This window comes from uncultured Photobacterium sp. (assembly GCF_947502415.1).
Taxonomy (GTDB): domain Bacteria; phylum Pseudomonadota; class Gammaproteobacteria; order Enterobacterales; family Vibrionaceae; genus Photobacterium.
In genome coordinates, this window is the sequence record NZ_CANMZV010000016.1 from 1 (window position 1) to 57671 (window position 57671).

50 protein-coding genes and 2 pseudogenes are annotated in these 57671 nt (G+C 44.4%); 34 read left to right on the forward strand and 18 right to left on the reverse strand.

Features of this window, described 5'->3' with window-relative positions:
• The 3 genes and pseudogenes from Q0852_RS16145 to sstT form a co-directional block, all read left to right on the forward strand.
• A pseudogene (locus Q0852_RS16145) lies at nt 1-488 on the forward strand (hypothetical protein); the annotation flags it as partial.
• A 13-nt stretch (nt 489-501) separates the two neighbouring features.
• Entirely contained in the window at nt 502-2223 is a 1722-nt protein-coding gene (locus Q0852_RS16150; RefSeq protein WP_299019658.1) for a BatD family protein, read from the forward strand.
• Nucleotides 2224-2510: 287 nt separating this feature from the next.
• Nucleotides 2511-3758 (forward strand): serine/threonine transporter SstT, encoded by a 1248-nt coding sequence (gene sstT, locus Q0852_RS16155; protein WP_299019660.1) that lies wholly within the window; start codon nt 2511-2513, stop codon nt 3756-3758.
• Between the two features lie 111 nt (nt 3759-3869).
• On the opposite strand, the gene Q0852_RS16160 is transcribed toward sstT, so the two are convergent.
• Nucleotides 3870-4070, reverse strand: coding sequence for a YtxH domain-containing protein (locus Q0852_RS16160; protein WP_299019662.1), 201 nt, complete (start codon nt 4068-4070; stop codon nt 3870-3872).
• A 200-nt stretch (nt 4071-4270) separates the two neighbouring features.
• Nucleotides 4271-4732: a TetR family transcriptional regulator gene (locus Q0852_RS16165; protein WP_299019664.1), complete on the reverse strand. Its 462-nt coding sequence runs from the start codon at nt 4730-4732 to the stop codon at nt 4271-4273.
• A gap of 601 nt (nt 4733-5333) precedes the next feature.
• Here Q0852_RS16165 and Q0852_RS16170 point away from each other — a divergent pair.
• Together Q0852_RS16170 and Q0852_RS16175 are read left to right on the forward strand one after the other, a co-directional pair.
• On the forward strand, nt 5334-7001 hold the full coding sequence (locus Q0852_RS16170; protein WP_299019667.1) for an AMP-binding protein: 1668 nt from the start codon (nt 5334-5336) through the stop codon (nt 6999-7001).
• 166 nt (nt 7002-7167) lie between these two features.
• On the forward strand, nt 7168-8154 hold the full coding sequence (locus tag Q0852_RS16175; RefSeq protein WP_299019669.1) for a YdcF family protein: 987 nt from the start codon (nt 7168-7170) through the stop codon (nt 8152-8154).
• A gap of 93 nt (nt 8155-8247) precedes the next feature.
• Here the strand turns inward: Q0852_RS16175 and yqfB are convergent, their stop codons facing one another.
• Nucleotides 8248-8565: a N(4)-acetylcytidine aminohydrolase gene (gene yqfB, locus Q0852_RS16180; RefSeq protein ID WP_299019671.1), complete on the reverse strand. Its 318-nt coding sequence runs from the start codon at nt 8563-8565 to the stop codon at nt 8248-8250.
• Between the two features lie 416 nt (nt 8566-8981).
• Between yqfB and ylqF the strand changes: the two genes are divergently transcribed.
• Nucleotides 8982-9935 carry a ribosome biogenesis GTPase YlqF gene (gene ylqF, locus Q0852_RS16185; protein WP_299019673.1) on the forward strand — a complete coding sequence of 318 codons (954 nt, stop codon included), beginning with the start codon at nt 8982-8984 and terminating at the stop codon, nt 9933-9935.
• A gap of 982 nt (nt 9936-10917) precedes the next feature.
• Nucleotides 10918-12078 carry an MFS transporter gene (locus Q0852_RS16190; protein WP_299019675.1) on the forward strand — a complete coding sequence of 387 codons (1161 nt, stop codon included), beginning with the start codon at nt 10918-10920 and terminating at the stop codon, nt 12076-12078.
• 716 nt (nt 12079-12794) lie between these two features.
• Here the strand turns inward: Q0852_RS16190 and Q0852_RS16195 are convergent.
• On the reverse strand, nt 12795-15485 hold the full coding sequence (locus tag Q0852_RS16195) for an ATP-binding protein (protein ID WP_299019677.1): 2691 nt from the start codon (nt 15483-15485) through the stop codon (nt 12795-12797).
• Nucleotides 15486-15583: 98 nt separating this feature from the next.
• Here Q0852_RS16195 and Q0852_RS16200 point away from each other — a divergent pair, with 98 nt between their 5' ends.
• A complete protein-coding gene (locus Q0852_RS16200; protein WP_299019679.1) occupies nt 15584-16066 on the forward strand; it encodes a hypothetical protein in 483 nt (160 codons plus the stop codon).
• 1 nt (nt 16067) lies between these two features.
• Nucleotides 16068-17123 carry a porin gene (locus tag Q0852_RS16205; protein WP_299019681.1) on the forward strand — a complete coding sequence of 352 codons (1056 nt, stop codon included), beginning with the start codon at nt 16068-16070 and terminating at the stop codon, nt 17121-17123.
• 91 nt (nt 17124-17214) lie between these two features.
• Here the strand turns inward: Q0852_RS16205 and Q0852_RS16210 are convergent, their stop codons facing one another.
• The gene (locus Q0852_RS16210) at nt 17215-18120 is read right to left on the reverse strand and encodes an ROK family protein (RefSeq protein ID WP_299019683.1); all 906 of its coding nucleotides are present in this window, start codon (nt 18118-18120) and stop codon (nt 17215-17217) included.
• Between the two features lie 198 nt (nt 18121-18318).
• On the opposite strand from Q0852_RS16210, the gene Q0852_RS16215 reads away from it, so the two are divergent.
• Nucleotides 18319-18534 (forward strand): acetyltransferase, encoded by a 216-nt coding sequence (locus Q0852_RS16215; RefSeq protein ID WP_299019685.1) that lies wholly within the window; start codon nt 18319-18321, stop codon nt 18532-18534.
• Nucleotides 18535-18657: 123 nt separating this feature from the next.
• Here the strand turns inward: Q0852_RS16215 and Q0852_RS16220 are convergent, their stop codons facing one another.
• The 5 genes from Q0852_RS16220 to phhA all read right to left on the reverse strand — a co-directional run bounded on the left by Q0852_RS16220 (nt 18658) and on the right by phhA (nt 23738).
• Complete coding sequence (locus Q0852_RS16220) at nt 18658-19260, reverse strand: membrane integrity-associated transporter subunit PqiC (protein ID WP_299019687.1); 603 nt, start codon at nt 19258-19260, stop codon at nt 18658-18660.
• Entirely contained in the window at nt 19260-20906 is a 1647-nt protein-coding gene (gene pqiB / locus Q0852_RS16225; protein WP_299019689.1) for an intermembrane transport protein PqiB, read from the reverse strand. The genes Q0852_RS16220 and pqiB overlap by 1 nt, the downstream gene beginning before the upstream one ends.
• Nucleotides 20899-22224 (reverse strand): paraquat-inducible protein A, encoded by a 1326-nt coding sequence (locus Q0852_RS16230; protein ID WP_299019841.1) that lies wholly within the window; start codon nt 22222-22224, stop codon nt 20899-20901. The genes pqiB and Q0852_RS16230 overlap by 8 nt, the downstream gene beginning before the upstream one ends.
• Nucleotides 22225-22582: 358 nt before the next feature.
• Nucleotides 22583-22933, reverse strand: coding sequence for a 4a-hydroxytetrahydrobiopterin dehydratase (locus tag Q0852_RS16235; protein WP_299019691.1), 351 nt, complete (start codon nt 22931-22933; stop codon nt 22583-22585).
• Nucleotides 22926-23738, reverse strand: a complete 813-nt coding sequence (gene phhA / locus Q0852_RS16240) for a phenylalanine 4-monooxygenase (RefSeq protein ID WP_299019693.1) — start codon at nt 23736-23738, stop codon at nt 22926-22928. The genes Q0852_RS16235 and phhA overlap by 8 nt, the downstream gene beginning before the upstream one ends.
• A 415-nt stretch (nt 23739-24153) precedes the next feature.
• Between phhA and Q0852_RS16245 the strand changes: the two genes are divergently transcribed.
• The 7 genes from Q0852_RS16245 to Q0852_RS16275 all read left to right on the forward strand — a co-directional run bounded on the left by Q0852_RS16245 (nt 24154) and on the right by Q0852_RS16275 (nt 33026).
• A complete protein-coding gene (locus Q0852_RS16245; RefSeq protein WP_299019695.1) occupies nt 24154-25284 on the forward strand; it encodes a homogentisate 1,2-dioxygenase in 1131 nt (376 codons plus the stop codon).
• A 60-nt stretch (nt 25285-25344) separates the two neighbouring features.
• Entirely contained in the window at nt 25345-26367 is a 1023-nt protein-coding gene (locus Q0852_RS16250; protein ID WP_299019696.1) for a fumarylacetoacetate hydrolase family protein, read from the forward strand.
• A 16-nt stretch (nt 26368-26383) separates the two neighbouring features.
• The gene (gene maiA, locus Q0852_RS16255; protein ID WP_299019698.1) at nt 26384-27007 is read left to right on the forward strand and encodes a maleylacetoacetate isomerase; all 624 of its coding nucleotides are present in this window, start codon (nt 26384-26386) and stop codon (nt 27005-27007) included.
• 15 nt (nt 27008-27022) lie between these two features.
• Nucleotides 27023-29068 carry an acetoacetate--CoA ligase gene (locus Q0852_RS16260; RefSeq protein WP_299019700.1) on the forward strand — a complete coding sequence of 682 codons (2046 nt, stop codon included), beginning with the start codon at nt 27023-27025 and terminating at the stop codon, nt 29066-29068.
• A 129-nt stretch (nt 29069-29197) separates the two neighbouring features.
• Nucleotides 29198-30184 (forward strand): GTP-binding protein, encoded by a 987-nt coding sequence (locus Q0852_RS16265; protein WP_299019701.1) that lies wholly within the window; start codon nt 29198-29200, stop codon nt 30182-30184.
• A gap of 113 nt (nt 30185-30297) precedes the next feature.
• Nucleotides 30298-31683, forward strand: a complete 1386-nt coding sequence (locus Q0852_RS16270) for a TldD/PmbA family protein (RefSeq protein ID WP_299019703.1) — start codon at nt 30298-30300, stop codon at nt 31681-31683.
• Nucleotides 31683-33026, forward strand: coding sequence for a TldD/PmbA family protein (locus Q0852_RS16275; protein WP_299019705.1), 1344 nt, complete (start codon nt 31683-31685; stop codon nt 33024-33026). The genes Q0852_RS16270 and Q0852_RS16275 overlap by 1 nt, the downstream gene beginning before the upstream one ends.
• Before the next feature lie 111 nt (nt 33027-33137).
• On the opposite strand, the gene Q0852_RS16280 is transcribed toward Q0852_RS16275, so the two are convergent.
• Together Q0852_RS16280 and Q0852_RS16285 are read right to left on the reverse strand one after the other, a co-directional pair.
• Nucleotides 33138-33386, reverse strand: a complete 249-nt coding sequence (locus tag Q0852_RS16280; RefSeq protein WP_299019707.1) for a hypothetical protein — start codon at nt 33384-33386, stop codon at nt 33138-33140.
• A 130-nt stretch (nt 33387-33516) separates the two neighbouring features.
• The gene (locus tag Q0852_RS16285) at nt 33517-34170 is read right to left on the reverse strand and encodes a porin family protein (RefSeq protein WP_299019709.1); all 654 of its coding nucleotides are present in this window, start codon (nt 34168-34170) and stop codon (nt 33517-33519) included.
• A gap of 327 nt (nt 34171-34497) precedes the next feature.
• On the opposite strand from Q0852_RS16285, the gene Q0852_RS16290 reads away from it, so the two are divergent.
• Nucleotides 34498-35397, forward strand: a complete 900-nt coding sequence (locus tag Q0852_RS16290) for a LysR family transcriptional regulator (protein ID WP_299019711.1) — start codon at nt 34498-34500, stop codon at nt 35395-35397.
• A 245-nt stretch (nt 35398-35642) separates the two neighbouring features.
• On the opposite strand, the pseudogene Q0852_RS16295 reads toward Q0852_RS16290, so the two are convergent.
• A pseudogene (locus Q0852_RS16295) lies at nt 35643-35819 on the reverse strand (IS5/IS1182 family transposase); the annotation flags it as partial.
• Nucleotides 35820-36062: 243 nt separating this feature from the next.
• On the reverse strand, nt 36063-36515 hold the full coding sequence (locus Q0852_RS16300) for a thioesterase family protein (protein ID WP_299019713.1): 453 nt from the start codon (nt 36513-36515) through the stop codon (nt 36063-36065).
• 464 nt (nt 36516-36979) lie between these two features.
• Here Q0852_RS16300 and Q0852_RS16305 point away from each other — a divergent pair, with 464 nt between their 5' ends.
• A complete protein-coding gene (locus Q0852_RS16305) occupies nt 36980-37990 on the forward strand; it encodes a Preprotein translocase subunit SecY (RefSeq protein ID WP_299019842.1) in 1011 nt (336 codons plus the stop codon).
• A 211-nt stretch (nt 37991-38201) separates the two neighbouring features.
• Nucleotides 38202-39770 (forward strand): phospholipase D family protein, encoded by a 1569-nt coding sequence (locus tag Q0852_RS16310; RefSeq protein ID WP_299019714.1) that lies wholly within the window; start codon nt 38202-38204, stop codon nt 39768-39770.
• A gap of 60 nt (nt 39771-39830) precedes the next feature.
• Here Q0852_RS16310 and hppD read toward each other — a convergent pair whose 3' ends face one another.
• Nucleotides 39831-40907 (reverse strand): 4-hydroxyphenylpyruvate dioxygenase, encoded by a 1077-nt coding sequence (hppD, locus tag Q0852_RS16315; RefSeq protein ID WP_299019716.1) that lies wholly within the window; start codon nt 40905-40907, stop codon nt 39831-39833.
• Between the two features lie 305 nt (nt 40908-41212).
• On the opposite strand from hppD, the gene Q0852_RS16320 reads away from it, so the two are divergent.
• On the forward strand, nt 41213-42184 hold the full coding sequence (locus tag Q0852_RS16320; protein ID WP_299019718.1) for a CHAD domain-containing protein: 972 nt from the start codon (nt 41213-41215) through the stop codon (nt 42182-42184).
• Nucleotides 42185-42248: 64 nt separating this feature from the next.
• Here the strand turns inward: Q0852_RS16320 and Q0852_RS16325 are convergent, their stop codons facing one another.
• Entirely contained in the window at nt 42249-42731 is a 483-nt protein-coding gene (locus Q0852_RS16325) for a glutathione peroxidase (protein WP_299019720.1), read from the reverse strand.
• 386 nt (nt 42732-43117) lie between these two features.
• Between Q0852_RS16325 and yhfZ the strand changes: the two genes are divergently transcribed.
• From yhfZ to Q0852_RS16390, 13 genes are all read left to right on the forward strand, one after another.
• Nucleotides 43118-44014: a GntR family transcriptional regulator YhfZ gene (yhfZ, locus tag Q0852_RS16330; RefSeq protein ID WP_299019722.1), complete on the forward strand. Its 897-nt coding sequence runs from the start codon at nt 43118-43120 to the stop codon at nt 44012-44014.
• Between the two features lie 21 nt (nt 44015-44035).
• Entirely contained in the window at nt 44036-44413 is a 378-nt protein-coding gene (locus Q0852_RS16335) for a PRD domain-containing protein (RefSeq protein WP_299019724.1), read from the forward strand.
• A complete protein-coding gene (locus Q0852_RS16340; RefSeq protein ID WP_367278161.1) occupies nt 44410-45285 on the forward strand; it encodes a phosphotriesterase-related protein in 876 nt (291 codons plus the stop codon). The genes Q0852_RS16335 and Q0852_RS16340 overlap by 4 nt, the downstream gene beginning before the upstream one ends.
• A gap of 27 nt (nt 45286-45312) precedes the next feature.
• Entirely contained in the window at nt 45313-45672 is a 360-nt protein-coding gene (locus Q0852_RS16345) for a DUF2620 domain-containing protein (protein ID WP_299019727.1), read from the forward strand.
• Between the two features lie 9 nt (nt 45673-45681).
• The gene (locus Q0852_RS16350; RefSeq protein WP_299019729.1) at nt 45682-46983 is read left to right on the forward strand and encodes a YhfT family protein; all 1302 of its coding nucleotides are present in this window, start codon (nt 45682-45684) and stop codon (nt 46981-46983) included.
• 102 nt (nt 46984-47085) lie between these two features.
• Entirely contained in the window at nt 47086-48264 is a 1179-nt protein-coding gene (locus Q0852_RS16355; protein WP_299019731.1) for a YhfX family PLP-dependent enzyme, read from the forward strand.
• Nucleotides 48257-49516, forward strand: a complete 1260-nt coding sequence (locus tag Q0852_RS16360) for a phosphopentomutase (protein ID WP_299019733.1) — start codon at nt 48257-48259, stop codon at nt 49514-49516. Before Q0852_RS16355 ends, Q0852_RS16360 begins: the two co-directional genes overlap by 8 nt.
• Nucleotides 49517-49622: 106 nt before the next feature.
• Nucleotides 49623-51806, forward strand: coding sequence for a carbohydrate-binding protein (locus tag Q0852_RS16365; RefSeq protein ID WP_299019735.1), 2184 nt, complete (start codon nt 49623-49625; stop codon nt 51804-51806).
• A 325-nt stretch (nt 51807-52131) separates the two neighbouring features.
• Complete coding sequence (locus Q0852_RS16370) at nt 52132-52443, forward strand: PTS sugar transporter subunit IIB (protein WP_299019737.1); 312 nt, start codon at nt 52132-52134, stop codon at nt 52441-52443.
• 10 nt (nt 52444-52453) lie between these two features.
• Complete coding sequence (locus tag Q0852_RS16375) at nt 52454-53779, forward strand: PTS transporter subunit EIIC (RefSeq protein WP_299019739.1); 1326 nt, start codon at nt 52454-52456, stop codon at nt 53777-53779.
• Between the two features lie 2 nt (nt 53780-53781).
• Nucleotides 53782-54153: a PTS lactose/cellobiose transporter subunit IIA gene (locus Q0852_RS16380; RefSeq protein WP_299019741.1), complete on the forward strand. Its 372-nt coding sequence runs from the start codon at nt 53782-53784 to the stop codon at nt 54151-54153.
• A complete protein-coding gene (locus Q0852_RS16385) occupies nt 54134-55024 on the forward strand; it encodes a dihydrodipicolinate synthase (RefSeq protein WP_299019743.1) in 891 nt (296 codons plus the stop codon). The genes Q0852_RS16380 and Q0852_RS16385 overlap by 20 nt, the downstream gene beginning before the upstream one ends.
• A 214-nt stretch (nt 55025-55238) precedes the next feature.
• Entirely contained in the window at nt 55239-55817 is a 579-nt protein-coding gene (locus Q0852_RS16390; RefSeq protein ID WP_299019745.1) for a hypothetical protein, read from the forward strand.
• Between the two features lie 328 nt (nt 55818-56145).
• Here Q0852_RS16390 and Q0852_RS16395 read toward each other — a convergent pair whose 3' ends face one another.
• Together Q0852_RS16395 and mog are read right to left on the reverse strand one after the other, a co-directional pair.
• Entirely contained in the window at nt 56146-56916 is a 771-nt protein-coding gene (locus tag Q0852_RS16395) for a hypothetical protein (protein WP_299019747.1), read from the reverse strand.
• 65 nt (nt 56917-56981) lie between these two features.
• The gene (gene mog, locus Q0852_RS16400; protein WP_299019750.1) at nt 56982-57515 is read right to left on the reverse strand and encodes a molybdopterin adenylyltransferase; all 534 of its coding nucleotides are present in this window, start codon (nt 57513-57515) and stop codon (nt 56982-56984) included.
• Nucleotides 57516-57671 lie beyond the last annotated feature (156 nt).

A 57671-nucleotide genomic window follows, 5' to 3' on the forward strand; every position in this document is an offset into this window, starting at 1 on the left:
AGAATCAGCAGAATCAGCAGAATCAGCAGAATCAGCAGAATCAGCAGAATCAGCAGAATCAGCAGAATCAGCAGAATCAGCAGAATGCTGACAGCCAGAGTGAAGAATCTCAACAGGCAGGTAATAAAAACCAGCGTGATGAGCAACAGAGACAAAATGGCAACAGCGAACAAAGCGATAAGGACAAACAGCACTCTGCTGCTTCAAATGAAATGAATCAACAAGCAGATCCGTCAAACCCTAAGGATGACCCTCAACAGGCGTTAGCTCAGCAAACAGCTAATAACGATGAGAAGAGTGACAAACCAGACAAAAGCATGGCGGCTCTGAACAATGACGGACAACAGCAAAGCTCACTATCAGCCAGCGATCCGGTTTTAAAAAAGCTGGAACAAGTACCTGATGATACCAGCGCACTGATTCGTGCCCAGCTGATTTTACAGGCTCGTCAAAAAGACGCTCCCAAAGCGACTGAGAATTCATGGTAATACAGAAATGGATATGATGAAGAACAACTGCATCCCACTCATCGGCAGCTTTCGCCGGGCCAGTTCAGGTCTCAACAGAGGGATTATCTACGGCATACTGATTATGGTTTCAGCCATAATGACGCCCTCGTTAGCTCAGGCAGCACAAGCTGTGGCAACCGTGTCTAAAAACATCGTTGCCGTCAACGAAGTGTTTCAGCTGACTATTGCCATTGATAACAGCGTCAACAGCAACGCATTAGACCTTTCATCACTGGATCAAAATTTTATCTATGGCACACCAAGTGTCAGCAGTAACACATCCATGATCAATGGTGTTGTTACTCGCAACACACAATGGCGCGTTGCCATCACGGCGAAAGAGATTGGTGACTTCACCATTCCTAGTTTCCGTATTGGTGCAACAACAACCGATCCAATTGTCATCACCTCGATGAAAAGCAGCACAACCAGCTCCAAGCCGCTTAATCAGCCAGCAATCCGGCTTGATGCGGAGCTGGACAAAAGGCAGTTCTATGTCGGTGAGAGTTTTCGCTACAAAGTCCGTCTTCGCATCGGTGAACAAATGAGCCAGGCGTCACTTACCCCGCCTTCCGGTGACGGGCTTGAGATAAGGCAAATCGGTGATGATCGCCAGACAGAAACAGTGCTGAACGGTCGCCGCTATGTGATCATCCTGCGTGATTACCAAATCACTCCGACAAAACCGGGGGCAATTGTACTCAATGGTGCCGCATTTAACGGTAGCGTGATTAAAGGTGGTCGAGGGTTTGGTTCCAGATTGCAGGTTCCTGTTAGCCAGAAAACAGACGACATTACTCTTAGTATCAAAGGCAAACCTGCCGGATATCAAGGATTATGGATCCCAACAGAAGATCTTCATCTTGAGCAGGACTGGCAACCAGAAGGAGCTGAGCTAAAAGTCGGTGAGCCTCTGACCCGCACCATTAGTCTGCGGATCAAAAATGCAGAACAGAGCAACATGCCAAACCTGACTCTGCCGTACCCGAAAACAGTGAAAGTTTATGATGAAAAGCCAGTTTACGGCAATGAGGGGGAATATACGGTGATGACACTTAAACAAGTGATCATCCCGCGAGCTGAAGGCAAACTCTCACTACCTTCCTTGGCTGTGAATTGGTGGAATACTCAAGCTGATAAACAGGAAACCAGCAGGATCGAAGGGATGGAACTGAACATCCTGCCAGGAGATAACACCAATAATGTTGTCCTGCCACCTGTTAGCAATTCGGTTTCTACCCCACAAGATCAGCAAACAGCCCCAGTAGAGCCTCAGGTGATCACTAAGGTAGTAATAGATTCCGGCTTTTGGCCATGGCTGACAGCGTTGTTTGCCACATTGTGGCTAATCACTACTATTTTGTGGCTAAAGACACGATTCTCAAAACAGACTGTGGCTATGCCTGGCAGTGGGCAAAGAATGGTTCCCTCTACTCCCCTTGCCGGGATGAAGCAAGCAGCAGAAGCTAAGGAGCCGATTAAAGTCCATACCTATTACAAACAGTGGGCTGAGAGTAATCCTGAGCATCCTCAGCAGGAAGCACTTCATCAACAAGTCACAGCAATGATGAATGCGCACTTTGGCAAAGAGCCCGAACAGTGGGACAACAAAGAGCTGATGGCGCTGATTCGCTCACTCAAAAGTAACAAACCCACAAAGAAGAATGTAAGCACTAAAAATCAGGCATTAGCCCCGCTGGTTCCTGAAAGATAATTACAATTATTTGCCCTGCCAATCCTTAAAAATAAAAAGCTCGCGCCTAACGCGAGCTTTTTATTAACAATTTTCAGCTGCCGCCTGTTAGCTGTTGTTAACGTGCTACTAAATGAAAGCCCCGTATTTAAAGCGCTACCCTCTGACAGTGAAATATCACGTTAACAGCATGTAAAGTTAAAGTTCACCAAAAGAATGGTGGAAAAATTACAACGTTCCTGTTAAAAACAATTCTGTGAGTAAAATATAATGCTTCAACCATATAATAAATTTATACAGGAATTAGTATGAACCAAGCACAACAACCCTTTTTAGCCCGAGTTGCTAACGGAAGTCTGGTTATCCAGATTCTCGTTGGTATCATCGCCGGTATCCTCTTTGCGTCAGTCGCTCCGGAATCAGCCGTCAAAGTCGGTTTTCTTGGTGGTCTTTTCGTTAGCGCCCTGAAAGCCGTTGCCCCTATTCTGGTATTCATCCTGGTCGCTTCTTCTATCGCAAACCAGAAGAAAGGCGCTCATACCAATATGAAGCCAATCATCGTTTTGTACCTGTTCGGTACACTGATGGCTGCCCTGACTGCTGTTATCATGAGTTTCCTTTTTCCAACCACTCTGACTCTGGTAGCAAGTGCAACGAGTGCCACTCCACCGGAAGGCATTACTGAAGTTATCAATACTCTGCTATTCAAGATCGTTGATAACCCAGTTAACGCTCTAATGACGGGTAACTTCATCGGTATCCTGGCATGGGCTATCGCACTAGGTTTTGCCCTTCATCAGGCAAGCGATGCCACTAAGCAAGTTTTCCATGACGTTTCAAACGGCATCACAATGATCGTTCGCTTCGTTATCCGCCTGGCTCCTATCGGTATCTTTGGTCTTGTAGCTAACACTTTCGCAGCAACCGGTTTTTCTGCCATTGCTGGTTATGCTCACCTGCTGGCCGTTCTGCTGGGCTCTATGCTGATTATCGCGCTTGTTGTTAACCCGCTGATTGTTTTCTACAAAACTAAAGAAAACCCATACCCGCTGGTACTGCGCTGTCTGCGTGAAAGTGGTATCACTGCTTTCTTCACACGTAGTTCTGCAGCAAACATTCCGGTAAACATGCAGCTGTGTAAGAACCTTGACCTGCACGAAGATACGTACTCTGTATCAATCCCACTGGGTGCAACCATTAACATGGGTGGTGCGGCAATCACTATCACAGTGCTGACTCTTGCTGCTGTACACACGCTAGGTATTCAGGTTGATATGGCAACAGCAGTACTGCTGAGTGTTGTTGCTGCAGTATCGGCATGTGGTGCATCAGGTGTTGCCGGTGGTTCACTACTGCTGATCCCTCTGGCTTGTAGCCTGTTTGGTATCTCTAATGACGTTGCAATGCAGGTTGTCGCTGTTGGCTTCATCATCGGTGTTATTCAGGATTCTGCTGAAACCGCGCTGAACAGCTCAACAGACGTTATCTTCACTGCTGCTGCATGTAAGGCCTCAGAAGCAAAGATGGAAGCGCCTGAAGCGGCGCAGCAATCATAAAAAAATAAGCAAACACACACATCATAAATAACAAGAGGCAGCCAACTGGCTGCCTCTTTTATTCTTACCTTAATGCCACAGCGACAATCACGCATTAGCTTTACTTTAATGCTACTGAACCTTTGACTTTAGCTCTTCAAATTTATCAGTTAGCTCACCTGCCGTATCTTCAGCCTGATCTCTGGCATCTTCAAAAACGTCCTGAACCTCTTCCATTGAGCGAGAATCGGTCAAATCTTCAATCTGATCTTTATATGTCACACCGATATAGATACCAACACCCACCAGCGCCAACATAATATACTTAAGCATATATTTTCTCATTATTAGGTAAATACAACACTATGATTATACACAGCATAAGCAGGCTTATCTTGTCATCACAGTAAAAACCTACTACGTAGAGGTAGAGGAAAAAATACCAGGCCAAACTTCCCAGTATTTTTTCACAAGATATCCCATATAAAAAACAGCTCCACTTGGAAGCTGTTTTTTATACTAAAGACGTTAACTTATTTTACTAAGCTAATTAGTGACTTACCCAAAAGCCACTCAAGCTCTTTGTCGCTACCGTCACCAAATCGCTCCTGACACAACGCATACAGGCGCTCAATACCACGTTTGGCAAACTCATCCGTTTCTTCAGCAGAAGCAATGTGATGGAAAAGCAAGCGTAAAGTCGCACGGAATTTCTCATCGTCAAGCGCGGCTAACCAGCTTTTGACGAATCCATCCATACCATTTTCTAAATCAAGCTTATCGACAAACAAACGGAAAATCCGTCCGTCTAAAGCATTAGCAAAATCTTTCTTCTTAGGGAAGTGATGACTAATACCTGTTCGTGAAATACCTGTCTGCTTGCTTAATGTTGTGTATGACATCTTGTCATAACCCAGTGTCAGGATCTGATCTACAACAGCATCCATGATCTTCTGGATTGTAATCTCTGTATCTTCTTTACTACGCTTTGGCATAATGAGTTGACTCTTTATACTTTTTATTACATCAACAAAAAACCATCGAAAAACTATCCGATGGAATATCTCAAGTTATGGTTATCCGTTGCTGTTCGAGCAATATTACAAAATGCTATCCTGTTAACTAGTATTCTTGCTGATTTTTTCTATTTTTCAAACCATAACACGAAAAACCTGAATACCTATGCGAAAAATTATAAAAATGACTATAAATTCAGGCAAATAGAGCACATTTATCGGACTGTTAATAGCATTGATGCATAACAAATAACGATTTGTACTCAACTAATTTCACAACAATACAAAGCAGAAATCATCCGCTAGCCTTCGCCTTATCATAAGTACCAACCTGCACATAAAGCTTCCAAGACCACAAGAAAAACATACACTTGTTTAAACTTCCCGATCGAAACATTAACAAAAGGTTAAATTTATTTGACATCGGTCACTCTTTTTTCATACTTTGATACAGGACTTTCATGAAAAACAGGTACTTGACGGCCTAGCCAAGAGAGCTTTAAATTAACAAAGTGGTAACATCAACAAGGACGATATTATGACTTTACCTCTGCCCACGGAACGCATAAGAGACACAATCATGACGCAGCCCCTACCGAATGAGATGATTTTAAAATGGGCAGCAGAACGCCCGAACGAAATCTATCTTCGTCAGATTATTAACCGCCAGTTCGTCGACTTCACCTATGCTCAAGTTGCGGACAAGGCCCTTCGTCTCGTCAGTGCGTTACGCAGTATGGGCGTTCAGCCAGGTGATCGTGTTGCACTAATGTCAAAAAACTGCGCCGAATGGTTCATTACTGACCTCGCACTAATGCTGGGTGGTTACATCAGCGTCCCAATCTTCCCCACAGCCGGGCCTGAAACCATCGAACACTGTGTAACTCATAGTGAGTCAAAAGTACTCTTGATTGGTAAGCTGGATGACAGTAAAGCCGTTAATTTAATTCTAGAAAAATACCCTGCTTTACCGACAGTTTCTTTCCCATACCCTAGTGCGCCTCCTTGTAAATACGAATTAAATACCTTGCTCTCAGAAAATGAGCCAAGTAAAGACCGTCCTCAACACAAACCCAACGATTTGATGTCTATTGTATACACCTCTGGTACTTCGGGACTGCCAAAAGGTGCAATGCTGACCTACGGTGCTTTTGCCTGGACTGCCCAGCGGTTAATTGACCATATCGGTATGCAAGATGACGAACGCCTGTTCTCCTACCTGCCACTAGCTCATATTACCGAGCGTGTATACATCTTTGGTTCATCGGTTATGGCTGGGATGCAAGTAGCATTCCCTGAATCACTGGATACCTTTATCGATGATATGAAGATGCAACGCCCAACCCTGTTTATTTCAGTTCCACGCCTATGGACTTTATTCCAGCAGCGCATTCTGGAGAAACTGCCACAGGGCAAATTAAACATTTTACTGAAAATCCCGTTTATCTCCGGCGTAATCAAACGCAAGCTGGCCGACGGCCTTGGTTTGAACAAAGCCCGAGTCCTGGGCTGTGGCTCAGCGCCAGTCTCTGCGGCACTACTTCGCTGGTATGAAAGTATCGGCCTTCATATCACGGAAGCCTGGGGTATGACTGAATCTTTCGCCTACAGCACCATTAACCACCCATTCCGTAGCGAGAAGATCGGTACGGTAGGTAATGCCGGCCCAGGAATTGAGATTAAAATTGCGGATGATGAAGAGATTCTGGTTCGAGGTGCTGGCCTGTTCTCAGGTTACTATAAAAACGAAGAAGCCTCCAAAGAGTGCTTTGATGATGACGGCTGGCTACATACCGGTGATATTGGTTTCCTCGATGATGAAGGCTACCTCTCTATCCAAGGGCGTAAGAACGATACATTCAAGACAGCCAAAGGTAAATTTGTTGCCCCTGTTCCGATTGAAAAACGCCTGTTCGAGCTCAGCAATATAGAAATGATGTGTGTAGTCGGATCTGGTATGCCTGGTCCAATCTTACTTGCTATTCCACATGATTTCCCTAACTTTGACTATGAACGTTATGAACGCAAGGTCACTGAGATCATCAATACCATTAACGTAGAGATGGAATCTCACGCCAGGATCAAGGGTGTACTGATGGTTGAGGAACCATGGAGCATTGAAAACGGCTTGCTGACCCCAACCCTGAAAATCAAGCGTCACCTGCTTGAGAAAAAATACCACGACATCGGTGCCCATTGGCCGAAAGGTAAGCTAATACAATGGGAAAAAGATTTACCTAACAAGTAATAAGTACCTCGAAATAGTCCGTAAACCGCCTGCCATCACAGGCGGTTTTATTTTTCTTCGTTCAAAATTGAATTCATACTCAAGCTGTAGCATTATCCTGAAGTCAAAAGATGGAAGTAATACCAGAGCGCTCCCGAAGGGCGAGTTTAAAAGGACAATTAGGCTCATGATGACTCAAAGCCTGAAAAATGCACTGAATGCCTATAACAGTAATAACAGGAACAATTACCCGCTTAACGGCAGGAAAGTCACTAACCTTGAAGCTGTCGAACACTACCTTTGTCAGGCTATTTCTCTTTCACCCGAACATTTCGGACTGCCGTTAACCATTGCTAATATGCAGTCATTTCGCGGAAAAATCAGCGAGGCTCTTAAAGGCTACCAACAGAGTCTGCTTTCAGCCACAACGAGCGATGAGCAATGTATCGCACTTACTTATCTAACAGTTTGGCATCATTATAATGGCGACATAAAAGCGGCTGACAATTACCTCAGCCAGTTTCGACAAATCAATACCGAGCAAACAAATCGAGTTCAGCACCTCTTAGCGCATACCTGCGCCATACTAACGAAGCCACTTTGCTACCTTTCTGGTAGGAATAGCCTCAAATCAACACAACAACCAAACGGTAAACACGCCATTATAATCATGGGATATATGCTAAATAACGATGGAACCATGACTAACCGTCTGGTTCAGCGTCTAAAGGTTGCCCAACAATTATCACAACAGTTTCCTGCCAGCCTGATTGTTGTGACAGGCGGAGTTGCTAAAAACGGAAAGACAGAGTCGCAGCAGATGAAGCTCTGGCTCATAGAAAATCGTTTGGCGGCAAAACGTATCATCGAAGAAGATCAGGCTATCAATACCATCGATAATGCCATTTTCACCCTGGGTATTTTGGAAAAAATGCAAGTCCGAAGCGCAACGATCATCAGTGGCTCAAACCATGTCCACCGCTCGCAAATCCTATTTGAGATCCTGAAAACTAAAAGAGAAAGCACACCAATTACTTTTAATCATTGTGCAGTCAACGACGGATTATTGACCGAAGCACACCCTATCGGACAGATTCGGTTAAATTGCTATATCGACGCACTTAGAGCTTTTGGCCTTCCAGCCTTCAACTGCGAACCTTTTGTGCAGGTTTAATATCAAACAAAAACAACTTTAGAATCATAACTAAAGAATACGTCTTCATTAGAAGTTTTTTTATAATTTATGACGCATCAACTATTTGTTGACCTAATCCACAAGCTTATATGAGATAACATACAATTGCTTAATACCCGGATAGATTTCTTGAATTACCTCTTTAAGCACAGGTAAGGACATGTTTTCTTGTTCCGCATGAAAATCTGATAGCTCATCAAACAAGATTGGCTTTACCGACAAAATTTCTAAATGGCAAAATTCTCTTCCATCTTCAAAAGTGGAAACATGAACTATCGTTCCTGGCTCATAATTTCTTTCAGACTCATCTCGAATCGTTATCGTCTTTTTATTCGCTAAGATATCTGCTTCAAAACGTTCAAAGAAAGTCATTGTCGTTAGTGCTGTCATGGTAAACCGTTATATTAGTTTTTAGTGAGGCCCATTGTACCTCAATCAACTTTTAGTCAAAGCACATAACACTACACACATGTACCTATTGCTGAGTAGATACAAAATATAAACTTCGCAACCAAAGCTCAGCGGGGAGCATTCCCCCCTCTATGGTATATAAAAAACACCCAACTACACCGACGTTTCTGCTATAAAAGCATTCAGATATTAAAGTGATTTATGTCTCGCTCCCAGTACGTTAAACTCACCCTCAAGTTTCAATATCTGCATATTCGTAAGCACTGGTGACAAAATGCCTGACACAACAAGTCTAAAAAGCCTTATGCCGTCATCGGCTACTTACCCCATATCGTTAGCTCGCGTCTTTAGTACCCAAAACGGCACAGCTAAAATAAAAAAGAGTTAAAAATCAAATGAGTAGTCAGACTATCCAATGGTTCCCGGGCCACATGCACAAGGCTCGTAAAGAGATCGAAGAAGTACTTCCAAAGATCGATGTCATCATTGAGGTACTTGATGCGCGCATTCCTTTCAGCAGTGAAAACCCGCTGATCAAAACATTTCGTGAAAAAAACGCCAAGCCTGTCGTTAAAGTACTGAACAAGCGAGACCTGGCCGACCCAGAAATGACCCAGATGTGGATTGAACACCTTGAAAAAGAGCAAGGTGTAAAAGCGATTGCCATCACTACCGAAAACATTAACGAAGTAAACAAAATCACCGAGCTTTGCCGCAAGCTTGCACCGCACCGTGAGGAAATGGGCAAAAACATTCGTACCATGATCATGGGCATCCCGAATGTGGGTAAATCAACCATCATCAATACACTTGCAGGCCGCACAATTGCAGTAACCGGTAACCAACCAGCAGTAACCCGCCAGCAGCAGCGTATTAACCTGCAAAACGGCATTGTCCTGTCTGATACGCCGGGGATCCTGTGGCCTAAAGTTGAAAATCCACACAGTGGTTTCCGCCTGGCCGCAACCGGTGCCGTTAAAGATACGGCAATGGACTATATCGATGTGGCATTCTTCACTGTTGAATACCTGAAAGAAGCCTATCCGGAGCTAATCAAGGCGCGATATAACCTTGATGATGAACTACCAGAAACTGAAATTGAATTAATGGAAGAGATCGGACGTAAACGTGGCTGCCTGAAAAGTGGTGGCCGAGTCGATCTTCACAAAGCCTCTGAAATTCTTATCAATGAGCTACGTAATGGCACGCTTGGTCATATCACGATGGAACGCCCTGAGATGATCACCCAAGAGCTGATTGATGTCGCTGTTGAGTCTGAGCGTAAAGCTGAAGAAAAAGCGAAGAAAAAAGAAGAGCGCCGCAAGCGTTACCTTCGTAATAAGCGCTAAAACCAAGCTAGCTTAAAACTGAATTATTTACAGGGTTAAAGCCAGTCATTTTGACTGGCTTTAATTTAATATTATCTGTTACATCAAAGCATTAATTGTTTTTCAGTTGCCCCATATTGAGCTTATGTGTATTCAATCCGAGAGATTGCCTTCTTTCCCAAAGACAGTCGCTTTTTTCACACTTCAAACGTATCCGGCAGTCAATCGGAAACTATACTTTGAGTTAGAAAAAAGAAAGTACTGCTCCCCCCGCTACTGGGGAGCAGTACTGTAACGTCATCAGACAAAGTGACTATGTACCGACTAACAACGGTGCTTCGTCTTTCAGCCTGCAAGGGACTAGAAAAAGGTCAGCCTGAGAGCCGAAGTGCCATCGTCCATTAGATATATAGCAAATCTAACGCCAACTTTTTGCCATTTAAAATTCAATAACTTAAAAAAATCAGCGTCCCACAACGCACCATAAAGAGGAATACTTGCACTATTGCGATGCTCCACGACCCAAAATCTAAGTGTTCTGATTAGATCCCCCCTTCCATTTATCTAAATATGATGCCCTTCAAAATTTTTTTTCATTGCTAGCGCAAAAAACCACTTAAAATCAGCTTTTACAGCTCTAATCATTACTTGATAAGTAAAAATTAAGAAACCACAATAAAAACAAGTAACCAATTGATTTAAATACGTATAAATAAAACTCTTACAGCAATTAAAACCCCAAAATGGACATAGCTCTAACTATTAATCTACAAATTTACCTCAAATAATAAAAACAGTGCCATCACATTAGTTTTTCTCATTTTACGAATTCAAAATAAACCTTCATATTCCCCCCCGTTTTCATCCGAAAACCATTTATTTGCTGCCTTGCCAACACCCTGTGGAAGCATCCTGCTTTCTTAGAACTTAACCATTATTATGGTTAACATGTTGTTGTTAATGGATTTTTATAACTTAATTTATTTATGTGGAGACTACGGTAGTGACACTCAACACTACTTGTCGCAAAAGCGAAGGCATTTTTGTGCCAGTTGCAGGACTGACTTTATTTGCAATTGCTTCCGGCTACCTAATGAGCTTAATTCCCCTTTCTTTGGCAAGTTTTAAGATCGAGACAAGTTATGCAAGCTGGTTAGCAAGCACTTATTATATTGGCTTATTAGTTGGTTCAATGATGATCGAGCCAATTATTGCCAAGATTGGTCATCGCTTTGCATTTATTAGTTTCCTCGTACTATTAGCAACCACTGTTGTTATTCAGGCTCTTTTTCCCAACAAAGATGCCTGGCTATTAATGCGGTTAATTGCTGGTATGGCTGTCGCAGGTATCTTTGTTGTTGTGGAGTCTTGGCTGCTGATCGGCGATAGTGCAAAAGAGAGAGCAAAGCGCCTTGGCATCTATATGACTTCACTATATGGCGGGTCAACTATCGGACAGCTTGGTGTTGGCATCATCGGCACACAAGGCTTTGCACCATTTATTACCGTTCTGGTATTACTGTTTGCAGCGATACTGCCACCTATGATGATACGCCAGGGGCAGCCAAACATTACCCAACACCAAAGCCTATCTGCCAGGCAAATAAGTCGCCTTAGTAAGCCCGCGATTATTGGTTGTATTACTTCAGGCGTGGTAATGGGTAGTATTTACGGCCTGATGCCTTTAGCATTAAAACAAAATCAACTTGATACTGATAAAATTGGTGTCTTAATGGCCGCAATAATCCTTGGCGGTATGATTATTCAGCCAATCATCGGCAGACTATCTGTAAAAATGAGCAAGACTTTGCTACTTGCCATGATGTCGCTATTAGGGGTATTTGCAATTGGCCTGACTTACCTGTCGGAACATTATTTACTGCTAGCCGGAGCATTAGCTCTATTGGGAATGTCGGCTTTTGCCCTCTACCCAATTTCAATCACCCTGGCATGTGACAACCTAGACTCTTCATTCATTGTTGCGGCAACGCAGGTCATGCTATTTAGCTACAGTATTGGTTCTGCATTGGGCCCGGTGGGAGCTAATCAGTTCATGTCAAAAGCCAATGGCTTGATGGACTTTTTCTTTGTCGTGTTGCTAGCCACAGCTATCTATATGTTGTTAGCCAGCATCCGTCGTAAAACAACGGTACTGGCAAGCTAGAAACAACAACGCCGCGATATAATAATCACGGCGTTCTGTTTTTCTTTTACCCAAAAAAGAGCGGGCGCGACATCTGTCGCGCCCTTAGGTCTTACCTGCAGCAATCCGGCTACTACAGTGCTCCCTGCATCATTCCGTGATTAGGCTGATTCCTTCAGCATAGTCCTTTAGTCTCTATCCTAGAGATGTCCTATTGGTCTAACCCTGACCCGTCGAAGCGTCCTGTTTCGACTCTCTTCTCCTTCCTGGAGGTGTCCCATACTTCTTCCTGAAGCGGTCCTTTTTGTCGTCCTGACTGGCAAGTGTCCTACCTACCATATCGGTTCCATCCGATTATCCCTTCACAGTCCATGTTCGATAAATCATCCTGATCTACCGTCCTCATCCTGAGGTTGCCAACATCCCTGGCTGCTTTCCTGTTCCGTTCCGTCAGTTCCTTCCGACAGAGTTAAGATTACGATAATTGAGAATCGAAGCAATACCCTAACGTCACACTTTTTTCTCAAAATCACATAAAATTTCAGACTATAACGTTAAACCATTGAACATTAACGAACTTAATTAAATGAAAAACTAAATCTCAAACATAATTATTCTACTATCCCACGTATTTGTAAGAGATATCTCACAAATAAAATCGGTAAAAGGCCAAACCACTCACAAGCCTTATCGTTGCTTTTATCCTCATGTTTATGATTTGCAGTTAATTTGCATAATCAGTTAACTGACTGAACACATTGTTCAAGCTTTTCTAGCAACACTTCTTTCTTAAACGGCTTCGCGATATAATCATCCATTCCGACGTCATAGCACTTCTTGATATCTTCATCCAATACACTGGCCGTAAGCGCAATAATTGGCAACCGATAACCTGAATTTTTCTTACTCTCCCAACGCCGAATCTCCTTCGTTGCAGTAAACCCATCCATTACCGGCATCATGCAATCCATCAAAATCGCAGTGTATCGCTTACCTTGCTTAACGGCCTCCAATGCTTCCTGACCGTTATTTGCCAGTTCATATTGATAACCCGCTTTTTTTAAAAACAGTGAAGCGACTTTCTGGTTCACAAGGTTATCTTCCACAACCAGTACTACATCAGCCAAGTCATCATTACCAGCCTCCGAAGAGGCTTCTATTGAAGCAGGTGAAATAAAATCTGGTTTAACAATAGGCTGTATACCAACGTTCGATACAGCCAATTTCAAAGCTTTGCTAAAGCGATTACCCAACAAAGGCAATGTCACGATACCATCCACATCTGAACCAAAATCATGACTATCTCTGCAATGGTGTCGGCATAGTACTAAGGCCGCATTAGGCAATCTCTGTCGAATAACAGCAAATTCTTCTCGATATTCACAATGTTCCGGCGGACAATACAGCACGAGATCATAAACATCATGGTCTTCACTCAGTAACGATATTGACTTAAGAATGTCGCAACTCATTCCCCATTTGTCACACTCCGCCACAATATCGCAGGCACCTCCATGGCGATCATCAGTAATCAACACACAGCGCCTACCTAATAGCTCTGGGATTGATTTCGTTACTTCCGTACCAATCTCGACATCGATTGAAAAATAAAAATTACTGCCCACGCCTTTTTCGGAGAAGAGCTGAATCTCTCCTCCCATTAATTCAACTAACTGACGACAAATAGTCAGCCCCAGCCCTGTACCACCAAAACGACGTGTAATTGAGCCATCTTCCTGAACAAATGGTGCAAAAATCTGGTTCTGTTTATCTTCAGCAATACCAACTCCGGTATCCATTACTGAAAACGTCAATGCCATTATATTTTCTTCTTTCTCTCGGCTATCAATGACTAAGCTGATTGTCCCACCTTTAGTAAACTTCACGGCATTAGACATTAAATTCATCAAGATCTGACGTAATCTATGCTCATCCACGATCACTGAATCCGGAATTTCTGAATCTACCATGACCCTCAATTCATTATGCGATTCAGCAGCCTTAGCCATTACAATACTGGTAGTATCGTAAGCAATTTCTCGAACATTGCATTCATATGGTGACATAACCAAATTGCCAGATTCGATTTTGGACAAATCCAAGATATCGTTAATCAACAATAGTAAGGTCTGCGAAGATGTTTCTATTGTCTGAAGATACTCAGATTGAGAGGGATTCAGGCTAGTTTCAGCCAATATGCCCGACATACCGACAATACCGTTTAACGGTGTCCGTATTTCATGTGACATATTGGCCAAAAACGTACTTTTGGCGATATTGGCCTTTTCCGCTTCCTCTTTAGCCTTCAAAAGAATATGCCTGTTATGGCACCGTTCCTCGATTAACATATTCAATTGCTTAGAAAAAAATGTAAACTCATCATTTCCATCTTCAATTACTTTTATTTTGCTATCAGGCACTTCCTCTATACGAGTCATGATTTTTATTATATGACCTAAATAGAAAATAACCCTCCGGGCTAGATTACCGCCCAAATAACAGATAAAGATAAGAGATAGTGTTATCAGGATCACATATGAAAGCATTAGTTTCTTGGCAAAATCTGCCAAGTAATTTATTTCCGATACTAGTTGGTTGCTAATTTCATAGACTACAAACTGAATCAACCGAAATCGCTCATCAAAAGCCTTCATTCCATAATTCAACTCATGATCTTTTTCAATATCAGTTAATATTGCATTGCGCAACTTATAACTATTAGCAAAAGCCGGATTAACAAAGGTTTTGCTCAGCAACTCTATCTGTGCAGGCGTTGCATTTATTGAAAGGTATCGGTCAATAAATAGCTGTTGCCTCTCAATAGTTGTTGTTAATAGGCTCTTAAACTCACTTTCATCTTCTGCAACACCATCAATAAGAAGGTGGATGTACCAATTTTCCTGCTGAGCCCATAACTGTAACCACTGCAATTGATATAAAACAAGCAGTTTCTGTTCAATTTCTTTTTCACCAACATCTACAACATTTCTTTCCAAGTTTTTTATTGACTGCTCAATCACATCTGTCGCCCAATTCGACCAGTCATCAATTTCATCCCTACCGACGCTATCGAAATTCGCCATGGCATCCATCATATCTTGAACAACAATTGAGGCATTTTCTTTTTCACCACCTTGAAATACGTTATCAATCAAGCTGAAATAATCCGATACTGCTTCTTTAGCTTTTCGCTTCGCATCTATATTATTTTTATTGTGAAGTCGGTCTGTTCTTAGCTCATGAATTGACGATGCAAAAATAGAGGTTTCATCGAGAAGTTTGATTTCTGCCACAAGAATATTTAATGCTCTGACTTTCCCATACAGCTCTTTTAATTCCAAAACCGTAAATATCGAAGAAAACGTGAGCGGCAGCACAACCAATAACAAAAGCCTTGTTTTTATTGATATTTTATTTAACAGGCTCATATCCTCTCCTTTAGTAGAAACCTCTCATGACTATTTGTACCTACATACATGTATACTATTATTTATAGCAGGATAAATTTATCAAATTGGATTTTTTAATGTACAAAGGACTGAAGTATAAAAGTTTTATATCCCTTATTACATTATGGGGACTTTTGTTTTTCCCATCCTTTTCAACATTTTCAGCCAGCGACAATGCAAAGGATATCGAGTTTGCAGTATTTTCTTTGAATAGCGAGTTACCAAACCTTACAAAAAGCAAGGCTCGAATGCTCTATAAGGGAAGAACGAAGAAATTAAATGGCAGTATCAAAATCGTTCTGGTTGATTTACCTGAAACCTCAATATTAAGAGAAGACTTTTATAATATGTTACTTGGAAAGTCCATTTCTCAGATGAATGGTTATTGGGCAAGTTTGTCCTTCTCAGGAAAAGGAACACCACCTAAAGAGCTCAATAGTGACGATATAAAAGAGATTATCGAATGGTTAAATAACAATCCTAATGGAATCGCATATGCGCCTGTCAGTTCAGTTCCCGCTGGTGCAAACATTCTCATCACAATCTTACAGGGAGAGTAAGATGATGAAGCTTTCAAACATTTTAACACTATCACTTTTCAGTTTTGCCGGCTCTTCATTTGCAACTATCGACATCACTGATAACTTCTCCGTTAGCGGTTTTGGTTCTACTTCCGTCACCAAATCAAATAACGCTACTCCACTCTTTGTTCACAGAGAAATTACAGATAATAGCTGTTACGACTGTGACACGACCTTTGGTCTTCAGGCTGATTGGCTAATTACGGATGATATTAATGCTTCTGTACAGGTAGTAAAACGCCCACAGGATAACTGGTCTGATCCGGAATTAGAATGGGCTTATCTTGCTTACCAAGATGATAATCTGACTTTCAAAGGCGGACGCCTGAGGATCCCGCTTTTCTTGGCTTCTGAATATTACTATGTCGGCCAGGCCTATACCTGGAGCCGCCCGCCACAAGAAGTCTACGACAGCCTTCTCGGTTTTACCTTCTTTGATGGCCTATCAGCACGCTGGCAAGCAGATATCTCTGACGACACAGCAGTGACAGTGTCACCTTATTATGGGTTCGAGCGTGACAATACCACCGAAGTTGGCCCAGACAAGATCACATTTGATACAGAGAGAGTTGCCGGTATCTCGATGGATGTCAGCGGATTTAACTATCGTATCCATGCTGGCTTTATGCACACACAATTTGAAATGACCCCTCTAATGGCTCCGTCTATAGATAAACTAAATATCTACACTCTCGGCGTCGAGTACAGCCTAGATGACTGGCTTTTTATGACGGAGATGCAAACAGATAGTACCCAAACAAACTGGTATTTAAGCGGAGCATATAATATTGGCGACTTTACCCCTTACCTTGTCTACGGAGAAAGCCACCACCGACGAAAATCCAATAGTCTGACTGCGGGGGTTCGCTACGACATCACCTACTCCATTTCACTTAACGCTGAATGGCAGGGCGTATACATGACTAACGAAAACTATGAGCAATTTAACACCGGGCAATTTGTCAGACCGCCAAAACTTGTCGGAGAAGATAAAGACGTTCAACTTTATACGTTGATGATAAATTTTGTGTTTTAGCGCTATCGCAGCATCGCTGCTGACACAAGTTCAACAAATGCATCCATAAAGAAGAGGTGCTATCGCCTCTTCTTTATATTCCAATACTGTATTACCTTACCAGCATCGCAGCACCAAATACGCCAGCACTATCGCCCAGTGCCGGTTTAACAATTTGCGTATTCAAGGCAGGGTTAAACAGATGCCGCTCGATAACTTTTGGCCCATACTCATATAAAGCATCAATATTACCGACACCTCCCCCCACGACAATGACATCAGGATCAATAACATTAATGATCTGGGCTACAGCTAGTCCGAACTTTTCAATTAAACGGGTAACTGTATGTTGCGCGAAACTTTCACCCAACTCAGCTTGTTCCACAATCTCCGGCAAGCTTAACCCTCTTTGCGCCAACTTCTGGTAATGGGTTTCCAATCCCTTTCCTGAAATTACCGTTTCCAGGCAACCATTTTTCCCGCAATAACAAGGCTCGCCATTAGGCTCAAGTACATTATGCCCCCACTCTCCGGCAATACCGTGGCAGCCATAAAGAACTTTACCGTTAACAACAATACCAGAGCCAACCCCAGTTCCCATTATGATCCCAAACACCACTTCGGCATCGGGTCTAACTTGTTTGACTATCCCTAGATGAGTTTCTGCCAGAGCAAAACAATTGGCATCATTGGCTAATTTCACCGGCACTTGTAACAATTGCTCCAGATCTTTATCCAGAGCTTTGCCATTAAGTGATGTGGAATTACAGTTTTTCATTACTCGAGTTTGCGGGTCCAGCACACCCGGCGTTCCAAAACCAACGCGCACAGGATACTCACCCACTCTTTCAGCGCATAGTTCAATAAGTTGCTTGATTCGGTACAAAACATGCTCATAACCCCGCGCACCTTCAGTGGCTATTCGCTCGCGTAAGACACACTGATCATCATCATAAGACATTACTGCGCACTCTATTTTAGTGCCGCCCAAATCCACACCCCAGTAATACCGGCTCATTTTGTCTCCACAATTCAGCCAAATGTTATGACATCACATCATAATCTCTGATCCAGCCGTGTTCAGTTAACTAACGCTAGTTTATTGAGATAAAAGCACAGCCGTAGACTGCAACGACATTCGCCGCAAAAAAAGTAAAATCGACCATACTTAAACCGTTAAGCAATTAATCATTATTTAACGGTGGAGATTTTTAGTATGTTTTTGAAAGAGGCGCGCACTGGAGATTTGGTCGATGTTGTCGATATGGCATCACTGATCAACCCTTTCTCACAGCATGTGACTGTTCAGTACCAGTCCGGAGAAGATCTCGCAGAACCAGTTACAGTCGATAAGCATAATTTGTCTTTCCCTTCAGGCGAAAACCTACCAGAGTGCTGGATCAACGGCTATTACCGCCTCCAGCAAAAGTAAGGCTCACTGAACCAATCAAAGAGAAGCAACTCAATAAATGGCCACTCGCCATTAGGCTATTCCCGGCACAATGGCGAGTACCGATGCACCAACTAGAAAAGCACAACCTTAAATCAAACAAATTCAGGAACTAAAAGTATATAGCGACAAACGCTGCGCAATTTGCGTTGTCAGCCGGTCAAGCCCTTCCGACAAGGCCATTACCTGAGCTTCATACCCATCTTGCGCCAGAGGCACCTGAAAAGAAAACGGATACACGCCACGCAGATTGCCGTCGCTATCTAACAGTAACCACTCGCCAGCTAGCTTTGCCATTCCTGAATAATGTCCGTTGAACTGACTAACTCTAACCTGAATACGGGGCAAATCTGACGTGGCCAGTGCTGGGGTTAGTTCCGTTGGCCAATACCGATTCTGCTTATAACGCAAATCATGATTGATCCTGCGTGTTAGTTGCTTGCTAATCGACTCGGCCCATAAATTTTGCTGCGCCTGTACAACTTCCGTTTCGCTCAACTGGTACACCAAGCCAGTACCCGATAGATGTTCGGCCATTTCCACCGGACGGATCACCAACAGAGGCTGATTTGTGCCATTAACAATCAGCTGTTCTTCACGCCCTTTTTCCTGCCCATTAACAGGCAATAAAAAGGTAGTGCTGACACCCTCAGGCTGACTGCTGCACCCACTAAGCAAGCCTGCCAATATAATTAGCCACTTATGCATTACTTAGCCCCCTTAACCGGAATCGGGTCTTTCGCTTTCTCACCGGTAAATATCAAAGAATTTGGCTTATCATTAAGCTGGCGAAGCACTGGCTGAAGCTCCAGCATGACCTGCTCGAAGCGTGCTAAAGCCTGTTCCAGATTACGATAAGGCTCTGCATCAGGGCCAAAGCCATTTAACGTATCTTGAATTTGCTGTAAGCTCCCGCGAATTTCCCCCGGAATTGCCTTTGTATCCTTCTGTGCCAGCAATACCGCTAGCTCATTAGCCATATTTTCCGCAGCCAATAATGTTTTCTGTGAAGCATCAAGGCTCAGATTAAGGCTCACCAAGGTGTCTTCTACGGGTAATTCCTCGATTTTTGTCAGTATCGAACCAAGTTGCTTCTGTATTTGAGCAAAACCACCAGCTTTGGTCGGAAAAATATCGTACTTACTATACTTGCCTAATTCAGGCATCACCTCATCAGGATAAACTTCAGTGTCCACCAACAAGGCACCCGTTAACAAGTTTCCCGTTTTCAGCGAGGCCCGAAGCCCGAGCTTGAACTCTTGTTCCAGGCTCATTTTCAATCGCGGCAAGCTCTCTTCCTCCACTTCCCCGTATATCCGACCCAATTCTATTCGAACCAGGACAGGGATCTGTCTGTTAGAAAAGCCATCCCGATCACTAGGTAATTCAAGTGGTACTTTCCTGACAGTTCCAATCCGAAGCCCCCGATACTCCACAGGCGCTCCTGGATTTAATCCGCGAACCGATTCATCAAATAACATGACATATTCAAGATACTCATCAAAAAATCGCTCACGCACCTGCTTGAGATTGTTATAAAGCCTGAAGCGGGACATATCTTTGGTGATCAGTTCACCAGGCTCATTGCCTTTAGGCACCCTAAAACTAACGCCCCCAGTGATAAGAGACTCAATCGAGCCAATCTGAAGGCTGAATCCCTCTGCCGACATTTTCAAATCAACGCCAGATGTCAGCCAAAAACGGGTTTTCTTGCGGATCAAGCTATCGTATGGCTCAAAGATAAAAAGCTGGTAATTGGCCTTCTTGGCTTCCGGTTCAAACGTCATCTTTTCGACCCTACCGACAGTGAATCCTTCATAAAGCACCGGATCGCCCACGCCAAGCTTACCCGCTTCCTTATGATAGAGAACCAACCTCAATCCCTTTGCATCCGGCGGGGCAACCGGCGGTACTTCCAACACATCAAATTCAAACTTTTCCTCTTTCCCGCTACCAGGCTGCAACTGAACATAAGCGCCAGATAACAAAGTTTCGAGGCCTGAGACCCCCTCTTTACCAATCCGGGGTTTTACCACCCAAAACAAAGTATCTTCACGCAACATACGGGCAGCATCTTTATTAATTTGCGCCGTGGCAATGATGGCGCTGTAATCATCATTCAGCCGAACATCACTGATCACCCCCACAGTCACGTTCAGTGCCTTCACTTCCGTTTTGCCAACCTCTATCCCCTCAGCAGTACTTAATAAAAGCGTTACTTCTGGCCCCTTGCTGGTCACGTACTGAGCCAGCATCCAGATACCAATCCCTAAAGCGATGACAGGTACAAGCCAGATAGAAGAAATCTGCTTCAGGTTTTGCACATCCGCCTTTTGATACTTGTCATCATTCATAGTCTGCCTTCTTTTGCTCCGTCGCTTCCAAGCGTGGGGGAGATTCCGATTCAGTCCAAAATACCCTAGGATCAAACACCATCGCCGACAGCATTGTTAATACCACAACACAGGCAAATGAAAGTGCCGCAGGCCCTGGATAGATAGCCATCAAGTTCTGCAACTGCACCAGAGCGACTAATATGGCAACAACAAAAATATCAATCATTGACCATCGCCCGATTAACTCTGTGATCCGGTACATGCGTAACCTCTGTATCGCCTGCCGCGAATCGAGATCACTCACGCGCTGCGCATTAATATAGAGCCAGGATAAAGCAAAAATCTTGGCTAGCGGGATCACCACGCTAGCCAGAAAAATCACCGCTGCAATAGGGTAAGAACCCAACTGCCATAGCAATACAATCCCCCCGATAATGGTTGAACCTTCCGATTTTCCGAGGCTCACGGTATACATCATCGGATACAAATTTGCCGGAATAAAAAATATCGCAGCAGCAACCAGCAGAGCCCAACAGCGCTGAAGGCTGTGTCGCGGGCTATACGGGTGCAACAGGCCGCCACAACGGATACAAATCGCGTGACCACTATCAGGCAATGGATTTAACTGGGCGCAAATATGGCAACTGACATGATTAACAGAGTGATGACTGTCTCCGGGGATCACTCCCGGCAGCGGATGCATCGGCATAATCTGTAACCAGAGCCAGGTTCTATCAACCATGGACACACACTTAATCACCAACATGGTATAAATACAGAACGCCCAAAAAGACATTCCCAAACCGACATCAGCCATCGATGCGATTTTTATAAGGCTAACCAGCACACCAATTAAAAAAACATCGACCATCAGCCAAGGTTCAATACGGCACATACTGCGGAAAAGACGCATATTGTGCAGGCTCTCTCCGGCGGGTTTGCCTTCGGCCTGCCGTTTTCTCGCCAGCCAGTACAAATACAGCACAATAAAAATATACACTGCAGGTAAGAGCACCACGGTAAGCAGCAGCAAAACCGCCAACAAGCTATTTTCAAAATTATTGAGCATTTCTACGGCGTGAAGCAGCGAGATTTCTTGCTTGATCCCCTGAACACTAAACGACATAAAGGGAAAACTGATACTCAGCACCAGCATAATCAGACAGGCTACGCCATACGATAACGGGCGCTGTAGCGGCAAACTTATGTGTTTAGCCAGCGTATGACCGCAGCGAGGACAGGACGCCTTCTGTCCATCATCCAAAATTGGTAGCTCGGTGACCAAACCGCACTCTTCGCAGCCAATATATATTTGAGACACCGGAGGCCCGCTCATCATCTACCTTCATTACGCTCTTTCAAATCAGTATAGAAAACCTCAGCGAAATACCTGCAAGCAAGGTGATAAAAAATGTATAAATACCAACCAGTAACCTCTTTTACACCAAACTGATGCCAATATGATTCACAACCAGTACAGGTAATAAAAATAAAAAACCTCCCAGAAAGGAGGCTAAGTAAAGCAAGATAAAGTGAACGTCTAGTTACAACAAGCTCATATGAGCAAATGTATAAAAGGCTGATCTTAAACATATAGAGGGAACATAAGCGTAAGTACTTCTAATATTCAGTATAGTTAAGAAACGATTGTCCACATGAAACATATGGTTATATTAATCAAACATTGTCTAAAATTATGCGTTCAATGATTGGTATACCAAATCCGTCTTCGCGGCACAGATAAAATCATTTCTGTGCAAGCCTCTTACCGAATGGCTCCACCAGCACACCGTTACTTTCCCCCACTCCAACGTAATAGCCGGATGATGAAATTCCGCTTCTGCCAATTCCGCTATCTTGTCTGTAAATGCCCATGCCTGCTTAAAGTTCTTAAAGGTATAAACCCGTTCCAGCTGGTTAATTCCTTCCCGGTTATACACATTCCAATCAGGTACATTTTGTGAAAGCTCTATTACTTCATGATCGGTGAGCATTGGTGCCCCGACATGGCAAGCCTCACATTTGAGTTGATGTAATTCAGACATAATCTCCAATTGTCTCCTTGTTTTTCGGTGGAAATACAGGTGCATGCAACCCCAGTTTTTTAGCTTGCTGCACCATGCCCATAATGTCTTTCTGAGCAAGCTGATAAAGCTGCGCTATACCATCAATAACAAAGTATATAGGCTGCATGATATCGATCCGGTAAGGCGTACGCATAATATCAACCGGATCAAATGCATGGTAAATAGGCTTGTCACTGGTTACCGCATATTCTGTCTCTCCGGGTGAAGACAAAATCCCTCCTCCATAAATCCTAATATCACCGTTTTGCCGTAGTAGCCCGAACTCAACGGTAAACCAGTACAAACGAGCCAGGTAAACTCGATCCTCTTTACTGGCCTGATAGCCTAGCCGGCCATAAGTGTGGGTAAACTCAGCAAAGGCAGGATTGGTCAGCATTGCACAATGACCGAAGATTTCATGAAAAAAGTCCGGCTCCTGCAGGTAATCAAATTCTTCCCTGCATCGTAAAAATGTCGCAACCGGAAACCGTTTTGTCGCGAGTAAACTGAAAAAACGGTCGAAATTGATCAAGGCCGGCACCTCAACACACTCCCAGCCAGTCGCCGGTTTAAGAACACAATTGATTTCTGCCAGTTGCGGTACTCGATCCATGGGTAAATCCAACAAAGCTAACCCATTGATATATTCATCACAGGCACGGCCTTCTATCACACTCAGCTGACGCGTCACCAAGTCATGCCAAACCCGATTCTCTTCCTCAGACCAGTTAATAAAACCGTTTTCATCCGGCTTTTTTGATACATATTTCGTCGCAGTACCCATAAAAAACCTACTTCATACTTAGTGCTTGTTGTAAGTAAACCTTTCCATGGCATTATTCGATTCTTTCCCTTCTACACCTCAGACACAAACAGTGAAAACTCGCTGTCTTTATTAAGGTTAGGTGTAACTCAAGCTAATTTAGAAGCTGGCAACGACAATCAAATCAATATTGGATGTAACATTGTTTTTACATCAAGCTTTATTATTGAGAATGTTCAAAGTAAATAACCCGCCAATCATTACAACAGACAAGCCGGTTCTACTCGCAGCTTTGTAAAATTATCAGCACACAATTTACAGTAATAAGATCTGGTTTTAGTTGTCGGATTCGCCATGCTCAACCAGATTTAACGCATCTGATTAACAAAAAGTTAACCTGCATTTTAGCAGGTCGGCGATAACTGAGGATAGGGTGATGCGGCACTGGTTTCAGTTTCCTATTGTCGAGGGGAAAGCTTCCCGGCAAGCTCACTGCGATTTACCCGAAGCGACCTATGAACGTGAATGCGGGAAGGAAGGCTTCTTCGGCCCGGCCAGTCATATGTACCACGCTAATCCGCCTACCGGCTGGATCGCATGGGAAGGGCCGCTTCGCCCGAGGGCTATCGATACCACCAAACTCAGACAACAAGGAAACACCCCTTGGGACGCAACATTAGTTCTGTATAACAACAACCTTAAAATGCGGGTATGGAACAGCACGCAAAGTATGGATCATTTAGTTCGGAACGGAGACGGCGACGAAGTACTGTTTGTCCATGCTGGCAGCGGCCAGTTGTATTGTGATTACGGCCACCTCTCTTTTCGCGACGGTGACTATATTGTGATCCCAAGGGCAACAAGCTGGCGAATAGAAACCTGTGAGCCGATTTCCCTTCTGCTTATCGAAGCTACCAACAGCAGCTACCAAATGGCTGAGCGTGGGCTGGTCGGTCAGCATGCTGTCTATGATCCCGCAATATTAGAATACGCCCGTATAGATGACGATTTTCTGGCCCAGCAGGACAATAAACAACAATGGCAAGTGTGGCTTAAAGCACGCAATACCATGAATACCATCACCTATCCCTATAATCCGCTTGATGCTCAGGGCTGGAAAGGCAACTTAACAGCATTCAAACTGAACTGGAGGGATATCAGGCCGCTAATGAGCCATCGCTATCATCTACCGCCTTCGGCCCATACGACGTTTGTTGCCGATGGTTTTGTGATCTGCACCTTCGTACCACGTCCGATAGAAAGTGATCCCGAGGCCTTGAAAGTCCCCTTCTACCACAACAATGATGATTACGATGAAGTGCTCTTCTACCATAAAGGCAATTTTTTCAGCCGTGACAATATTGAGGCTGGCATGATCACCCACCATCCTTGTGGCTTCTCGCACGGCCCGCATCCAAAAGCCTTGGCAACCAGTATGGAAAACCCGAAAAAGGAAACCGGTGAAGTAGCAGTGATGCTTGATGCCCGCTGGCCACTGGAAATTGCCGATTTACCTGAAGACGCTGAAAACAAAGACTATGTTTATTCATGGCAGCAGAAGAAATAAACCACACTGAACGGAATGAAAACTGCCGAAAAAATTTACAATGTAAATAAGGAGTCAAGCGTGAAACTAGCTTCTCTAAACCATGGCCGTGACGGACAACTGGTGGTTGTCTCACGAGACTTGACCCAAGCCGTCCACGCCCATGACATTGCACCTACCCTACAGTTCGCCCTCGATAATTGGGATCAGGTTGAAGGCGACCTACAGCACTTATATCGCAACCTCAATGACGGCGTCGCTCACGACGTATTCCCGTTTAACCCGAAACTCTGCGCCTCTCCGCTCCCCCGGGCATACCAATGGGCCGATGGCAGCGCCTATGTCAATCATGTCGAGCTGGTTCGCAAGGCCCGTGGTGCTGAGATGCCCGAGTCATTCTGGACCGATCCCCTGATGTACCAAGGAATGTCTTATAATTTTCTCTCGCCTACGCAGGATATCAAGATTGCCGATGAAAACTGGGGAATAGATTTCGAAGGCGAGGTTGCCGTTATCACTGATGATATTGAAATGGGGACCCGAGCAGAAGAAGTTCATGGCCACATTAAACTGCTAATGCTGGTCAATGACGTTTCATTGCGTAACCTGATCCCGGCCGAGCTTGCCAAAGGCTTTGGCTTCTTCCAGTCCAAACCTGCTTCGGCCTTCTCCCCGGTCACCGTTACTCCCGATGAACTTGGTGATAGCTGGCATGACTTTAAAGTTCATCACCGCCTGACCGTTCACTACAACGATACATTATTCGGCCAGCCCGATGCCGGCACCGATATGACCTTTAACTTCGCAGAACTTATACAACATGCCGCAATAAGCCGCCCACTCTGCGCCGGAACCATTATTGGCTCAGGCACTGTCTCAAACAAAGATAAAGGCGCCGGCTCATGTTGTCTGGCTGAACGACGAATGCTCGAAATCATCGACCATGGCGAAGCCCTGACTCCTTTCATGCGCTTTGGCGACACCGTCAGAATAGAGATGTTTGATAACAACGGCCACTCAATCTTTGGCGCGATTGAACAACAGGTGGTGCGCTACGAACATCGTTACCATGACGAAGACCTGAATCACCACAAACCTACTTAATACAGGCGGAGCAACGATGAAACTTTATGATTATTACCGCTCTTCGGCTTCGTACCGAGTACGAATTGCGCTAAACCTCAAGGGACTCAGCCATGCGCTGTGCCCTATCTCGCTCACTGACAATGAGCAAAATAGCCCGCGCTATGCCTCACTCAACCCAAGCTGCCAAGTTCCGGGACTTGAGACTGAACTTGGTTTACTCGGCCAGTCTCTCGCAATTATGGAATACTTGGAGGAAGTCTATCCATCACCGCCAATTCTCCCCGCCTCACACTGGGAAAAAGCCAAATGCCGGGAAATCGCCCTCACTGTTGCCTGCGATATCCATCCGCTGAACAACCTACGGGTACTGAACTACCTCGACAGCGAATTTGGCGTCAACCAGAACGAGAAAATGATCTGGTATCACCACTGGCTCAATCGTGGCTTTCATGCCCTTGAATCTTTGCTGCATGGACAGGGACATCCTTTTTGCTGCGGCAGTACACCAACCATGGCTGATATCTGCCTGATCCCTCAGCTTTACAACGCAAGACGGTTCCATTTCGATGTCAGTCCTTACCCAACCCTGCTGGCGATTGAGTCTCAGTGCCAGAAGCTTAGTGCTTTCGTAAAAGCACATCCGGACAACCAGAAATAGTCAAGGGCATCCACAATGACAGAAAACAATGAAAAATCGATCTTTCGGACACAAGCCGTCCCCCTGCCGCAAATCATGTGGATGCCGGAAAAAGATCGTATTCATGACAGCCTGCTCTATCGATTTATGGTCGAACTCAGTGAAAAAAAAGACACCCTCTTTCACGATTACAACCAACTCCACCAATGGAGCATTAAACATAGCGAGGAGTTCTGGGAACTTGTCTGGGATTTTTGCCGGGTTCAAGGAAAAAAGCGCCCCCCAATCACCTTCTGTCCACCGCACAGCAAACTCCCTGCCAAAGAGACTCAATGGTTTCCGCACTCAGCCCTTAACTTTGCTGAAAACCTGCTCAAAAACTGGAACCGCCATGCCGCAGCCGATGCCATTGTATTTCACTGCGAAGGCGTACCAGAGAGAAAACAACATCTAAGCTGGCAGCAGCTATACCGCCAGACGTCGCAAGTAGCAACATTCCTTGCAGAAAACGGTGTAAATCAAGGCGATGTCGTCGCGGCCTATATCCCGAATATTCCCCAGGCCATTGTTGCCATGCTGGCAACTACCTCGCTAGGGGCTATCTGGACATCAACATCACCTGATTTCGGCATCGACAGTGTTGTTGAGCGTTTCGGGCAAACCAGTCCCAAAGTGCTGATTTGTGCTGATGGCTACTTTTACAATGGCAACCACCATCATAGCCTGAGCAAGGTTAAGGCCATACTGGCAAGGCTACCGACTGTTGAACAACTACTAATCATCCCCTTTACAGATACTGATACAATTCAGACAATAACCGACAAGCATCAATATACTGTTACATCATGGCCTGCATTACTTGAAAAATACCCCGCGCAAACCATTTCTTTCAATCCCGTGCCCTTTAACCATCCGCTATATATCCTTTACTCATCAGGAACCACAGGAAAACCCAAATGTATTGTTCACAGCACTGGCGGTACATTGCTCAACCACCTCAAGGAGCACCAGCTGCACTGCAATATAAAGTCGGGAGACAGGCTGTTCTATTTCACCACCTGCGGCTGGATGATGTGGAACTGGATGGTCAGCGGCCTAGCCTCAGGCGCAACCTTGGTGCTTTATGACGGTTCCCCTTTCTATCCAAATGGCAAAGTGCTTTGGGACATGGCTGAAGAAGAGGAAATTAACTTGTTCGGCACCGCGTCAAAATACCTCGAAGCTCTGGAAAAACAAGGTTATCAGCCTTCATCAACCCATAATCTGACATCTCTCAACACAGTGTGTTCAACCGGTTCAGTCCTGGCCCCGGAACAGTTTGACTATGTTTACCAGTCCATCAAACCCAACCTTCAACTGGCATCTATTTCCGGCGGTACTGATATCTGCGGCTGCTTTGCCATCGGCAACCCGCTCAACCCTGTCTATCGTGGTGAGTGCCAGGGCCGCGCCCTCGGTATGGATGTTCAGGTCTTTGACGATAACGGGCACCATCTGTACCAGCACCAAGGTGAATTAGTTTGTTGTAACAGCTTCCCTAACCAACCCATCGGATTCTGGAATGATACGGACGGGAGCCACTACCACAATGCATACTGGAACCGATTCGACGGTGTTTGGCATCATGGTGACTTTGTCGAGCTTAGCGAAACCGGCGGCATGATCTTCTACGGCCGCTCCGACGCAGTACTTAACCCTGGCGGGATACGAATCGGTACCGCTGAAATCTATCGCCAGGTCAATCCTCTCAAGGAAATAGCGGATTCTGTTGTCATTAGTCAAAAGTGGGAAGATGACCTTCGAATCGTATTGTTTATTCAGCTAACCGAAGGTTATGAGTTAACGGATAAGCTGAAGGCTACTATCTGTCAGCAAATAAGGGAGCACTGTTCACCACGGCACGTTCCGGCTGTTATCCTCGAGGTCACAGACATTCCCCGCACTAAATCAGGAAAGCTGGTCGAGTTGGCTGTTCGTAATGTTGTTCACCAGCAACCGGTCAGGAATGTCGGCGCACTGGCTAACCCCCAGGCACTGGAACAGTATAAAAATCGGCCTGAACTACAAGTTGTTACTAAATAAATCGCATGAACCCATTCGAACAGAGTTATTGAGTGATATGATAGCTTTTTTCATACCAAACGGAATCATGACCTGTTGCGCAGCAACCCATTGTTCCGTTTGGTATTAATAAGGAGAACTGTTACCAACATGAAGCGCATCCCGACCAATATCATCACCGGCTTTCTAGGTGCCGGGAAAACCACTTCAATCCTTTCTCTACTGGCTCGCAAGCCAGAAAATGAAAAATGGGCAATCCTAATTAACGAGTTCGGCAACGTCGGTGTCGACGGTGCTATTTTGGATCAGCAAGGCGCCATTGTTAAGGAAGTACCGGGCGGCTGCATGTGCTGTGTTGCCGGTTTACCGATGTCTGTCGGTATCAATGCCCTGCTGGCACAAAAACCGGATCGACTGCTGCTAGAACCGACTGGCCTGGGCCACCCAAAAGAAATCATCAATAAGCTGACTTCAGATACCTACCGTAACTATATCGACCTGAAAGCAACGATTACGGTGGTTGATCCTCGTCACTTCGCCGACACACTGTATACCGATAACCAGAACTTCCAGGATCAGCTTGCCCTTGCTGATGTGGTGGTTGCCAATAAGATCGACGAATGCGTCGACTACGACATTCTGGCCTTTGAAACCTATGTCGAACAGTGTGAGCCGAAGAAACAGGCTATCGGACAAGTAGAACAAGGCGAGCTTGAACTGAGCTGGCTGGACATCGATCGCACCGAACGACAGGCAGAACACAGCCATCATCATCACCACAATAATGAAGAAGCAGCCCCGCTACCGGGTTTTGAGTTAGCGCCGGGTGAAACCTTCGTCCGCAAAGAAAACAGTGGCCAGGGTTACCGCAGCTGCGGCTGGTTTTTCGCCGCGGATCAGATCTTCGATTTCTCACAGCTATTTACGCTGTTTTCCAATGTCAATGCCCAGCGCGTAAAAGCGGTTGTTAACACAGAACGCGGCTGCTTTGCCTTTAACGTTGTGAATCAAGTGGTTACAGTCAACGAGCTATCGCTTGAAGGCTTTGAGTCTCGCATCGAAATTATAGATAAAGAACTGCTGCCATGGGATGAGTTAGAAGAGATCCTGTGCTCACTGATAACAGCCAAATCATAATTAAACGATTCAACTTGCTGATTTCATGCTAAAAATGAATAGGTAGGAAAATACAGTTACGTCCATGGTTTTAACTGGTTAACCATGGACTTAATCACAAGCAAGGAGCAACTATGCTAAACCCTGCTACTGCGAAAGCGGTCATTGATCATGCACTATTCCTGGGTGCTGACTTTGCTGAATTATTTGTCGAACATCACCAATCAAGCTCAGTCGAACTCAATTCCGGCGATATCGACAAAGTAAACTCGGGAATCGATTTCGGTATTGGTGTCCGTCTGTTTTTCGGCCATAAGGTGCTTTATGGCTACACCAACAGTACCGATGAAGACGAGCTCAAGCGTGTCACCAGCTTGCTGGCAGCCAAAGACAAGCGCGACCAAATCGCCAATGCGGCGGCGATGAATCTCAGTCGTTACGAAAATAAACACCAGTGTCAGTTTCCACTAAGTCAGAATGCTAACCTGGAAGCAAAAATCGCTTTCCTGAAGGAAACCGACAAAGCTGCCCGCCATGAAGACGAGAAAATCTCGCAGTTCATCGGCCGTATCCTCCAACGCGAGCAGCAAATCGAAATTTTCAACTCCACGGGTCTGCATATTGGTGACACCCGCCACTACACCCGAGTAGCAGCAACAGCGATTGCACAAAACGGCAGCGAACAGTCTACCGGTTTTGAAGCCCCTGGTGCACTAACAGGCTGGGAATTCAATACCCGCCTGGATCCTCGTGAACTCGGCCAGAAAGTTGCTAAGCAAGCCATGGTCAAACTGTTTGCCGAAAACTGCCCTTCCGGTGAAATGCCGGTGATCATCGGTAACGGTTTTGGCGGCGTGATCTTCCACGAAGCCTGTGGACATTTACTGGAAACCACTTCTGTTGCCAAAAAAGCATCTGTCTTCCATGACAAAATGGGCGAAATGATCGCTAACCCTGTCGTTAATGCAGTTGATGACGGCACCATGGCTAACGAGTGGGGCTCAATCAACATTGATGACGAAGGAATGGAAACCCAGCGTACCCAGCTAATCAAAAACGGGAAGCTGACCAACTTTATGGTCGATCACATGGGCTCACTCAAAACAGGCCATGCACGCACAGGCTCCGGTCGTCGTGAATCCTACAAATATGCCCCGACCTCCCGTATGCGCAATACTTTCATTGAGCCGGGCGACAGTTCGCTGGATGAGATGATCAGCAGTGTTGAGCGCGGTATCTATGCCAAGAAGATGGGCGGCGGTTCAGTCCAGCCTGGTACCGGTGAATTCAACTTTGCAGTACAGGAAGCCTACCTGATCGAAAACGGCCAAATCACCAAACCACTCAAATCAGCCACCCTGATCAGTACCGGCCCTAAAGTACTGAAAGAAATCAGCATGGTAGGTAAAGACTTTGAACTGGCAGCCGGTATGTGTGGTTCGGTCAGTGGTTCTGTACCGACAACTGTCGGACAGCCAGCACTGAAAGTTGACAATATTCTTGTGGGAGGTGGCAACTAATGGCCGATCAAAACAAACTACAGCATGCAATTGACCAGGTTCTCAATCGCGTAAAATCAGCTGGTGCCGAAGCCGATGTTATTGCAAATTGCAGCAACAACTTCTCGCTGAAAGCCAATGCAGGCGAGCTGGACGAGTACAAAGTAACGTCTGGTCAGGTAATCGGTGTGCGGGTGATAAAAGACCAGCGTATCGCCACCAGCTATTCTGAATCCCTTGAATCCTCCAGCCTGGACAGTATGGTCGAGCAGGCCCTACTGAATGCCAAGTACACCAAGCAAGATGAGCATCAGACCATTAGCTGCGAAAACAGCCAGTTAACCACTGATGTCGCTGAAATCTATCAGCAAAATGAAACGACAGTCGATGACAAAATCGAGCTGGCACTATCACTGGAAAGTGGTGTCGTGGCCCTGCCACACGCCAAGGCTGCACCGTACAATGGTTTTGGCGAATCAGACAGCCGTATTATCTTAGCCAATACCAAAGGTACTTTGTGCCAGCACCAGGAGCGTTCGACCTACTGCTACGCTTATACCCTGTATGAGCAAGATGATAAGCAATCAATGCATGGCGGTATGTCATCAGGCCGTCGCTTTGACGAACTGGATCCAAATTACTGTATTAACCATGGCTATGAAATAGCGAAAGCCTTGCTTGACGGTACGCCTGTCAATACCGGAAGCTATTCCGTTATTTTTGATCTGAGCTGTCTGAGCAGCCTGTTTGGCGCCTTTGGTATGTGCTTCTCTGGACAAGCAGCAATGAAAGGCATCAACCCTTGGCGTGAATCTCTTCACACCCAGGTAGCCAGCCCGTTACTGACCGTTTCCGACACTGCATTCATTGAAGGTGGCTCGGCAATTAAAGCATTCGACAGCGAAGGCTATGCCACCCGCGATACCATCCTGATTGGTGAAGGGCAGCTGCAAAGCCTGCTGCACAACAGCCATACTGCAAACTTTTTTGGTATTGAGAACACAGCCAACGCGGCTCGCTCAGCCAAAGGTGGCCTTGGCGTATCATCCCGTCATACGGTTATTGCTGCCGGAACCAGCAGTGAAGCCGAAATTACAGCAGGCGAATACCTTGAGCTTGTCGAGCTTCAAGGCGTTCATTCAGGTGCAGATGCAATCAGCGGTGATTTCTCGTTTGGTGCCAGTGGCTTCCTGTGCAGAGATGGCAAGCGTATCCAGCCGGTGCGTGGTATCACTGTTGCTGGCAACTTCTACCAGCTACTCAAAGAAATCGATGCAGTCAGCAACACCCTGACCCACGACTACGAGCGTGATTTCTTCGCTCCTAAAATCCGTTTCAGCAAGCTGAGTATTGCGGGTAAATAACCTAATAAATTTGTGTAGCGAGTCCTTCGACCTACACTTATAAAAAAGGCGAGCTAAAAGCTCGCCTTTTTTTATCTCAAGGAGAATTAACATAAGTTAGCTAATCTCGAGTCAGCCTATCGCTTTATCTGGATCTACCTGATAGTAAGTATTCACACTAGAGTTCGCCAATTCCGGTTCCAGAAACTCTCTCACCATGTCGATAGACTCAGCCTCCCACATGCACTGGCACATTTTCTGATACTCACTAACCATGGTTGAATGCAGTCGCATACCAGATGGAGGATGGCTCAATGCCCCGCTCGCTTTCTGCCAAAATAATTCCGGATCGGTAATCTCGTGCTCTATCGCGATGAACATATCTCCCTCCTCCTTATAATCAAAGTATAGTGAGGACAGTAAAATATGTTGTAACCGAAATAAAACTAACAAACAAAAAAAGGCTGTGATTTAAAACACAGCCTCAATTCATTCGAACAGCTAACAAACTTTAGAACTTATATGAAAGGCTCACATAAGCAGAAGAAAGGATAAAGTCGTCAAGGTCATACGTATTTTTACTATCAAGATAGAAAAAGTCCGCTTCATAACCAGCTCGGACGCTCACTCTATTCATCATTGGCGGCGTATACTCAAGACCGAAACCATAGCGAATACCAGAGTTAACATCATCCTCATATAGTTCAACCGATTGATTAACATCAACTACAGACAGACCAAGAATAGCGAAAGGACGCAAGCCGTTATTGAATGTATAGCCAGCATTAGCAGAGAATGACAATGCTTCAGGAGCCCATGATGTCACCTTAGGACTTGCCGTTTGTCCGTTATGTTTGATACTAATTGTCGTATTAACATCACCATATTTTGTATACTGAGCCTCAAGCGCAATAATACGGTTGATCTGATAACCAGCGATCAACTTAAAGGTCGTGTCATCAGAGTCTACACTCATTTGACCTGTAACCTTTTGTTTTGTATTAACATCAATAAAATCAACAGGGCCATTCAGTGAATCATCAAGATCATTTAAAACCGTTGAGCCAGCACCAGCCCCTACATAAAAACCGCGAACTTCATTTGCTTGAGTAAATGAGGCAACAAAAAGTGTACTTAAAATAGCTAAAGCTTTAATATGTTTCATATTTTATTATATTGAGTCTGATTATTAATAACAGTATCAAAAATACAGCGCAAAACAATAATCATTTGATTTTAATACTTTAACGTAAAAATCTTCATGACTTGATAATAGCCACTGTATTTATGATACAAACTGAGTTTATTTCAACCACATCAAATATGCGCGCCACCCGTTATCTGCATAAATATAATTCCCAAGAGGAATATAAATGCAAAATAATCGCGCATCTGAACTGTATATTGATATGTTGGAAATTAACGAGAAAGTGAATAATAAACCTGTTACCATTGATAATATATATATCAACGCACAAATCACTGTTACCTAATGAACAACAATCTTTCTCTGTCTGATATCAAAACTTTTGTCGCTATAGTTTCACTTGGCAATTTAACTAGAGCCGCAGAAACGCTTGGCTCTTCCCGTGCACATGTATCCAGACAACTAAGCCAGCTTGAGAAAGACTTAGGTACCCAGTTACTAACCAGAACAACCCGCACCCAAAAACTCACCGAAGCCGGTGAAATGTTTTATCAAACTTGCCGATCTTCTCTGCAAGCCATTGATAAAGCAGCTTCTGACGCATTAGAAATGAATAATGCGATGACAGGAAAGATTTATATCAACAGTCTGGGCGGTGTTTTTGGTGAAGAATATACCGCTAAGGCATTAGCCGAATTTTCATTACTGTACCCCGAAGTCCAGATAAACCTTTCATTTGAAAGCCGCCACATTAACTTAATTGATGAACAGTATGATTTAGTTATTCGCGCAGGAGAGTTAACAGATTCAAGCCTGATCTCTCGTCCATTAATGACGATGAATATGGGACTGTTTGCATCTCCAGAATATTTAAATAAGCATGGAATGGTGGAACATCCCGATGATCTTAACAAACACCGATGCGTTGCTGGCCCTATTGTAAAATGGCAATTTCAAAACTCAGAAGGTGAGCAAAAAGATATATATATCAACCCGGTCATGAACTGTAATAATAGTCGGGTTCTTCGCCAATGTGCATTAGATGGCATCGGTATTATCCGATTGCCTTCTTTATATATTGAAAAAGATCTTAAAGATAAAACACTATTACCAGCAGTTAGCGGATGGAATATCAACTCAATTCCTGTTCACTTGATTTATAACCAACAGCGTTATCAACCAGAACGTATCAAAGTATTAAATAATTTTATTTATGAATGGTTTAATAAAAAGCCTGCACTTTGAACCTGGTCAGTTTAACTGGCCAACTATCAAACATCCAGGACACCGGCACCAGATGCTTTTATCAACAGCTTTAATAAATGCCTCTATCGAGCGCCTTTAAATAACGCGTGTGCACTTCTGCTAACGGGGAGCTTTTCTCTGCCCCATTAACACAAAAAGCCGGCCATAAAAGTCTTTGTGCACTTTATCAAGGTGTTGTTGATCAAATCAGGCTCTATGCAGATCTAGCTCTAACTGGCTGCATGTTAGGCAATAACTTTTCTTTCAGGCATACCTAGACTTATGACTTTGTTTATTGCTTTGACATTAGCTAGGGCTTCACCAACTTGACCGTTGTAACTACGGAGCGTCAACGTACCGTTGGTTAGTCCTTTATATCTCGACATGGCAGTTTCTGAGAGCGATCTAAAATGATACCCAGAGTCGATAGCAGAGTCATCAACCCAGAATGTAATTGAACCACGTTGCTCCAATACTTTGTTGTACTGCTTCCAGTTTGTAATTTTGTTCTTCGACTTGCCCATTACTGACACCTAAAACATCCTGTGATAGATGATCTGATCACTGAATAGCTGAATAGCTGAATAGCTGAATAGCTGAATAGAAAATAACGACAGCTCAGGTAAAACAATGTAACTTCGCTACCATTTCATGAATGTTAAAACTTATAGTGTTTCTTGCTGAATCGCCACCTGCGATTCAATCCCCTGAATACTGTCTACAAGCAAGGACGAAAGCTTAGCTTTTTGCTTGTTATTGAAATCGTACATTACGACATCTGCCTTACCAAATGTCGCCACCGCACCCAGTTTTTTGCTAACAACGGCATACTCCATCGTAAAACGATCATCATGCAACTCTGACACGCGGCTACCAATATACAAAGTATCCGGATAAGTCACCGGCAACTTGAAACAACAGCTTGTTTCACTCAATACCGGGCCAATACCGGTTTTATACATTTCTTCCATCAGTGCGACTTCACGGAAGTACTCTATCCTCGCCGTTTCAAAATAACGAAAATAGACCACATTATTGACATGTTGGAAGGCATCCATTTCACCCCATGCAACCGGAATCTCAGTAATAACGGGATAGTCTTTCAATAGTTCTTTCATTTGCACTCCTTGCTGTAATAGTTATATCAAAAGCAAATTAACCTCATAGCCCATTATGGCAAACCCCAATAGAGCATTTAATCTAAGTATGAATTAACCATATAACACCCTAAAGAAAGTGCCAAATCCATCTAACATTGAGTAAGCTTAACCACTATTCCAGCGCCTATACCAACGCCTTTATAGCTCAAATTATGCGAACTTTAAAAATCCTGCCATTCAACTTTGACTAAGTTTTCTTCAGTTATGAAAGCGCTGTGCAAAAATACGCAAAAAAAAATGGCCGAATACCTTATTTTATAAAGGCTAGCGTCCTGTTTTGAGGTATCCTTAGCCACCTTTTTTATTGCTCGGCGGTATTTACCGACGGGCTGAAATTATGAGCCAGCATGCTCATAGATAAGAACCAGATTATGCTTTACAACGACAATCTACCCGTACGTTTTCCGAAAGGAACATTTGCGATGTGCACTGTATACAGTTTTACCGGTGCATCAATCTTAGCTTCAATTATTTTCTCTTTACTGCTATTCCTGTCGATCGACGAAGACCCAATGATGCAACTGCTCTTTGGCGGGCTGGCCGTAATTTTCGAATTAGGTAAATTCTTTGCCTGGTATGAATTTGGTGAACGCCGTGCCCGACGCAGCTACACAGGCGCTTTCTCAGCTTTTGCCTTCTATGCAGTGCTGGCTGCTATCTCTATTGGCGGTTCAGTCGGCGGGATCAACAGTGCAACCAACAAGGCACAGAGCCACGTCAATGTGCAACAAAGCAAAATTAACAGCTACAACATGCAAATCGATGCCATCGAAAAACAGATTGATCTAAACAACGTTGCTGCCAAGAAATATATCCAGATGGCGCGTATCGCAACCGGTGTTGCCCGCATCCAGAAACAAAATGACAAACTGCGCCAGCAACAACAACAACTTGCTGTCGAACGTGACAGTCTGCCTGTGGTTAGCCAAGGCTCAGTACTTGGCCTGATTGACAGCCTTGCCAAGTCGCTCAATGTGCAGACACAAACGGCACAGTTAGGGCTGGTCGTATTCTTGTCCGTACTACTCGATTTCTTCGCGGCTTTCTTTGTTGGCCTGATCGGTGAAGAGCTTCGATTCAGAAATCAATTCCATCGGCTCAACCCAATCACTATTGATACTTTCAACACTGAACCAAAAGAGCCGGAACTACTGACCAACCAGATGGAAAACAGCAGTGATATCTTTGAATCTGACGCACCTCAGCAAGAGGATGCAAAGCCAGAAACACCAAAGATACCAAAGACATCTTATGAAAAAGCCATCGACGCGTTGAGTAACAATCAAGTTAACTGCACCAAACGAGCTGTAACCCGCTTCCTAAAAATCAGCAGCGAAGAAGTCGACGAAATCTTCAAGCTACTGTTGGAAGATGGTATTGTCAGTAAGAAACCCAACAACCACTATCAGTGGCACGGAGTATCTGAAAGCTAGGTTTCAGGCCAGATAAAACAGCCCGCTATACTTGGTAAGTACTGCGGGCTTTTTCTTGCAATCCATTTTATCTACACGACGTTCCTGCCAAGTAGTTAGCAACAATTATCCGATAGATGCTACTACGCACATATAAATAAGACTACGCAGAATAGCAGCAATCACAATACAATTAGCTACATAGAATAATCATCTTTCAAGGCTATCGGACATGGAGCCCCAAAATTTTGCCAAGCCTTTTTATCTCTTGCTGCCTCAGCTTACTCACCATATTAACTTCAGGCTTCTTAAGCTCAGTCTGATAGGTACACTGCTTGTCGGCTGCGCTCAACAAATACACCATGAAAAAGAATTCAGTACCGCCATTCCACTCAACCGCAACACAACGTTAGCCACCTATAGCCGTCCATACCTTGTTGGCACCCCTAACCTCTCAGGGTTTTATCCTCTTGGTGACGGACAGGAAGCGCTGCTGGCGCGGCTCGCCTTAATCCAGAGTGCTGAAAGTAGTATTGATCTTCAGTACTACATCTACCGTGACGACCATACCAGCTCACTGATGACATGGGCGCTCTACCAGGCAGCCGAACGAGGTGTTCGCGTTCGTATATTGCTCGATGACATGCAAGCCCGAGATGATAACGTACTGGCAACCCTCTCCAGCCACCCCAACATTAAACTACGCCTTTTTAATCCTTTTACGCAACGGACTTTCCGGATGCTCGGATTTGTCGGAGATTTCGACCGCCTGAATCGTCGCATGCACAATAAAGCACTTGTCGCAGATAGCGCCTTTGCTGTAACCGGAGGCAGAAATATCGGTGACGAATATTTTGCCGCTAACGATGCCGTTGATTTCGGTGATTTTGACCTGCTCCTAATTGGCTCCGCGGTTCCTGATATCGCCCGTCAGTTTGACCTGTACTGGAACAGCCGCCCAGCCACACCTATCGAGCATCTGGTGGATAATATTCAACCTCCCACACGAGTGCAGCTATCACAGTGGCAACAATCATTAGAGAACCGCTTCAAAAATTCAGATTATATCAACGCATTATCCGATCTACCGCTTGCCCAGGAAGTAAAAAATCAATCTCTGAATTTTTATCTGGCTGAGGCTGAAGTGATTTATGACATGCCATCAAAAGTCTATGCCAAAGATACCAATGCACTGTTACTACACCAGATCTCAGCCGTCTTACAGCAAGCAAAATCTGACTTTTTGCTGATATCACCTTATTTTGTTCCGACTCAAAACGGCACGGAAGCATTAGTTGAGGCAGCAAGAAAAGGGATTAATGTCACCATAATTACTAACTCACTCGCCTCGAATGATGTTTTTGCCGTTCATGGCTGGTATGCGAAATACCGTAAACCACTACTCAAAGGTGGCGTGAAACTTTACGAAGTTAAAGTCGATTCCAGCCTCAAGAAAGATCGCTCATGGCTAGGTAGCTCCCGAACCAGCCTGCATGCAAAAACATTTATCATTGACCAGCACAAGATTTTTGTCGGCTCATTTAACTTCGATCCGCGTTCGGCGTATATCAATACTGAAATGGGCGTTTTTCTTGATACACCTGAATTTGTCGAATATATTTATCAACAAATGGGAATAGGGCTCATAAAAAACACTTATCGCCTAGAGCTGAATGATGACGAGATTATTTGGGTTGATGACCATACAGGCGTCCGTTATACCTCAGAGCCCTACGCTGGCTTTTGGTCTCGGTTAGGCGCTTGGTTTTCTGGCCTGATGCCTATCGAAAGCCAGCTATAACGGCTCAACTCGGCAAGACCGACCTTTGCCAACTCATACCCTGAGAGAATTCTACGGCAGTCAATTATCTTCCGCACCCAGCACGCCCCGGCGGATCTGATCCAGCTCAATGGATTCAAACAGCGCCTGGAAATTGCCTTCACCAAACCCCTGATTCCCCTTACGCTGAATGATTTCAAAGAAAACAGGACCAATTACGGTATCTGTAAAGATCTGAAGCAAAATGCCGGTCTCATCACCATCTATCAAGATCTTCAATTCATTCAAACGGGCAACATCTTCCTGATGCCCGGGAAGGCGTTTGTTAACGTTCTCATAATAGGTATCCGGCGTATCCATAAAGGCCAGACCGCCATCTTTAAGCTTCTGCACCGTGGTATAAATATCCTGAGTACTTAAAGCGATATGCTGAATCCCCTCGCCATTATATTGCTCCAGATATTCCGCAATCTGAGACTTATCATCCCTCGATTCATTGATCGGTATCCGGATCTTGCCGCAAGGTGATGTCATTGCCCGTGACAGCAGGCCGGTCATCTTACCCTTAATATCGAAATGGCGAATTTCCCTGAAATTAGCAATCCTTTCATAAAAAACAGCCCAAACATCCATATTGCCGCGTTTGACGTTATGGGTAAGGTGATCAATCACTTCCAGGCCAGCATCCTGTTTATCCATCCTCGCTAAGTAATCAGGGTAATAATCGAAATCAATCTCGTAAATATCATGCTCACCATAACGATCTACCAGATAAATCAATGAGTCACCGATACCGTAAATCGCCGGGATATTCAGCTCCATAGGCCCGGTCTGCGGGGCACAAATTTTTGCTCCTTTATTAACAGCATAGGCAAGTGCCTGACCGGAGTCGCCCACACGAAACGCCATCGCATTAACACTGGCACCATGCAATCCTGCAAAACCTGCAGCCTGTGAATGTGATTCACCATTTACAATGAAGTTAATATCACCCTGCCGATACAACCAGACCACCTTGTGCTTATGCTTAGCAACTTCAGCAAAGCCCATCAGGCGGAACAGGTTCTTCAGCTTTGCTATCCCCTCTGGTGTTGGCGCTGTATATTCAACAAATTCAAAGCCATCCGTTCCCATCGGATTATCAATTATCTTGCTCATCCGCATGATCCTCACTTGCTATGATCAATAAGCGTGATCATTCAAACCTGTTACTTATTAATAGGATTAGCAGTTACGGCATAAGATGAGACATTTGAACCCGAAAGCCTGTTAAGCCAATGTAAATAACGTACGTAAACTCAAATTGCCACTTAAAAAAGTAACCCTACGTAGCATTTCAACCTGCGCTTCAAGCTAATTTTAGGCCGATGGTAATTAGTAACTTTGCAATCTCGATACCAGTTTCAGAAGCTTTACTCCTCACCTCTAAAGTAGCGACTAAGATTTAGTAAAGAGGTGAAAAAATGAATGTAAACAAGCGTGATCAGCTCAAATTACCCAAAAAGAAAAAACCTGAAATATCACTGTCAGCAAACGCTGACATTTATCTGCCTACTTTCCATTTCTTAAAATCAGAATACAACCATGCCAGACAGCATGAAAAAGGCATTATCCGAGATGATGACGTTGAGTTTCTGCATCAATACCGGGTTGCCCTCAGGCGCAGCCGTGCATTAATAAGCCTGCTAAAATCCCTGTTCAAACCTGAACAGAAAAACATGCTAAAAGCAGAGCTCAAAACCATGATGTTAGAAACGAATCTGCTCAGGGATTTGGATGTTTTCCTTATTAAAATGGATGACTACTTCTCATGCCTTGATCACCAGTATCACCAAGGACTGACCTGTTTTTTTGACGAATTACAGCACATGCGGAGGAAAACCCACAAAGAACTAAAAAAATGGCTGCGTTCAGATAACTATGACCAACAATGCCAGTTAGTTAAAGGACTCATTGCCGAACTTGAATTCTGCACAACAGCAAAGGGGCATGCTCACAGCCAGGATTTCGGTAGAGATATAATCTGGAAACATTTTGATGAAGTACAAACACTTTGTAATGAACTAACAAGCAACAGTCCGGATCAATCTATCCACGAGCTGCGTATTTGCTGTAAGAAACTACGCTATCTATTGGAGTATTTCTCCCCAATATTTCCAACAAAAGTCGGCAAAGAACAAATAAAACACCTGAAGCAGCTACAGGATGAACTCGGTGAATTTAATGATTCATCCGTTCAGCAGCACTTTTTTGAGCATTACCTTAACGATCATCCTGCATCAAACCCAAGCCACGAGGCCATTTCCCAGCTAAAAGCCATCACAGAACGTCACCACAAAGAGACAAAAAAGCAGGTTATACATCAAATAGGACTTTTTACACATCCTAAGAATATCAAAAGCTACAAAGCCTTATATTTCGCAGGAGCTAAATAAGAAAAGCCTGACAATATCAGGCTTTATATATAACAACCTACAATAAAGACCAGCTTCTTAAGCCTTACGCCTTCAATTCGCGAACAATATCTTGCTCTATAGATTCCGGCGCTTTATTCGGGGCAAAACGTTTAATCGGTTTACCATTACGGCCAATCAAAAACTTGGTAAAGTTCCATTTTATTTTTTGACCAAATAATCCTGGCAATGCTTTCTTCAAATACTGGAAGACTTCGTGGCTTTCTGAACCGTTAACATCAACCTTCTCAAACATCTGGAAATCAACACCGTAGTTTATCTGGCAAGCTTCAGCTATTTGCTGATTTTCACCCGGCTCCTGACCACCAAATTGATTACATGGAAATCCCAAGATAACCAACCCTTCATCTTTATATTTGGCATAAAGCTCCTGCAGCCCTTTATATTGATGAGTAAAACCGCATTCACTAGCCGTATTCACTACCAGCACTACTTGGCCAGCGTATTCATTCATGGAAATTTCCTCACCGCGAATACTATTCGCAGAGAGTTCATAAAACGTCGTCATTACCTTTCTCCATTAGCGGAAAAACATTACAAAAAAGCCACCAGCACTAACGCATCCCCCCAATTTAGCAAATTTGATTAGAATGATTATTCTATTTATCAATCACAAACAAACAAATACGGAAACAAACGCTAAGAGTAGTCATTAAAACCATTTAAATTCAACAAGTTGAAAACAAACACCATCACTCACCCCAGCTCATTCTTTCAAATGTTTTTTTATATTAAGTTCTGAAATGTAAGGCATTCACAATATTTGCTACCCCCATCACGCCCTAAAAGCTTAAGTAAGAGCTAGATCTCATATTCTATAAACTGGTCTATAAACAAGCAGTTTTTGTTGTTATTTTAAACATTCAAAATATTGAAGATTAAAATATTGTTACTATGACAACTCAATACATCAGCAAAGAAGGGGCCGCAATAATTAATATTGCGCGGTATTTAATGACAACTTCAGTCAATGACCGACTGAGGACCATAGACTCTTTATCTGAAGATATTGGAGTTTCCGTCGGCTTTATTCAAAAAGCATTAAGCACGATAGAAAAACAAGGCGCTGTCGTATTATCCAAACAGGGCAGGAATGGCACTTTCATTTCTAAACTGGATTATCAGGCTCTGGTTAAGCTTGCCGGTTTTTTCCATGTTGTATGCGCTATGCCCCTCCCCTACACCAAGCATTATGAGGGCCTTGCCAGCGGACTAAAAAAACAAATTGGAGATTTGCCGCTGTATTTTGCCCACATGCGCGGCGCAGATGTGCGGGCGGAATGCCTAAAAGCCGGCACTTATGATATTGCCATTATGTCCAAACTGGCGGCGCAAACCTACTCTGACAGCTTTGTTACAGCCATAGACCTTGGCAGAAACTCCTATTCGCATGAGCACAGACTTATTTACCGAAGTGGCGAATACGACACAATCAAAAAAGTTGGTGTCGACCAGGATTCACCAGACCAAAAAATACTCACTCAACTTGTGTTTGAGCATAAGCCAGTAGAAATCGTCGAAATCAATTACGCAGACAGCCTTACACACCTATTACATGGTGAAATCGATGCTGTTGTCTGGCTACCTGAAGCTATCGATATGGAAAAATACGGCCTGACGGAACAACCGCTGGATCATATCAAGCAGTGTACCTTAGCCTCTGAAGCGGTAATGCTGGTCAGCGGGGAAGCGCCGCACATCAGCACGCTGCTCCGTAAGTTAATCAATATTCCTGAGTTACTCGACCACCAACAGCAAGTTGTCAGGGGCGACATTACCCCTAGCTACTAATTCATACAACAGGAGTGCGCAATGAAGGATCGCCTAACCTTGTTACTACAAGCCAATGTAATCAGCCAGGATGCTTATCAGGCTACCTCTTTGGCCGTAGAGCTTATTTCCCGCCATCTCAATGTTGATGAGAGTAATGAACAGTACCAAATGGCCATGACGCATTTGGCAAGGGCTTATGATCGTATCAAGTCTGGTGATCCTATTGCCGAAGGCTTAGACCCGGACATTTTCGATGAAATTATATCGGACGAGGGTTTTGAACAAATCAACGCCCTGAATCAGGAAATACTTGATTCACTTAATATCAGCAATGTTCCGGAAACAGAAAACTCATTTTTACTGAGCAACCTCTTTTCACTGCACTGTGCAAGCCAAACCAAGGAGGCTGCATGTTGATTAATAATGCAGGCTATACCTACTGCCATGAGCACCTACATATCGATTTATCACCACAAAAAGGTGATATCGACTGTCGTCTTGATCAATATGAACTGATCAAAGATGAAATGCGCGATCTTATTGATCATGGCGTTTATAACATTATCGAAGTAACAAATTCCTTTATGGGAAGAAATCCTCAATTTATTGAAAGTTTAATATTCGAAACAGGAATAAATGTACTCCTGTCGACCGGATATTACATTGATGGCTTCTTTCCACCTGAGCTTTATTCCAAATCAGCCCAACAGATTAGTCAGGAGATGATTAGGGAAATCATTGTCGGCATTGATGGTAGCAACCTTAAAGCCAGTGTCATCGGCGAAATCGGCAGCAGCGAAAACACCTTCACCGAAACCGAAAAAACTGTCTTTGAAGCTGCGGCAATGGCTCACTACGAAACAGGCCGTCCAATCTCTACCCACCAGTCCATGAGCACAATGGGGCGACAGCAAATCGAGTTGTTCAAAAACTTCGGTGTTGATATGGAAAAGGTGACTATCGGCCACTGTGACCTGAAAGATAACCTTGATGAAATTCTCTGGTTACTTGACCAGGGCTGCCACATCCAATTCGACACTATCGGTAAAAACTCTTACTACCCGGATACCAAGCGCTTAGCAATGCTCAAAGCACTGTCCGAGCGCGGTTTACTCGATCGGGTGATGTTATCAATGGATATCACCCGTCGTTCGCACCTGAAACAAAATGGCGGACTGGGCTTTTGCTACCTGATCGAAACCTTTGTACCGATGCTCAAAGAAATTGGCATCAGTCAGGTAGAAATCAACGCCATGTTAAAGCACAACCCCTACACACTTTTCCAATAAAAATAAGTTAAACAGAAGGTTCCCGTTATGAAAAAGATTGGTATTGCAGGACTACAACGCGAGCAAATCAAAGAACAAATTGATATGGCATCACCCGGCCAATTTGAATGCCACATCCTCAATGACATGGATGCTGCAATGAAAGTGAAATCTGGCGAGCTTGATTACTACATCGGTTGTTGTAACACCGGCGCAGGCGCTGCGCTGTCCATCGCTATCGCTATTATTGGCTTCACCCAGAGCTGCACTATTGCCAAACCAGCAATAAAAGCCAAACAAGATGAAGTTCAACGCTTCATTGACGAAGGCAAAGTAGCCTTCGGCTTATCCGTTGAACATATTGAACACGCAGTCCCCATGCTCGTCACTTCACTCGCTAATAAATAAGGCTATCACATGGACATAATGCAAATCGGCTTAGTTGCCACGCTCTGTGCCATGACGGCACTTATCGCCAACATGAGCGCTTCTGTCTTCCATGACGGGATACGCCCAATACTGCCACAGCTGGTCGAAGGAAACATGACACGACGCGATGCCGGTTCTGTGGCTTTCGGCTTGTCGATCGGCTTTGTTGCCTCTGTCGGGATATCTTTCACCTTGTCGACAGGACTGCTCAACCCCTGGCTGCTATTCCTTCCTACCGATATCATCGGAGTCATGCTCGGAAGCCGATTACTTGCGGCGATTGGAGGTGGTTTATGGGGCGTTCTTGTCGTCACCTCACTCAGTGGTGTTAATGCCGTATTAACCGGGTTACCTATAGACGCTCTGGGTGCGCTGGGCGAGCTTGGTACACCAGTCATGACCGCTTTTGCCTTGTTCCCGCTACTGGCTATTTTCTACCAATTTGGCTGGAAAGCAGGAGCTCTAGCCAGTGCCGTCGTTCTGGTATCTCGGTTACTGATCATAAAATATACGGGCATCTATCCAGAATCTATCCAGATTTTTGTTGGTATGGTAATGCTTGTCGGAACCGCCATCCATAAAGACATCCAAAACAAAAATAACGGGATCAATCCACCCGATATGTCCGGCATGCATAGCCTGTTTGAAGAGCGCACCAAGCGAATCATGAAGAACATGCCATTTCTGGCTGCAACAGGTGCACTCATCGCAATCGTGGCCAATGCGGGTATTTTTGCCGGCTCAGAAGTCTCTATTTATTCTCTGGCTGACGCATACAAAATCGCCGACCCAATTGAGCAAGATGCCGCAATCAAACAAGTCGCTCTTTCTGAATTCATGCGCGGCCTTGGCTTTGTGCCACTCATCGCCACAACAGCACTGGCTACCGGGGTATACGGTGTCGTCGGTATGACCTTTGTGTTCGTCGTCGGCTACCTGGCGCCAAACATTCCCGTTGCAGCCTTGCTCGGCGCAATCACTATCTGCATTGAAATTGTCCTGCTTCGTAAAATTGGCCACTTCCTGGAGCAATTCCCATCGATCCGCAACGCTTCGGATAACATTCGAAACTCAATGAATACCCTGATGGAGTTTGCATTACTGATTGGCGGAGTGCTGGCTGTAATGAAAATGGGATCAACAACCGGCCTGACCATCTTCACTGTTCTGTTCTTCCTTAACGAAGTCATGGGACGCCCGATCCTCAAAATCGCAGCACCGGCGGTTGCCGCCATCCTAACCGGTATTGCACTGAATGTGCTGTACGTATTCGGTCTGTTCGCTATCTAGTTAACGGGTAAAAGAGCCAGTCTGACTTCCCCTTCCACAATCATGGTGACGTAATGGTTACCCTTGTGGACTGGCTCTTATCGTCATTAAAAAGGTGCTTATATGTTTCTAAATACGTTAATACAACAAAATCCGGCACTGATTGACGGAGCCATTAAGCTGCTTGAAGATGGGTCGATCCTGCCCGATACCTATGTCATCGATGTCGACCAGTTCAAAGAAAATGCCCGTTTAATAAAAGACAAAGCCGATAGTTATGGCATTCATCTCTATGGCATGACCAAACAATTTGGCCGAAATCCAATGTTAGCAAAAATGCTTGTCGATGAACTGGGATACGATGGTATTGTCTGCGTCGATTTCAAAGAGGCCCGGCAACTTCACAAAGCCGGAGTGAAAATTGGCCACATAGGCCACTTAGTTCAACCTCCGAGTCGCTACATTCCTTTTATCGTTTCCGAGATCAAACCAGAAGTCATCACTGTTTATTCCATTGAAAAAGCACGAGAGGTTTCAGCCGCTGCTCAACAGGCCAACCGAACCCAAGGCATACTGCTGAAGTTCTTCCGTTCCAGTGATCAGCTGTACCCTAACCAGGAAGCAGGCTTTCCCATCGAATCACTCGAAGGGGTCATTTCCCAAATTTCTGCCCTACCGAACCTTCATATTTCGGGACTGACCCATTTTCCCTGCTTCCTCTATAACCCTAAAACACATAGTACTGAGCCAACACCGAATATCAAGACACTATACGCGGCTAAACAACAAGCTGACGAACTGGGTTACCGTTTCACTCAACTCAATTCCCCTTCAGCAACCTGCTGCGAAACCATACCGAATATTAAGCACTTCTCCGGAACGCACGGTGAACCGGGTCATGCCCTGACCGGAACCATTCCTGCCAATCTGGATGGCAGTCAGCCGGAAAAGATCGCCATGCTGTATATCAGCGAAGTCTCGCACCATTTCGGGAGAAAAAGTTATTGCTACGGTGGCGGCTATTACAGCCGAAGCCAATTAACCAGTGCACTAATCCGAGAACAAATACAGGCCGAAACCAAAGATACGATCGTCAATATCAGCAACGGGGATGAATCCAATATCGACTATTACCTACAGTTCGATTCGCCCTGCGCTATTGGGACTCCTGTCGTCATGGCCTTTCGCACACAAGTTTTTGTTACACGAAGTGATGTTGCTCTTGTCGAGGGACTATCAAGCAATGCTCCGAAGCTGCTTGGTTTATTCGATGCACAAGGTAATGAGGTGATACATGGCTAAATTTATTGTCGTGGTATTAGATGGTTTTGGCATTGGTGAAATGCCGGATGTTGCAACAGTCCGCCCACAAGATCTGGGCGCCAATACGGCAGGAAAACTACTGAATCATTTTCCGCTCAAAAGGCTCCCGACACTGGAAAAACTAGGGCTAATCAATATTGTCGGCGCAACTAACTCGGTGATGAACCTCGCTCCAGACGCAAACTGGGGAAAATCAAAGCTCGCTCACTACGGATGTGACACTTTCATGGGTCACCAGGAAATCATGGGCACACACCCCAAGCCGCCCATGATCAAACCGTTTCAGCAATCCATTGATGATATAGAAGAAGCGCTCAATCTAGCCGGCTATCAAGTTGAGCGAATCAGCCGGAAACAACTGCAATTACTGATGGTCAATGGCAGTGTTGTAATCGGTGATAACCTTGAAGCCGATCTGGGTCAAGTCTATAACCTGACAGCGAATTTCGGCCAGATCAGTTTCGATGACGTCAAAAAAATCGGACAAGTAGTTCGTTCTGCCAATGCGGTAAGTCGCAATATCGCTTTTGGTGGATTCGTCCCGACAATACAGAACATCCTGAATGCCATAGAAACCAAAACCGATAAAAGTGGCAAGGAATTGTATATCGGTGTCAATGCGCCCGATTCCGGTACTTACGACAATGGATTCCAGGTTGTCCACCTTGGCTATGGTGTCAATGCCAAAACCCAAGTGCCCTATCAGCTGAATCAAGCAGGTATTCATACTTACCTCTACGGTAAAGTTGCCGATATTGTCCAGAACGACACCGGCACATCTTTTACCTCTGTCGTTGATACCGATCGAGTTTTCGAACTGCTAATCAATGATCTGCACCAATACGATAAAGGTTTTTTCTGCGCCAATGTGCAGGAAACTGATCTCTCCGGCCACCAGCAGGATCCCAAGCGCTACTGGACAATTTTAGAAAAAGCAGATCGGGGATTAGCTTCGGTAATCGCTGAGATGGAGCAAGGGGATATGCTGGTTGTCATGGCCGACCATGGTAATGACCCATTCATCGGCCATACCAAACATACCCGAGAACAAGTGCCGTTGATGGTCTATAGCCCCGGAGTAAAAGGCGTTCAGCTCGATACCTGCGAAACGATGGCCGATATTGGTGCCAGCGTCGCAGCTTACTTTGGCGCCCCTTTCCCAGAATTCGGTTGTCCGGTGATAGCAACGAAAATCAAGAGGGCAACCCCCACACTCTCAGAAGCGTTCTAACAGCGTGACAAATTTAACGGGCGATCTGATTCATTTGCCTTTCGAATAACACGTAACACCAATAACAAAAAAACATTACCTACTGTATCCTACCAAGGAGATAAAAATGACATTCAAGAAGACCATAACCGTGGCAATTGCGCTGGCTTTAGCTCCCGCAGCCTTTGCCTCAAACGGCGGTATGCAAGACTTTCTCGATAGTTTGAGAGACTTTGAATCAGGCATAAACCCGAGCCTGAGCACTTTCTACTACGACAACCTAGACAACCCCGTATTCACCTATGCCAAAGTTACAAAACCAGGTCGCTTAGTCCGGGATTGTGCTACCGGTATGATGATATCGGAGCCAACCACCATCAATCAGTTTTTCCAGAAACTCGGCATCGACGACATCTACAACCCTGCCACTCCACACAACCGCGACATGTTCCGTTCAATGCAATACAACTCAATGAATGCATGGGGCTTTGTCGGCTATCAGCTAGGTGAAGCCGTACTTATTGATGCCGGCTACTACAGCCCCAATACTGTGACCATCGACGGTAAAAAATATGACAGCTTCTACATGTTTGTTCCTGATTCCACATGGATAGGATGTAAAACCGAGGCGCTTTCAGAAATTCCAGGATCGGGCGGCAATCAGGTTTACGTCACTGATACAAACCGCTGGGAAGGTAAGTTTGTCGGTAAAAACGGCATAAATAACTTCAACGACTTGTTACTACCTGAAAAACAGGAACTAGTGATCCGGGATGCAATGCATTTCAACTATAAGATCATTTCTAAATTGCTGTCAGATGCCAATATGACCTGGGAGCAAGCCCTTTCGAAAAGCTGGCCAGATAAAGATGACAACGGCCAACCAATTCAGGTACAGGCAACGATGTCAGGTATCCTGGCTGCAGCACACTTACGTGGAGCCTGGGGTACTGGCGCACTTCTGACCAAAGATAAAATTACCTGCGATGAAATAGGAACTTGCATCACCAAGTATGTACATAAATTTGGTGACTACGATACCCTATTTGATGTACCGGGAGACAGCACTACTCACGGTTCCATCTATGATGAAGTACTTACTGCCGGTTGGGGCAATGACACCGTCATTACCGGCGGCGGCAACAACCAAATACTGCTAAACGAGCAAAACGGTTCGACAACAACCATTACCGATTTTGTTCTTAACAAAGATCTAATCATTCTACGTGGATGGAAAGCGGCAGATCCGCTAGCATCCCTTACAGTGACTGATGCTAACGGCAACAGTGAATTGCAGTTTGCCGGACAAACAGTGGTACTTAAAGGCGTTGCTGCTAAAGATGTACAGGCAAACCCATCAGCTGTTATCGAAAAGTCAGATGTTTACACACTGGCTTGGAACACCGGCAAGCAAGTCGTTGAAGGCTTCAACCCTGCAGTTGATAAAATTGAAGGTAGTGCAGGCATCGGCTTCAAACACCTTAAAGCCTATGAAACAGAAAGATCTGTCATCATTGGTCCACAGGCAGAAGATGGCGGAATTTATGCCTCTTATGAGCTAGTAGGACTAACATTGGCAGATCTTACACCAGAGATGTTTGTTAACATCACCGGTGGGTACGACCGCCTTGGTTACATTGTTCCACTTAACCACATTAACTGGGGTTGGAACATGATGCTGACTGTCAAAACTTTTGACGTCAAAAAAACTGTCCTCACAGTACCAAGCAATCAACCAGTTCCATTCTCAGCCCTCAAACTGACCCAAGAAGGCGCCAATGTCGTTATTACGCTGCTAGAACCCTATGCCAAAGGTGATAAGAAGAAGATTGTTCTCCATAACACTGATGTCAAACTACTTAGTGCAGCTAATTTCTCGGGCTTCTCAGGTAACTACAGTGAAGCCACAACCGACATTTCTGTAATGTTCGATATTAGCGTATCTGTTGATGGTTCTGGTGGTACGATTTCTCCAGTTCCTGGCGTTGATGGGGTTTTGCAGGCTAAAGGTGGCTCAGACTTCGTCATCAACTTTATCCCTGATGCTGGATATAAAGTGAAATCAATTGTTGTTGACGGTATTACTTATCCGGCAGCAAACTCCTACACCTTCTCTGCGGTAAAAGGCAACCACCAACTGAGTGTAAGCTTCGAACAAGGATCATCCTGCCCGGCCCTTTGGGATAGTAATGCCGTATATGTCGGTGGAGATCGCGTAACATACGAGGGGAGAATATACCAAGCAAGCTGGTGGACTAAAGGGAATAAACCTGACTTAGGAGGCCCTTGGAAACCTGTTGGCAATTGTTAATTTATCAACCTCTATAACCAAATAGAATATATGGTCGCGATATTTTGTCGCGACCATTTTTTGTTAGTCCAGACTAAAGGAAAAAAATAAAAACAAACCTCATAAACAACATAAAAGTTCATTCTAGATTAAGGTGCAAATATTACACCACCTAACAAATGTAATACTTACAAACATATCAAAACAAGTGGAATTTAATTCACAAAAACATATATTCAAAATATTGAGGATAAGAATATGTGAGCGCAAACATTTATTTTCAATATTTTGAAAATTAATATTCATATGTACCCTAACCTATTAAAGAAATACAAGGATGACCACTATGAATATATTCCTATGCTGCTCCGCAGGCATGTCTACCAGTATGCTGGTAAAAAAAATGCAAGATGCAGCCAAGAGCCAAGGTATCGAATGTTCTATTAACGCTTATTCTATTTCTGAGTTTGAACCAGCCCTTGCTGAAAATGATGTCTGCCTGGTTGCCCCTCAGGTTAAATTCCAATATGAACAGTTTAAATCCAGAGCAGAAGAAAAAGGCAAAGCATGCGGACTTATTGAAATGATGGATTACGGCATGATGAAAGGTGACGTCATTCTTAAGCAAGCTGTAGAACTCTACAACTCAATAAAGTAAGGAATACATAATGAGTATCTTTAATAAGGTCATGCAGTTTGTGGAAGCTGTTGTCGCCCCCATGGCGGCAAAGGTTTCCTGCCAGCGCCATATTAATGCAATCAAAGATGGTTTCGTCGCCACAATGCCATTTTTGATTGTCGGCTCCCTGTTACTTGTTTTAGCCTTCCCACCGGGAGAAGGAAACTTCTTCCTCGACGGCTGGCACTCTTTAGTAGACAAGATCGGCCAGCAAAACATCCTCGCATCTTTCCAGATCAGCATGGGTATCTTTGCTGTCTATGCCGCTTTCAGTATCGGCTATAACCTCGCAGAATCATATGGTCTTCGCTCCCTGAACTCCGGCCTGTTATCCTTGTTCACCTTCCTGCTGGCAGTTGCTCCGGTGCAGTTCATTGATGATATCGGTGGCATTATGCCAATCGCTAACATGGGCGGTACCGGTGCGTTTACCGCCATTCTTACAGGCTTATTAGTGCCTGAACTACAGCGGTTCTTACGAGACAAAAACATTCGCCTGAAAATGCCAGATGCCGTACCACCAAAAATTTCAGCGTCATTTGACCTGCTCATTCCGGTTGTGATTGTTTGTATTGTCGTTGTTTCGATTAATGCCATGCTATCAAACTATGATCTGAACATCCCAACCGCCATTATGGAGATCTTCAAACCACTAGTTTCAGCCTCTGACTCGTTCTTTGCCTGTCTGCTGGCAGTTATCATGATTCAGCTACTGTGGTTCGGTGGTATTCACGGTTCATCCGTTGTTGTTACCGGGATATTGTATCCGGTTTTAATTATCAACCTTGGACTAAACCAGGAAGCATTGGCAGCAGGTCAGGAACTGCCTAAAATATTCGTAAACCCAATTCTGGATTTCTTTATTTTCGTTGGTGGTGCTGGTGGCACATGGGGTTTTGTTGTATTGATGATGCGTTCTAAATCAACTCACCTTCGTACTATCGGTAAAATGTCGATTATTCCAAGTACATTTAACATTAATGAACCAGTTATTTTCGGCACCCCAATTGTAATGAACCCTAACTATTTCATTCCTTGGATGCTATCGCCAATGATTAATACCTGTATCGTTTGGGCAGCATTTAAAACGGAAATAATTTCAAAAATTATTGCCTTACCTCCCTGGACAATGCCTGCGCCTATCGGTGCTGTAATTGCAACAAATTCAAGTACAGCCGCATTTGTTGTTGTCCTCTGTGTTCTTGTCAGTGTCATTATTTATTATCCGTTCTTCAAGATTCACGAAAAGCAACTTCTTGAAGAAGAAAAAGCGACTGAAGAACAGGAAATGGAATTAAAACCATCTAAGGCCTAATCATGACATTTGAAATTAACAAGCAAGAAGATATCACCGAAGAATTTTTGATGACGCTGCTCTGTAAAGTTGGAGAAGCACGAGCATCATTAATGAATGCCATTTCTTTAGCTAAAAAAGGTGACTTTGCCCAGTCTGAAGAAATGATTGCCATTGCAGATGATGCTCTGGCCGATGTCCACCGGACACAGACAGGACTTATTGGCTTTGATGAAGGAGAAGGAAAAGTCACTATGACTTTAATCCTGACCCATATTCAGGACCACATAATGACGACCATGCTATGTCGTGATTTGGCAACAGAAATCATTGCGATCCACTCGATTATCGCTAACAAAGAGGAATTGTCAGAAAATGAAAAAGCGTATATTTGATTTAACACGCCACGATATCGCCAATATGAGTCGTACCGATATTGTCGATTGCATCCGTCGCTCTGAAGGGCGTTCCATGATGGTTGAAAATGTCACCTCTATGGCTCCGCCGGTTGACCTCGTCTCCGGAGCCGAAATTGCCGCCGCCTTTGGCGCTGACATGATCACCCTCAACTGCCTCGATCTAATGGAACCTCGCGCGGAAGTTAACGGTGCAGCAGATCATGGAAGCGCTGATCATTTCACCGTACAAGAACTCAAACAGCTTTCCGGACGCATGATCGGCTGTAACCTGGAGCCCGTGCCTCAAGGCTTCACCGATATCAATATCGGCCGTTCATTAACAAAAGAGACCGTTGAAAAGGCTGTTGAACTCGGCATGAACTACATCATGCTGACAGGTAACCCGGGAATGATGGTCTCGCAAGAAACAATTCTTAATGCGATAGCACTCACCCGCGAAGTATCGAAAGACATCCTGATCATCGCCGGCAAAATGCACGGAGGCGGCGTAGGTAACGACTATAACCTGGAATTCATTCCTCAATTTGCAGAAGCTGGCGCTGACATCATGATGTTCCCGGCTCCTTACACGACTCCAGGAATGAACCCGGCGCTAGCCTCAACGGTCATGGATGCAGTCCATGAAGCCGGTATGCTGGGTATGCTTGCCATTGGAACCTCACAAGAGGGCGCTTCAGAAAGTTATATCGAAAAGGTCACCATTGAATCTAAAGGCGCGGGAGCTGATATCGTTCACATTGGCGATGGCGGCTACGGTGGCATTGCTGTTCCGGAAAATATCATGCGAATGGGCATCACACTACGTGGCAGACGCCACCAGTTCAAACGCATGGCTAACCATCGCTAATCATCGGCGTGAATAATGGTTTATGTCCCTTTTTGGGGCCATAACCCTATAACTCAACGAGCCCCATCCACTGCCTTGGGGCTCATTATTTTTACGAAGAAAAACTCTGCTTTCAAATTATCGTCTTGCCGAAGAACCAATAAACTCTTACTGAACAAGCATCTTGAAGTTACTTGGGTATAATAAGCTAAAGCTTTCAAGATGATATTTAATAATGACTAACTTACTCAAAGAACTGGAAAAGATGGGACTTAACTCTCTGAGCTTCACTGAGCAGGAAACCTCTTTGCTGGAACAATTTATCGATCATAGTTCAGCGTTCTTTGACAATGTCTGCCAACACAAGCCGGATAAACCACCCCATGATATGGCTCTGGGGCTACTTACCAAAGCTCACCAAGAAGCATTCGATAATTATCAGGCCACCCAGCCAAAAATTTCCGAACTTCAAACTATGTTCACCGATAACGTCGGCGCCGAACATGCCAGCAAGTTTTCAACACTCAATCAGGCCGAGCTTAGTGTTATTTCATCATTGTGGTTTATGGCACAAGGCTTCACTGGTATTGATTTCAGCTATGCCAATGATAAAGCAGCAGAAACAGCCGAGCTGCTCACAGAGAATCAAACGTCAACAGAAGATACAAAAAAGAAGTCGATAAAGAATAGTGAAGATTATCGTTCATTGTTTATGAAAGCTTACTACACAGGCATTGATGCGGCACATCAGAATCAACCACACCTATCATTTTTGTTAACAATCAAAAACTATCTAAAACACCTGTTTAAATAGAACTTCCCCCTTTAATCTGCAGTACTTTAAGCCATATTTCCATTAATTTTGGATGTTGAGGCACTGCATTTTTAAAGGCATATAAAATCCATAGTGATTAAAACATGGCATTCAGTGAAAAAACTTTCATCAGCTAAGTTTTTAACACCAAACCGATTTAACATAAATACATACAAACTTTACAAAAACGATCATTGAGCATTTTTCACTCAAGCGATAAACTGCTCATGCTTTAAACAAATATGTTGTTCCTTATACTTTATTCTACGCCTATCACTATTTGATAGGCGTATTTTTTAAGGGCGTAAGAAAGAGTCCCCTTACCAAGTTACTGTGTCAGCTCCTCATCAACCCAATATTTCGAACCGGAAATGTTGGCATCAAGCAGTAGACCTTTCTCACCAATCTGATAAATCGCCATACCACCATTGTACTTAGCTGCCAGCTCTGCACTGTCTGTTCCGGCGACAACCCCCGCTTCTGACGTAGCTTCCCAGCCATCTGTCACGAAACTGTCGAAGGTTTTCTTATCTTCGAAAAAGATCAACTGCTGGTAAAACTTGCCGCCAATTCCGAGCGCTAAGCCAGCACCAAACATTTTCATGTATGTTCGCTTATCGGTCTTCCGATTGACCGCTACCCCCGCCCCTTGGTTGGTGTGAAGCATTAAAGAAAACTTACGGGAATCAAACACGGCATAACCATAAGCACTATCAAATAACAACTTGGCTGACGGCTGTTCGTTAAACAAACGTACCAATGCCGTATCAGACATAGTATCTAACGCCAAACGAGCCTCTTCCGGGGTTTCAGGCTCCAGCATTTCATCAAGCTTTGCTTCACCGGCTTCAAGCCATTCTTCACCTTTTTCTATCGATGCATCGGTCCACTCACCAGCGGTATTAAATGCATCCTCTCCCCACTCTGAAACAGAATCCCAGGTCTCTTTGGAAAAGTCAGTAACATCCTGCCAGGCTTTTTTCGAACCTTCACTGACCTGTTGACCAAGATCCGACGCCGCTTCCTTAAATTCCTCCCAACTGGCATGAGCCGGAGTCACAGCAAGGCATAATACAGCAACAATTACCTTCAACTTCACGGGTTACCCTCCATACAAAACTGGCAACTAATTAGTTGCCAGTTTTCAATCCAATATTTCGTCTTCTATTTCTTCTTCGGACGGAAAGGCTTCATAACCTCTTCATTACACTCAAGGTATGGACCTTCCATCAGGTCGATACAATAAGGTATAGCAGGAAAAACCGCATCCAGACATTCGCGAATAGATTTCGGCTTACCCGGCAGGTTAACAATCAGGCTGTCACCGCGCAGGCCTGCTGTCTGGCGAGACAAAATCGCCGTCGGGACAAATTTCAGTGACTCTGCACGCATCAACTCGCCAAAACCTGGCATCATGCGATCGCAAACCGCTTCGGTAGCCTCAGGCGTCACATCACGTTTAGCTGGGCCTGTACCGCCGGTTGTTACGATCAGGCTACAATCTTGCTCATCCGCCATTTTGATCAGTGTCGCTTCGATAATATCCTGCTCATCAGGGATCACTTCATAAACAGGCTCCCATTCTGATGTCAGGTAATCATTCAGTGTTTCAATAATCGCCTTACCAGAAATATCATCGTACACGCCTGCACTTGCGCGGTCACTGACCGTTACAATACCGATTTTTGCTTTTGTCATTAATTATCCCTCAGGCTTTAACCTTGCTTGTTTTCATTATTACTGACTGGCTAGCAACCGCCAACCAGCTATTCAATCAAATTGAATGCAAGTTTAAGGAATAACAGAAGCGGGATAAACCTTAAAGTGAAAAAACGTGGCAAACGTGGTAGTTAA

Bases quoted from the DNA above. Each gene is read 5' to 3' on its own strand.
- Q0852_RS16270 (WP_299019703.1), top strand. From the start codon at position 30,298: ATGCTAAACCCTGCTACTGCGAAAGCGGTCATTGATCATGCACTATTC.
- yhfZ (WP_299019722.1), top strand. From the start codon at position 43,118: ATGACAACTCAATACATCAGCAAAGAAGGGGCCGCAATAATTAATATT.
- mog (WP_299019750.1), bottom strand. From the start codon at position 57,515: ATGACAAAAGCAAAAATCGGTATTGTAACGGTCAGTGACCGCGCAAGT.
- Q0852_RS16370 (WP_299019737.1), top strand. From the start codon at position 52,132: ATGAATATATTCCTATGCTGCTCCGCAGGCATGTCTACCAGTATGCTG.
- Q0852_RS16170 (WP_299019667.1), top strand. From the start codon at position 5,334: ATGACGCAGCCCCTACCGAATGAGATGATTTTAAAATGGGCAGCAGAA.
- Q0852_RS16220 (WP_299019687.1), bottom strand. From the start codon at position 19,260: ATGCATAAGTGGCTAATTATATTGGCAGGCTTGCTTAGTGGGTGCAGC.
- hppD (WP_299019716.1), bottom strand. From the start codon at position 40,907: ATGAGCAAGATAATTGATAATCCGATGGGAACGGATGGCTTTGAATTT.
- Q0852_RS16385 (WP_299019743.1), top strand. From the start codon at position 54,134: ATGAAAAAGCGTATATTTGATTTAACACGCCACGATATCGCCAATATG.
- Q0852_RS16360 (WP_299019733.1), top strand. From the start codon at position 48,257: ATGGCTAAATTTATTGTCGTGGTATTAGATGGTTTTGGCATTGGTGAA.
- Q0852_RS16245 (WP_299019695.1), top strand. From the start codon at position 24,154: ATGCGGCACTGGTTTCAGTTTCCTATTGTCGAGGGGAAAGCTTCCCGG.
- Q0852_RS16260 (WP_299019700.1), top strand. From the start codon at position 27,023: ATGACAGAAAACAATGAAAAATCGATCTTTCGGACACAAGCCGTCCCC.
- Q0852_RS16200 (WP_299019679.1), top strand. From the start codon at position 15,584: ATGTACAAAGGACTGAAGTATAAAAGTTTTATATCCCTTATTACATTA.
- Q0852_RS16175 (WP_299019669.1), top strand. From the start codon at position 7,168: ATGATGACTCAAAGCCTGAAAAATGCACTGAATGCCTATAACAGTAAT.
- Q0852_RS16355 (WP_299019731.1), top strand. From the start codon at position 47,086: ATGTTTCTAAATACGTTAATACAACAAAATCCGGCACTGATTGACGGA.
- Q0852_RS16305 (WP_299019842.1), top strand. From the start codon at position 36,980: ATGTGCACTGTATACAGTTTTACCGGTGCATCAATCTTAGCTTCAATT.
- pqiB (WP_299019689.1), bottom strand. From the start codon at position 20,906: ATGAATGATGACAAGTATCAAAAGGCGGATGTGCAAAACCTGAAGCAG.
- sstT (WP_299019660.1), top strand. From the start codon at position 2,511: ATGAACCAAGCACAACAACCCTTTTTAGCCCGAGTTGCTAACGGAAGT.
- phhA (WP_299019693.1), bottom strand. From the start codon at position 23,738: ATGGGTACTGCGACGAAATATGTATCAAAAAAGCCGGATGAAAACGGT.
- maiA (WP_299019698.1), top strand. From the start codon at position 26,384: ATGAAACTTTATGATTATTACCGCTCTTCGGCTTCGTACCGAGTACGA.
- Q0852_RS16375 (WP_299019739.1), top strand. From the start codon at position 52,454: ATGAGTATCTTTAATAAGGTCATGCAGTTTGTGGAAGCTGTTGTCGCC.
- yqfB (WP_299019671.1), bottom strand. From the start codon at position 8,565: ATGACAGCACTAACGACAATGACTTTCTTTGAACGTTTTGAAGCAGAT.
- Q0852_RS16325 (WP_299019720.1), bottom strand. From the start codon at position 42,731: ATGACGACGTTTTATGAACTCTCTGCGAATAGTATTCGCGGTGAGGAA.
- Q0852_RS16380 (WP_299019741.1), top strand. From the start codon at position 53,782: ATGACATTTGAAATTAACAAGCAAGAAGATATCACCGAAGAATTTTTG.
- Q0852_RS16285 (WP_299019709.1), bottom strand. From the start codon at position 34,170: ATGAAACATATTAAAGCTTTAGCTATTTTAAGTACACTTTTTGTTGCC.
- Q0852_RS16310 (WP_299019714.1), top strand. From the start codon at position 38,202: ATGGAGCCCCAAAATTTTGCCAAGCCTTTTTATCTCTTGCTGCCTCAG.
- Q0852_RS16300 (WP_299019713.1), bottom strand. From the start codon at position 36,515: ATGAAAGAACTATTGAAAGACTATCCCGTTATTACTGAGATTCCGGTT.
- Q0852_RS16210 (WP_299019683.1), bottom strand. From the start codon at position 18,120: ATGAGCCGGTATTACTGGGGTGTGGATTTGGGCGGCACTAAAATAGAG.
- Q0852_RS16265 (WP_299019701.1), top strand. From the start codon at position 29,198: ATGAAGCGCATCCCGACCAATATCATCACCGGCTTTCTAGGTGCCGGG.
- Q0852_RS16390 (WP_299019745.1), top strand. From the start codon at position 55,239: ATGACTAACTTACTCAAAGAACTGGAAAAGATGGGACTTAACTCTCTG.
- Q0852_RS16280 (WP_299019707.1), bottom strand. From the start codon at position 33,386: ATGTTCATCGCGATAGAGCACGAGATTACCGATCCGGAATTATTTTGG.
- Q0852_RS16165 (WP_299019664.1), bottom strand. From the start codon at position 4,732: ATGCCAAAGCGTAGTAAAGAAGATACAGAGATTACAATCCAGAAGATC.
- Q0852_RS16320 (WP_299019718.1), top strand. From the start codon at position 41,213: ATGAATGTAAACAAGCGTGATCAGCTCAAATTACCCAAAAAGAAAAAA.
- Q0852_RS16150 (WP_299019658.1), top strand. From the start codon at position 502: ATGATGAAGAACAACTGCATCCCACTCATCGGCAGCTTTCGCCGGGCC.
- Q0852_RS16350 (WP_299019729.1), top strand. From the start codon at position 45,682: ATGGACATAATGCAAATCGGCTTAGTTGCCACGCTCTGTGCCATGACG.
- Q0852_RS16160 (WP_299019662.1), bottom strand. From the start codon at position 4,070: ATGCTTAAGTATATTATGTTGGCGCTGGTGGGTGTTGGTATCTATATC.
- Q0852_RS16345 (WP_299019727.1), top strand. From the start codon at position 45,313: ATGAAAAAGATTGGTATTGCAGGACTACAACGCGAGCAAATCAAAGAA.
- Q0852_RS16235 (WP_299019691.1), bottom strand. From the start codon at position 22,933: ATGTCTGAATTACATCAACTCAAATGTGAGGCTTGCCATGTCGGGGCA.
- Q0852_RS16290 (WP_299019711.1), top strand. From the start codon at position 34,498: ATGAACAACAATCTTTCTCTGTCTGATATCAAAACTTTTGTCGCTATA.
- ylqF (WP_299019673.1), top strand. From the start codon at position 8,982: ATGAGTAGTCAGACTATCCAATGGTTCCCGGGCCACATGCACAAGGCT.
- Q0852_RS16335 (WP_299019724.1), top strand. From the start codon at position 44,036: ATGAAGGATCGCCTAACCTTGTTACTACAAGCCAATGTAATCAGCCAG.
- Q0852_RS16230 (WP_299019841.1), bottom strand. From the start codon at position 22,224: ATGAGCGGGCCTCCGGTGTCTCAAATATATATTGGCTGCGAAGAGTGC.
- Q0852_RS16195 (WP_299019677.1), bottom strand. From the start codon at position 15,485: ATGAGCCTGTTAAATAAAATATCAATAAAAACAAGGCTTTTGTTATTG.
- Q0852_RS16365 (WP_299019735.1), top strand. From the start codon at position 49,623: ATGACATTCAAGAAGACCATAACCGTGGCAATTGCGCTGGCTTTAGCT.
- Q0852_RS16205 (WP_299019681.1), top strand. From the start codon at position 16,068: ATGATGAAGCTTTCAAACATTTTAACACTATCACTTTTCAGTTTTGCC.
- Q0852_RS16215 (WP_299019685.1), top strand. From the start codon at position 18,319: ATGTTTTTGAAAGAGGCGCGCACTGGAGATTTGGTCGATGTTGTCGAT.
- Q0852_RS16275 (WP_299019705.1), top strand. From the start codon at position 31,683: ATGGCCGATCAAAACAAACTACAGCATGCAATTGACCAGGTTCTCAAT.